This window comes from Gillisella terrae, assembly GCF_004801395.1.
Taxonomy (GTDB): domain Bacteria; phylum Pseudomonadota; class Alphaproteobacteria; order Rhizobiales; family Rhizobiaceae; genus Allorhizobium; species Allorhizobium terrae.
In genome coordinates, this window is record NZ_SSOA01000010.1 from 57,672 (window position 1) to 115,342 (window position 57,671).

51 protein-coding genes and 1 pseudogene (2 of these 52 cut by a window edge) are annotated in these 57,671 nt (G+C 53.8%); 17 read left to right on the forward strand and 35 right to left on the reverse strand.

Going from position 1 to position 57,671, the window contains the following annotated elements:
- The 3 genes from repA to E6C51_RS16240 form a co-directional block, all read right to left on the reverse strand.
- On the reverse strand, positions 1 to 918 hold the 5' portion of the coding sequence (gene repA / locus E6C51_RS16230; RefSeq protein ID WP_146936247.1) for a plasmid partitioning protein RepA. 339 nt of this gene lie to the left of the window's left edge; the window shows 918 of its 1,257 coding nt (coding positions 1-918); it begins with the start codon at positions 916 to 918; the stop codon falls past the left edge of the window.
- A gap of 428 nt (positions 919 to 1,346) precedes the next feature.
- Positions 1,347 to 2,084 (reverse strand): ethanolamine ammonia-lyase subunit EutC, encoded by a 738-nt coding sequence (gene eutC / locus E6C51_RS16235; protein WP_190236744.1) that lies wholly within the window; start codon positions 2,082 to 2,084, stop codon positions 1,347 to 1,349.
- 2 nt (positions 2,085 to 2,086) lie between these two features.
- Positions 2,087 to 3,478, reverse strand: coding sequence for an ethanolamine ammonia-lyase subunit EutB (locus tag E6C51_RS16240; RefSeq protein WP_190236745.1), 1,392 nt, complete (start codon positions 3,476 to 3,478; stop codon positions 2,087 to 2,089).
- 269 nt (positions 3,479 to 3,747) lie between these two features.
- Here E6C51_RS16240 and E6C51_RS16245 point away from each other — a divergent pair, with 269 nt between their 5' ends.
- Positions 3,748 to 4,605 carry a 5'-nucleotidase, lipoprotein e(P4) family gene (locus tag E6C51_RS16245; RefSeq protein ID WP_230987379.1) on the forward strand — a complete coding sequence of 286 codons (858 nt, stop codon included), beginning with the start codon at positions 3,748 to 3,750 and terminating at the stop codon, positions 4,603 to 4,605.
- 50 nt (positions 4,606 to 4,655) lie between these two features.
- On the opposite strand, the gene E6C51_RS16250 is transcribed toward E6C51_RS16245, so the two are convergent.
- The 5 genes from E6C51_RS16250 to E6C51_RS16270 form a co-directional block, all read right to left on the reverse strand.
- Positions 4,656 to 5,741, reverse strand: a complete 1,086-nt coding sequence (locus E6C51_RS16250) for a lipocalin-like domain-containing protein (RefSeq protein ID WP_190236746.1) — start codon at positions 5,739 to 5,741, stop codon at positions 4,656 to 4,658.
- Entirely contained in the window at positions 5,731 to 8,139 is a 2,409-nt protein-coding gene (locus tag E6C51_RS16255) for an ABC transporter permease (RefSeq protein WP_190236825.1), read from the reverse strand. The genes E6C51_RS16250 and E6C51_RS16255 overlap by 11 nt, the downstream gene beginning before the upstream one ends.
- Entirely contained in the window at positions 8,139 to 8,795 is a 657-nt protein-coding gene (locus E6C51_RS16260; RefSeq protein WP_190236747.1) for an ABC transporter ATP-binding protein, read from the reverse strand. Before E6C51_RS16260 ends, E6C51_RS16255 begins: the two co-directional genes overlap by 1 nt.
- Before the next feature lie 96 nt (positions 8,796 to 8,891).
- Positions 8,892 to 9,134, reverse strand: coding sequence for a PilZ domain-containing protein (locus tag E6C51_RS16265; RefSeq protein ID WP_146936259.1), 243 nt, complete (start codon positions 9,132 to 9,134; stop codon positions 8,892 to 8,894).
- Positions 9,135 to 9,416: 282 nt separating this feature from the next.
- Positions 9,417 to 10,127: a GntR family transcriptional regulator gene (locus E6C51_RS16270; RefSeq protein WP_190236748.1), complete on the reverse strand. Its 711-nt coding sequence runs from the start codon at positions 10,125 to 10,127 to the stop codon at positions 9,417 to 9,419.
- 262 nt (positions 10,128 to 10,389) lie between these two features.
- Between E6C51_RS16270 and E6C51_RS16275 the strand changes: the two genes are divergently transcribed.
- Genes E6C51_RS16275 through E6C51_RS16295 form a run of 5 tightly spaced genes read left to right on the forward strand, consistent with a single transcriptional unit; the run spans position 10,390 to position 15,330 of the window.
- Positions 10,390 to 11,466, forward strand: coding sequence for an ABC transporter ATP-binding protein (locus E6C51_RS16275; protein WP_190236749.1), 1,077 nt, complete (start codon positions 10,390 to 10,392; stop codon positions 11,464 to 11,466).
- Positions 11,467 to 11,506: 40 nt separating this feature from the next.
- Positions 11,507 to 12,796 (forward strand): ABC transporter substrate-binding protein, encoded by a 1,290-nt coding sequence (locus E6C51_RS16280; RefSeq protein WP_190236750.1) that lies wholly within the window; start codon positions 11,507 to 11,509, stop codon positions 12,794 to 12,796.
- Between the two features lie 60 nt (positions 12,797 to 12,856).
- Positions 12,857 to 13,762: an ABC transporter permease gene (locus tag E6C51_RS16285; RefSeq protein WP_190236751.1), complete on the forward strand. Its 906-nt coding sequence runs from the start codon at positions 12,857 to 12,859 to the stop codon at positions 13,760 to 13,762.
- Between the two features lie 3 nt (positions 13,763 to 13,765).
- Positions 13,766 to 14,584: an ABC transporter permease gene (locus E6C51_RS16290; RefSeq protein WP_190236752.1), complete on the forward strand. Its 819-nt coding sequence runs from the start codon at positions 13,766 to 13,768 to the stop codon at positions 14,582 to 14,584.
- Between the two features lie 11 nt (positions 14,585 to 14,595).
- Positions 14,596 to 15,330, forward strand: a complete 735-nt coding sequence (locus E6C51_RS16295) for an aspartate/glutamate racemase family protein (protein ID WP_190236753.1) — start codon at positions 14,596 to 14,598, stop codon at positions 15,328 to 15,330.
- Between the two features lie 57 nt (positions 15,331 to 15,387).
- On the opposite strand, the gene E6C51_RS16300 is transcribed toward E6C51_RS16295, so the two are convergent.
- From E6C51_RS16300 to E6C51_RS16340, 9 genes are all read right to left on the reverse strand, one after another.
- Positions 15,388 to 17,202 (reverse strand): bifunctional diguanylate cyclase/phosphodiesterase, encoded by a 1,815-nt coding sequence (locus E6C51_RS16300; protein WP_190236754.1) that lies wholly within the window; start codon positions 17,200 to 17,202, stop codon positions 15,388 to 15,390.
- Positions 17,203 to 17,484: 282 nt separating this feature from the next.
- Positions 17,485 to 18,336 (reverse strand): fumarylacetoacetate hydrolase family protein, encoded by an 852-nt coding sequence (locus tag E6C51_RS16305; protein WP_190236755.1) that lies wholly within the window; start codon positions 18,334 to 18,336, stop codon positions 17,485 to 17,487.
- Between the two features lie 99 nt (positions 18,337 to 18,435).
- The gene (locus tag E6C51_RS16310) at positions 18,436 to 19,848 is read right to left on the reverse strand and encodes an FGGY-family carbohydrate kinase (protein ID WP_190236756.1); all 1,413 of its coding nucleotides are present in this window, start codon (positions 19,846 to 19,848) and stop codon (positions 18,436 to 18,438) included.
- Positions 19,845 to 20,168 (reverse strand): L-rhamnose mutarotase, encoded by a 324-nt coding sequence (gene rhaM, locus E6C51_RS16315; RefSeq protein ID WP_190236757.1) that lies wholly within the window; start codon positions 20,166 to 20,168, stop codon positions 19,845 to 19,847. The genes E6C51_RS16310 and rhaM overlap by 4 nt, the downstream gene beginning before the upstream one ends.
- A 1-nt stretch (position 20,169) precedes the next feature.
- Positions 20,170 to 21,201: an ABC transporter permease gene (locus tag E6C51_RS16320; RefSeq protein ID WP_230987381.1), complete on the reverse strand. Its 1,032-nt coding sequence runs from the start codon at positions 21,199 to 21,201 to the stop codon at positions 20,170 to 20,172.
- Positions 21,198 to 22,199: an ABC transporter permease gene (locus E6C51_RS16325; RefSeq protein ID WP_190236758.1), complete on the reverse strand. Its 1,002-nt coding sequence runs from the start codon at positions 22,197 to 22,199 to the stop codon at positions 21,198 to 21,200. The genes E6C51_RS16320 and E6C51_RS16325 overlap by 4 nt, the downstream gene beginning before the upstream one ends.
- 9 nt (positions 22,200 to 22,208) lie before the next feature.
- Positions 22,209 to 23,744: a sugar ABC transporter ATP-binding protein gene (locus tag E6C51_RS16330; RefSeq protein WP_190236759.1), complete on the reverse strand. Its 1,536-nt coding sequence runs from the start codon at positions 23,742 to 23,744 to the stop codon at positions 22,209 to 22,211.
- A 75-nt stretch (positions 23,745 to 23,819) separates the two neighbouring features.
- Positions 23,820 to 24,797, reverse strand: a complete 978-nt coding sequence (gene rhaS, locus E6C51_RS16335) for a rhamnose ABC transporter substrate-binding protein (RefSeq protein ID WP_230987385.1) — start codon at positions 24,795 to 24,797, stop codon at positions 23,820 to 23,822.
- A 73-nt stretch (positions 24,798 to 24,870) separates the two neighbouring features.
- Positions 24,871 to 25,683 carry a DeoR/GlpR family DNA-binding transcription regulator gene (locus tag E6C51_RS16340; RefSeq protein ID WP_190236761.1) on the reverse strand — a complete coding sequence of 271 codons (813 nt, stop codon included), beginning with the start codon at positions 25,681 to 25,683 and terminating at the stop codon, positions 24,871 to 24,873.
- Positions 25,684 to 25,883: 200 nt separating this feature from the next.
- Between E6C51_RS16340 and E6C51_RS16345 the strand changes: the two genes are divergently transcribed.
- The 4 genes from E6C51_RS16345 to E6C51_RS16360 all read left to right on the forward strand — a co-directional run bounded on the left by E6C51_RS16345 (position 25,884) and on the right by E6C51_RS16360 (position 31,020).
- On the forward strand, positions 25,884 to 27,980 hold the full coding sequence (locus tag E6C51_RS16345; RefSeq protein ID WP_190236762.1) for a bifunctional rhamnulose-1-phosphate aldolase/short-chain dehydrogenase: 2,097 nt from the start codon (positions 25,884 to 25,886) through the stop codon (positions 27,978 to 27,980).
- Positions 27,981 to 28,019: 39 nt separating this feature from the next.
- Complete coding sequence (gene rhaI, locus E6C51_RS16350; protein ID WP_190236763.1) at positions 28,020 to 29,312, forward strand: L-rhamnose catabolism isomerase; 1,293 nt, start codon at positions 28,020 to 28,022, stop codon at positions 29,310 to 29,312.
- 197 nt (positions 29,313 to 29,509) lie between these two features.
- Positions 29,510 to 30,226, forward strand: a complete 717-nt coding sequence (locus tag E6C51_RS16355) for a DUF1003 domain-containing protein (RefSeq protein WP_190236764.1) — start codon at positions 29,510 to 29,512, stop codon at positions 30,224 to 30,226.
- Between the two features lie 401 nt (positions 30,227 to 30,627).
- Complete coding sequence (locus tag E6C51_RS16360; protein WP_146936296.1) at positions 30,628 to 31,020, forward strand: acyl-CoA thioesterase; 393 nt, start codon at positions 30,628 to 30,630, stop codon at positions 31,018 to 31,020.
- Between the two features lie 93 nt (positions 31,021 to 31,113).
- Here the strand turns inward: E6C51_RS16360 and E6C51_RS16365 are convergent, their stop codons facing one another.
- The 11 genes and pseudogenes from E6C51_RS16365 to E6C51_RS16410 form a co-directional block, all read right to left on the reverse strand.
- Positions 31,114 to 32,304, reverse strand: a complete 1,191-nt coding sequence (locus tag E6C51_RS16365) for a cupin domain-containing protein (protein ID WP_190236765.1) — start codon at positions 32,302 to 32,304, stop codon at positions 31,114 to 31,116.
- A 155-nt stretch (positions 32,305 to 32,459) separates the two neighbouring features.
- Complete coding sequence (locus E6C51_RS16370; protein ID WP_230987387.1) at positions 32,460 to 33,137, reverse strand: LysR substrate-binding domain-containing protein; 678 nt, start codon at positions 33,135 to 33,137, stop codon at positions 32,460 to 32,462.
- Positions 33,138 to 33,152: 15 nt separating this feature from the next.
- A pseudogene (locus E6C51_RS20185) lies at positions 33,153 to 33,329 on the reverse strand (LysR family transcriptional regulator); the annotation flags it as partial.
- A 424-nt stretch (positions 33,330 to 33,753) separates the two neighbouring features.
- Positions 33,754 to 34,227 carry a chemotaxis protein CheW gene (locus E6C51_RS16375; RefSeq protein WP_075641829.1) on the reverse strand — a complete coding sequence of 158 codons (474 nt, stop codon included), beginning with the start codon at positions 34,225 to 34,227 and terminating at the stop codon, positions 33,754 to 33,756.
- 417 nt (positions 34,228 to 34,644) lie between these two features.
- Entirely contained in the window at positions 34,645 to 35,412 is a 768-nt protein-coding gene (locus E6C51_RS16380) for a copper homeostasis protein CutC (RefSeq protein WP_190236766.1), read from the reverse strand.
- 1 nt (position 35,413) lies between these two features.
- The gene (locus E6C51_RS16385) at positions 35,414 to 36,625 is read right to left on the reverse strand and encodes an MFS transporter (protein ID WP_190236767.1); all 1,212 of its coding nucleotides are present in this window, start codon (positions 36,623 to 36,625) and stop codon (positions 35,414 to 35,416) included.
- Positions 36,626 to 36,696: 71 nt separating this feature from the next.
- Positions 36,697 to 38,139: a M81 family metallopeptidase gene (locus tag E6C51_RS16390; protein WP_190236768.1), complete on the reverse strand. Its 1,443-nt coding sequence runs from the start codon at positions 38,137 to 38,139 to the stop codon at positions 36,697 to 36,699.
- A gap of 12 nt (positions 38,140 to 38,151) precedes the next feature.
- Positions 38,152 to 40,071 carry a beta-N-acetylhexosaminidase gene (locus E6C51_RS16395; protein WP_190236769.1) on the reverse strand — a complete coding sequence of 640 codons (1,920 nt, stop codon included), beginning with the start codon at positions 40,069 to 40,071 and terminating at the stop codon, positions 38,152 to 38,154.
- Between the two features lie 20 nt (positions 40,072 to 40,091).
- The gene (locus E6C51_RS16400; RefSeq protein ID WP_190236770.1) at positions 40,092 to 40,868 is read right to left on the reverse strand and encodes an SDR family oxidoreductase; all 777 of its coding nucleotides are present in this window, start codon (positions 40,866 to 40,868) and stop codon (positions 40,092 to 40,094) included.
- Position 40,869: 1 nt separating this feature from the next.
- Positions 40,870 to 41,733, reverse strand: coding sequence for a MurR/RpiR family transcriptional regulator (locus tag E6C51_RS16405; RefSeq protein WP_190236771.1), 864 nt, complete (start codon positions 41,731 to 41,733; stop codon positions 40,870 to 40,872).
- 118 nt (positions 41,734 to 41,851) lie between these two features.
- On the reverse strand, positions 41,852 to 42,238 hold the full coding sequence (locus E6C51_RS16410) for a RidA family protein (RefSeq protein ID WP_190236772.1): 387 nt from the start codon (positions 42,236 to 42,238) through the stop codon (positions 41,852 to 41,854).
- Positions 42,239 to 42,352: 114 nt separating this feature from the next.
- Here E6C51_RS16410 and E6C51_RS16415 point away from each other — a divergent pair, with 114 nt between their 5' ends.
- The 3 genes from E6C51_RS16415 (at position 42,353) to E6C51_RS16425 (ending at position 45,560) form a co-directional block, all read left to right on the forward strand.
- Positions 42,353 to 42,844, forward strand: a complete 492-nt coding sequence (locus tag E6C51_RS16415) for a hypothetical protein (RefSeq protein WP_190236773.1) — start codon at positions 42,353 to 42,355, stop codon at positions 42,842 to 42,844.
- Between the two features lie 134 nt (positions 42,845 to 42,978).
- The gene (locus E6C51_RS16420) at positions 42,979 to 44,460 is read left to right on the forward strand and encodes a M81 family metallopeptidase (RefSeq protein ID WP_190236774.1); all 1,482 of its coding nucleotides are present in this window, start codon (positions 42,979 to 42,981) and stop codon (positions 44,458 to 44,460) included.
- Positions 44,461 to 44,471: 11 nt separating this feature from the next.
- The gene (locus tag E6C51_RS16425; protein ID WP_190236775.1) at positions 44,472 to 45,560 is read left to right on the forward strand and encodes a D-TA family PLP-dependent enzyme; all 1,089 of its coding nucleotides are present in this window, start codon (positions 44,472 to 44,474) and stop codon (positions 45,558 to 45,560) included.
- 224 nt (positions 45,561 to 45,784) lie between these two features.
- Here E6C51_RS16425 and E6C51_RS16430 read toward each other — a convergent pair whose 3' ends face one another.
- From E6C51_RS16430 to E6C51_RS16450, 5 genes are all read right to left on the reverse strand, one after another.
- Positions 45,785 to 46,915, reverse strand: a complete 1,131-nt coding sequence (locus tag E6C51_RS16430; protein ID WP_190236776.1) for an ABC transporter ATP-binding protein — start codon at positions 46,913 to 46,915, stop codon at positions 45,785 to 45,787.
- A gap of 100 nt (positions 46,916 to 47,015) precedes the next feature.
- Positions 47,016 to 48,239 (reverse strand): ABC transporter substrate-binding protein, encoded by a 1,224-nt coding sequence (locus tag E6C51_RS16435; RefSeq protein WP_146936322.1) that lies wholly within the window; start codon positions 48,237 to 48,239, stop codon positions 47,016 to 47,018.
- Positions 48,240 to 48,289: 50 nt separating this feature from the next.
- Positions 48,290 to 49,150 (reverse strand): carbohydrate ABC transporter permease, encoded by an 861-nt coding sequence (locus tag E6C51_RS16440; RefSeq protein WP_146936324.1) that lies wholly within the window; start codon positions 49,148 to 49,150, stop codon positions 48,290 to 48,292.
- Positions 49,147 to 50,031 (reverse strand): carbohydrate ABC transporter permease, encoded by an 885-nt coding sequence (locus E6C51_RS16445; RefSeq protein ID WP_146936326.1) that lies wholly within the window; start codon positions 50,029 to 50,031, stop codon positions 49,147 to 49,149. The genes E6C51_RS16440 and E6C51_RS16445 overlap by 4 nt, the downstream gene beginning before the upstream one ends.
- 13 nt (positions 50,032 to 50,044) lie before the next feature.
- A complete protein-coding gene (locus E6C51_RS16450; protein WP_146936328.1) occupies positions 50,045 to 51,217 on the reverse strand; it encodes a Gfo/Idh/MocA family protein in 1,173 nt (390 codons plus the stop codon).
- A 387-nt stretch (positions 51,218 to 51,604) separates the two neighbouring features.
- Between E6C51_RS16450 and E6C51_RS16455 the strand changes: the two genes are divergently transcribed.
- The 4 genes from E6C51_RS16455 (at position 51,605) to E6C51_RS16470 (ending at position 55,701) form a co-directional block, all read left to right on the forward strand.
- On the forward strand, positions 51,605 to 52,354 hold the full coding sequence (locus tag E6C51_RS16455; RefSeq protein WP_190236777.1) for a GntR family transcriptional regulator: 750 nt from the start codon (positions 51,605 to 51,607) through the stop codon (positions 52,352 to 52,354).
- Positions 52,355 to 52,425: 71 nt separating this feature from the next.
- Positions 52,426 to 53,610: an N-acetylglucosamine-6-phosphate deacetylase gene (nagA, locus tag E6C51_RS16460; protein WP_190236778.1), complete on the forward strand. Its 1,185-nt coding sequence runs from the start codon at positions 52,426 to 52,428 to the stop codon at positions 53,608 to 53,610.
- A complete protein-coding gene (locus E6C51_RS16465) occupies positions 53,607 to 54,530 on the forward strand; it encodes an ROK family protein (RefSeq protein WP_190236779.1) in 924 nt (307 codons plus the stop codon). Before nagA ends, E6C51_RS16465 begins: the two co-directional genes overlap by 4 nt.
- A gap of 514 nt (positions 54,531 to 55,044) precedes the next feature.
- Complete coding sequence (locus E6C51_RS16470; RefSeq protein ID WP_190236780.1) at positions 55,045 to 55,701, forward strand: TetR/AcrR family transcriptional regulator; 657 nt, start codon at positions 55,045 to 55,047, stop codon at positions 55,699 to 55,701.
- Between the two features lie 108 nt (positions 55,702 to 55,809).
- On the opposite strand, the gene E6C51_RS16475 is transcribed toward E6C51_RS16470, so the two are convergent.
- Together E6C51_RS16475 and E6C51_RS16480 are read right to left on the reverse strand one after the other, a co-directional pair.
- Entirely contained in the window at positions 55,810 to 57,162 is a 1,353-nt protein-coding gene (locus E6C51_RS16475) for a sigma-54-dependent transcriptional regulator (RefSeq protein ID WP_190236781.1), read from the reverse strand.
- Positions 57,159 to 57,671: the 3' end of a sensor histidine kinase gene (locus E6C51_RS16480; RefSeq protein WP_146936340.1), read on the reverse strand. Its footprint extends 1,347 nt past the window's final position; only the last 513 of its 1,860 coding nucleotides appear in the window; its start codon lies beyond the right edge, outside the window — the gene reads right to left on this strand; its stop codon occupies positions 57,159 to 57,161. The genes E6C51_RS16475 and E6C51_RS16480 overlap by 4 nt, the downstream gene beginning before the upstream one ends.

The following is a 57,671-nucleotide window of genomic DNA, read 5'->3' on the forward strand; positions in this document are numbered from 1 at the left end:
AAATTGGCTCATTGACGCAACATCCAACATTTGTGGATGCACAGTGACGATGACCGACGTCGATGCACACAAGGCAGAGAGCGTAAGATAACCGAGCTGAGGCGGGCAATCGATAACAACCACATCATAGTCATGCGCCACCGTCTGGAGCGCATTCTGTACCCTCGCAAAAAACAGACTTTTCGCATCGCCGCCCTTGCGCTCAGCAAGGGCCCGCGGGGTGACATGCTCAAACTCTTGTAGCTCGAGATTGCCCGGCAGAAGATCGAGATTGTGAAAATAGGTCTTGCGAATAATGTCTTTGAGCGGCCGCGCCTCGTCATCATAGCGAATGGCACCGTAAATCGTGTCATTGCCAACCAGATCGAGCTCAGGCTGATAGCCGAACAAGGCCGAAAGCGATGCCTGTGGGTCAAGATCGACGGCCAGAACCCGATGCCCCGTCATCGCCAGATATTGTGCCAGATGCACAGCCGAGGTTGTCTTTCCTGAACCGCCTTTGAAATTGGTCACGGATATAATTTGCAGATGTTCGCCACGCGCCTCGTCACGCCATTTGACGTAAGATCTCGCTTTGGCAACATTGCCCTTGGCCAGCGCCTGCTCACCCAGATAGTGGCGAAGCGCATCAATGTCTGCGAGCGAATAATAGCGGCGCCCACCGGTGCCAACCACCGGGGCAGGCCCTTCTCCAGCCAAAGAAAGTTGTCGCAAATATCCATCCGACACGCCGACCAAACGGGCCGCTTCGCCAGACGTAAAAGTGCGCAAAGTTTTACGGGAGGAAGGAGCAAAAAGGCGCTCCCGCATGGCTTGCAACTGAGCAGAGAGCGCCTGTGCGTCTTCCGCAATCGTTTCATCGGCGGGTCGCAAATCCATCTCCTGTTGTTCCGTTGCCTTTACAGATGCAACCGCCATCACAATTTCCTCAAATCCGCCTGCTATCATGTGCATATCAAGCGCATTGACATTTTCATGCCTCAATCAATTCCATGACCGATTCGGCACGACAATGATATACGCACATTACAAAAACTAACAGCATCCACACCTTGTTACGGACAAACGACCCATACGCGGCATTTGATCGTAAGTTGCAGCAAGCTTTGATTCGGGTCAAGTGTGTGGCTGGCTCAGACAATGAACCGCTCTTAGACACCCCTTCCAACTGGCCGGGGATCTGTCTGACCATGGCACCGAGCGGCAGCGCTTTGATGAAAGTGGCGACTGCATAATTGTTCAAATCGATTCCGAATTAAGCAATTATGCCGTAAATTTAAAAGCTTACATCGCACTTGGCTTTGAAGCGTGGCACCATGACAGCAAACATAAATGCAATGCTGCCGTCAGCCGTCCAGCAGCCCGACCTCACTCGCGTTTTCCTTCAAATCCACCCCGGAAAGCTTCAGCCTCAGTGCTTCGCGTACCAGCCAGGCGATTTTTTCCGCCGCAAGCTCATAGCTAAGACCATCATCATGGATGTTGGAAATGCAATTTCTTTCGCTGTCGCGACACCCCAATCGTGGAGCGAAGGTGATATAGGCCCCCAGACTGTCGGGCACGCTTAAGCCCGGCCGCTCACCCACAAGCACAACGGCGACCTGCGCCCCGTAGGCCGCCGCCGCCTCATCGCCAAAGGCAACCCTTGCCTGTTCACCAAGAATAACAGGCGACAGAGAGAAGCCGCCAAGCCGGCGGGCTGCCGCTTTATAAACCGGTGCCGCATGGCGTTGCACCGCTGCCGCCGACAAGCCATCCGCGATGATAAAAGCGATCTCGTAGCGGTCGCCCGCCTTGGGTAAATCCGCAGGGTCGGGTCGGCGCCCGAGATCAGGACGGGTCAAATAGGTCGATCGGTCCTTGGCCAGGGATCGAACCAGAACCGTTTGGGCGGGGGCGAGATCGGAGGCAAGGGTTGCAAAATCCACAGCGCCATGCACCGCATCGCGCGCACGCGCATGAGCAAGCTGGAAATCCAGCACCGATTTGGTCGTCATGGCATCGCCGGTTCGGCCTATGCCGATGCGCGCACGCGTGGCGTTGCGAAACCGGGCAAAGGGATCAAAATCAACCGAATTGCTCATGTTCAGCCCTTATAAGAGAGAAGATTGCGCGCAAATGCGTTGGCCTGCGTGGTTGGAGCCAATCGACCCATGCGATCCACCAATCCCATACGCTTCAACCAGGCATCAAATTCCGGGGCGGGTGGGCGGTTGAACTGATGCCGCAGGCCAACAATGTCATGATAGGACAAGCTCTGGTAATTCAGCATCACATCATCCGCTCCGGGTACGGCAATGAGGAAATTGACTCCGGCGACGGTGAGCAACACCATCAGATTGTCCATATCATCCTGATCAGCCTCAGCATGATTGGTGTAACACACATCCACACCCATAGGCACGCCCAGCAGTTTGCCGCAGAAGTGGTCTTCGAGTCCTGCACGAATAATCTGCTTTGCATCATAGAGATATTCGGGACCGATGAACCCGACGACAGTGTTGACCAACAGCGGTTTTACGGCACGGGCGACAGCATAGGCGCGCACTTCAAGTGTTTGCTGATCAACACCGTGGTGGGCATCTGCAGACAGAGCACTTCCCTGCCCGGTTTCCAGATACATGACATTGTCACCCACCGTACCGCGTTTGAGAGACAAGGCCGCCTCGCGCCCTTCTCTCAAAACCGCAAGATCAACACCAAAGCCCTGATTGGCGCGCTCGGTGCCAGCCACCGACTGAAACACCAGGTCCAGCGGCGCCCCGTCCTCAATCGCCTGAATGGATGTGGTGACATGGGTCAACACGCAGGACTGCGTAGGAATTTCAAAGCGCTCGCGCAAACGATCAAACAGATGCATCAAACGCACACAGGCATCCAAATTATCCGTAGCGGGGTTGATCCCAATCACGGCATCTCCGACACCGTAGAGCAATCCATCCAGTGTCGAGCCAGCCACGCCTTCCGGATCATCGGTCGGATGATTGGGCTGCAAGCGGCTGGACAGATGTCCGGGAAGGCCAAGCGTGGAGCGAAAAGCCGTGATGACGCTGCATTTGGCGGCCACCGTAATCAAGTCATGGTTGCGCATCAGTTTTGAGACGGCAGCAACCATTTCCGGCGTCAAACCCGGCGCAAGTTTGGCCAAAACCTCGGTGGTGGCCTCATAGGACAAAAGCCAATCGCGAAACTGTCCAACAGTCATGGAGGAGACCGGTGCAAATGCCTCCATATCATGGCTATCGACAATCAGGCGGGTGACTTCATCCTCTTCATAGGGAATGAGTGCTTCATCTAAAAATGTTTTCAGCGGCAAATCTGCCAGCACATAACGGGCTGCCACGCGGCGCTCATTGCTGGAGGCGGCAATTCCGGCCAAGTGATCGCCCGATTTTTCCGCCGAAGCACACGCCATGAGGCTTTTCAAATCGTCAAACACATGCCGTTCGCGCCCAAGGATGATCGAATAAGATGCCATAATATTCCCCTTAGGACATGGTTATCGCAAAACAACGCAACCCGGCTGCGCCTTACTTTGGTTTTCCATGCAACACTATCACGGGCCACCATCGATTGCCCACATAATCGCCTTTTATAATTGCCCGAAGCAAACGGCATGCCATGCAACCAGCAACAGGCTCACCGACAAGTGATGGGGTGGACAGTGATGGCGCTTGACGCAAGCACCACGACAAACAAGCATCGCCTATAGTCCACCTGTCATGCGTGACATCAAAGAAGAGCCAGATGATGACATTGAAACTTCTCTCGCTAAGCGCACTTGCCGCCGCCACTTGCTTGCTTTGCCAAACAGCTGCATTTGCAGCCGACGGCAGTGTTGCACAAAATGATAATTTGAATGCCACGCTTTGGCATCAGACCTCGGTTGAGTTTCAAGCCAACGCATTGGGTGCCTATGCACTAGGCAAAATGCGCCTTGAAGAGGCGCTGAAAGATAAAAACTGGACCGCCCTGCCCAGCCAGACCGGCGATTATCAAAATCTCCCTCCAGCCGTTGTGCTGGACATTGATGATACGGTCTTGAACACCTCGGCCTATGAGGCGTGGAACATCACCGCAGGCACGAGTTTTTCCGGCAAGACATGGACGGATTATGTCAAAGCCAAAAAGGATGTGCCCATTCCCGGCGCACTTGAGTTCACCCAATATGCGGCATCCAAAGGCGTAAAGGTGTTTTACGTCACCAATCGCACCAGCGAAGAAAAGCCCGCGACGATTGAAGAAATGAAGGCGATGGGCTTTCCATTCGATGAAAAGGTCGACACATTTTTAGCAAAGAAAGACCAGCCAGACTGGACCTCTGCCAAGGGCACACGCTTCGCCTACATCGCTAAGAATTACCGCATTGCGCTGCTGTTTGGCGACAATTTCGGCGATTTTACCGATAAATTCAATGGATCCGTGGCAGAGCGCCAAAAGGAGTTTGATGCAGACGCGGCCCATTGGGGGCATGATTGGATTGCGATTGCCAATCCCATGTACGGCTCATTTGAAAGCGCCCCCTTCAACAGCAATTACAAGCTCTCTCCAGACCAACAAAGGGCTGACAAAATAAAAGCCCTTACGCCATGGAGTGGTCAGTAATCGGCTCCAGACCTCCGATTCCATGCGTATCGGAGGTCATCTCTGGATGATCAATATCCGGTCATTTCCAGATATCCGACTCCGTTCTGACTGCCGGAAAAGCGAATTGGTCCCTCCCAATAGGCGAAGGCAACTGGCATCCAGCTTTGCGGGTTGAGAGGCTTGGTGGTGATGCTGAGGCCCTTTTCCGGCAGCTCCAGCCGCCATTCCACCGGAATATCATGCCCAGAGACGTTTGCCCGCTTGAGCGGCGTCAGTTTCAACGCGCCCGGCTTTAACAATTGCGTGGTGCCATCGGCTGCAATCCAAGTGGCAACAGTGTAATCACTGCCTTTGCCGCGCAAATGAAAGCCCATCATTTTTGCGCCGCCATCAAAATGCAACGAGAACCAATCCCAGCCGGTTTGTTCGCTGCTGAGCGGTTGTGATGACCACTCGCGATCCGCCCAGGCTTTGCCCGTTACCGCAACATCGCCAGTCGGCAAATGCAGCGTACCCGTGACCGCGTAAAACGGTTGTGAGTAATAATAACTCGCCTGCCCCGTGGCCGATTTGACCGAATAGCCCTTGTCACCCTGCAACACCAAAGGGCGATCAGCCCGAAGAGAGAGATCATAGCCAAAATTGCTGCCATGGGCTTTCAGGTTCACATTGGCAATTGCATCTTGCGAAGCGCCATCTTGGCCTTCCGCCTTTGCCGTCATCGCCCAATCGTCAATCCACGCATGAAAAGGCGATGCATTCACCCCCGCTTGCCCAATGCCGCCGCGGGCAAATTTTTCGGCAACATAATGGTGTTCAGCCGAGGTCACCGCGGCATGTCCCATCCATACTTGCGGACTATCCCAGCCTTTTTCTTCGCCGGGCGCCAAAGCTGAGCGAAACAGCGTCCACTGCACCCCATAGTCGCGGCCCGCCGCGTCTTTGAGATTGGCAGTCACATACCACCACTCAATGCGAAAATCATTGTGGGGACCATGATCCGCTGGAAATGAAAACACATGGCCGGGTTGCGGCACAGCAAAACCATTCCCTGCCGCCGTGCCAAGGCCAGCAAAGCCTTGCGCCGTTGCCAGACTTCCGCTCAAAACCCACGACAGCCAAAGCCAGACCAGACGTTTCACATTAGCGTTCATTGGCAAAGACTTTCAACAGATCGGAAGGTTTGAGACGCGCGATTGCCAGCAACGGCACGAGAGCCGCAAAAAAAGCAGCCACGATTGCAAGACACCCCAGGGAAAGCCATTGCATGGGAAAGACATGCATCGGCAAGCGCCAGCCAAAGGCCTCAACATTGACAACCGCCAACAGCACCCACGCCAGCGCCAGCCCGGTTGGCAGTGCCGCCACCATGGTAAACAGCGCCAGCGCCAACGTGCGGCAAAGCTCAAGCGCAATCAGCTTTTTTCGGGTCAGCCCCATGGCCCATAGCGGGGCAATCTGCGCGATCCGCATGTTTGAGAGCGTCATCAAACTTGCAAACATGGCAAGCCCAGCCACCCCCAGCGTCAGCACGTTCAACACCGCCGTCACTGCAAACGTTTTTTCAAAAATCTCCAAAGAACGCTTTTTGATAGATGCCTGATCCACGACATTTTGATTGCCGAGGCCAAATTCATCTTTCAAGGCCTGCCGTAAGGCGTCCACTTTTTCCGGCGCAATCCGCACACCAAACCGCAAACGCGACAGATCAGAAAAGCGTTTGACGAGATCCTTTTGCGAGACAATCACCTCCTCGTTGGGATTGCCGTAATCGGAATAGACCCCCAGCACCTGCGTTTGCCAACCGCCGGGCATGGGCAGTGCATCACCGGGCTGCAAATGCGCTCGGCGCATCATCTGCTCGTTCAGCAAAACCCCCTCGCCTTTTGTCAGGCGATCCCAAAGCCCCGGCATTGATGCAATGATCGGCCAGTGTTTACGATAGGTCTCATCATCCACCACACCATGGATCTCGACATTTTTGCCCAAAACGCGGCCTTGGGCACTCCAGATCGGCAAAACGGCGTCGGCCGTTGTTTCCAACCACGCATAGAGGCGCGGAACGTCTGCATCGTTGCGTGCTGTCACGTAGAGCTCTGCCGCCAGACGTTGATCGAGCCACCCAACGAAGGTCAGTCGAAAGCTGGACACCATCGTGCCAACCCCGACATTGGTGGCCAACGCCAACAGCAGAGCCATAAGCGCCAGCGATAGACCGGGCAATTGCTGGCGGGTATCGGCAAAGAACCATTGCATCACAGGCTTTCTTGCCATGCTTTGCAGCAGTTTCAGCAAGGGCACCAGGAGGGCGGGCAACGCCAGTGCTGAGGCTAGCAAAAGCGTACCCAATGTTGCAAAGCCCGCCACCAGCCCTTGGCCAATCTGCATCAAAATCGCGGTTGCGAGAAACAGCACAATTGAGCCTGCAACCTGAAAACGCCACGCCGCTTCGGACGCCATGGCCCAGGCCCGCGGATTGGACGCAGCCAAAAGCGGCATGCGCCAAACCTGCCACAGGCTTTGCCCGGCAGACGCCAAGGTGCCAAACACGGCAATGCCAATGCCAGTTGCCCACCATTGCGGGCGAAATGCGAGAGAGCCGGGAATGTCGGCACCATAAAGCCCACGCAGGGTCACAGCCACATCCGGCAACAGTACGGATGCCACAACATAGCCGAGTGCAACGCCGGCAATGCCGGCGAGCAGCGCAAACGCCAAAAGCTCACCAAAAAGCAAAAGCAACAAGGCCCTTGCCGAGAGGCCGAGCGAGCGAAGAGTGCGAAACGTGGCGCGTCGTTGTTCAAACGCCAGGCGCACGGCAGCGTAAACAATAAACAGCCCCACCACAAAGGACAGCAAGCCAAAGGCCGTCAGGTTGAGATGAAAGCTATCGGTCAGACGCGCCAGATCACCTTCGCCATCGGGCGCTTTGAGCTGCAATGCGTTGGATATCGCGGTGAGGTCAGCCTGTTGCAGGTGCTGTTGCGGCGAAACCACCAGACGGCTGATATGCTCCCCTTGCCCCAAAAGTGCTGTGGCTCTGCCAATATCGGTGAAAACAGTGGCATAAGGCAGATCGTTCACCACGGTGAGAGGCGGGGTGTCTTGCCCCTGCAAGGCATCGGCCGTTGCTTTCGACACGACCCATTGCCCAGGTGCCAGCAAGAAACGCGCGATATCACCCCCGCCGCGCAAATCCACCGGTTGGGCCACCGGCGGCAAAGTGAGCGGATCAATGCCAATCACATGCAAGCGAAGGCTGCCTGCACGAATATCACCCTCCAGCACCGGCGACACCAGCCATCCATTCCGGCGCATGTTCACATAGGTCTGCACCGCAATGGCGCTGCCATCACGGTTGGCAATTTCAAACAGGCGGTTTTGCCCCAGCATGGCCGCGGCACGGGCATAGGATGCGCGCGCCTCAGCATTGATGGCCTGAACTCCGGACCAGAGCGCCGTGGCAAGTGACAGGCCAAGCAGCAGCATCGCCAGTTGCAGGGGCTTTCGGTGCCAATGGGACAGCAGAGCGGAAAATGCGGCGCGATACATCACGCAACCAATCCGGCACGTAAATGCACCTGCCGATCGAGCAAAGCGGCCAGCCTTGGCGAATGCGTCACCATCAACAGAGCGGCACCCGTTGCGGCAACCAGAGACAGCATTAATTCCATCACAGCATCGCCGGTGGCCTCATCGAGATTACCGGTTGGCTCATCGGCCAAAACCAGCTTTGGCCGAACCGCAAGGGTGCGGCCAATGGCCACCCGCTGCTGCTGCCCTCCCGACAATTGCTCCGGGTAGCGCTTCAAAAGCGTCGAAAGACCGAGGCGCTCGACAAGCTCCGCCTGCCAAGTGGGGTCAAATCGTCCTGCCAAACGAGCATGGAAGCCAAGATTATGCGCCACATCAAGCGATGGAATTAAATTGAATTGCTGAAAAATCAAACCAACGCTGCGGCGCCGCAGCTTTGCCCGCCCGGCCTCGTCAAGCGCAGAAATATCCTGGCTGTCCACAACGACCTTGCCAGAATCTGCACCATCCAATCCTCCGGCCAGATGCAGCAGAGTGCTTTTGCCACTGCCCGATTCCCCCGTCAGCGCCATGGTTTCGCCTTGCCCCAACGTCAGACTGACCCCGTTGAGAACCGCAAGCGGCCCTTCAGATGTCGGGTAGGTCTTTTTCACGGTATCCAGCAGCAGTACCATCAATGTTATCCGCTTCGATTGTATGGAGACGAGAGATAACGCTCAATGGCGCCAACGAAAAGTCCTATTCCTTTCGAAACAGTGGGACGTCGCGATTTAAACAAACTCGATGCCAAGCTCTTTCAGGTTGCGCCATCGCACCACGCAATGGCGTTTTTCAAAGCCATCCATCAACACATCAAAATCATCTGGAACAGCCAGAAAGTTATCGCCAACAAGTTTGGCACCGATGTCGGAAAGGTTCTTGACCGTACAATCCATGGTGGAACTGCCGCCTTTCAACACGATGCGTGCTGCCTTTAGCGCCCTCTGCCTCGAAACCTTGCGCTTTTCTGTCATAAATCGCCTCTAGAGTCTGTCAGGTTCAAATTGAAGCTGGCAGACTCTAGAGTCCTTCGTTTTCGTTTGTCTATTCACGAAAGCCGGATCCCACTTTTCCCTGACAAATTCTGAGCCATTTACCCGGTGCTGAAGGTATGAGTGGAAGGATAAACTTGTGCTACTGCATAATTCCTTAAATCGGAATCGATTTAAGGAGAAAATTATGCAGCTGATTTAAAACGTTACAGCACCGTGCGCCATGTATGGCGCACGGTGCTGTAACAACAAAACGGTGATGGCTCACAGATCCAGCGCATCTTTCAATGCCAGACCGTCGCGCACACGCAAATCCAGATCGGCTTCGATATGGTCGATATGATGCAGCATCAGCGCACTTGCGCGCGCTGCATCGCGCTGTGCCATTGCCTTTAAGATTGCTTGATGTTCGCTGTGGCCGCAACTGGACGCACCAGAGCCGCCATAGAGAGCAATCACCAGCGAAGAACGCGCCACCAATTCATCCATAAATTTTTGCAGAATCACGTTGCCTGCGACCTTGGCCAGCAACAGATGAAAATCGCCCGATGCCTTGATTTCCGCGCGCCGTGCCGATGGCCCTCTCTGATGCAGATGGAGCGATTCCTCTTCCAATTGCTTGCGAAACGCCTCCATATCCTCGTCGGTCAAGCGGGCAACCGCTGCGGCCATAATGCCCGGCTCAATCAGGCGGCGCGACGCAAACACCTGTCGCGCCTCATCCGGCGATGGATTGGATACAAAAGCACCCCTATTTCGTTCTGTATTTATCAGCCCCTCGAACGCAAGCATCTGCAATGCGCTACGCACCACCGTTCGGCTCACCCCAAACAGCTCGCCAACCTCAGCCTCAGATAATTTGGTGCCGGGGGTCAAACGACGGTCAATGATCGCATTTCGCAAGGATTCGCGAATGACCAGAGCCCGATCTTCGGCATTTGTCTCAGTCAAAGGGATTTTTTCTTCCAGAGGCATAACATGATCCGTACTGCGAATTCTCATCTTACATCAGCGTGTAAAATGCACAACGGCTCAATTGCCGACACCGTAAAATGATATTGCATACAATTTTGCCATTTTCACAAAACAATCGCCAATAATTTGCGCAAAGCTGCTCATATTCGCGCGCGGCAATATCGAAACCAAAAAAATCTCCAAACATATCAGCGCGCTACGAGCCTGCCAGCAAACTGGCACGCCATATGCATCGATAGAAGCGGACATAGGGGATGACCGCATGAAAAAAGCCGCCGCCATCGACATTGCTGCCGTTTCAAAAATCTACGGTAGCACCACTGCCGTAGACAATATCAGCCTCAAAGTGGCCGCTGGCACCTATTGCTGCCTGCTGGGTCCATCCGGTTGCGGCAAGACGTCAACGTTGCGCATGATCGCTGGTCATGAAAGCGTCAGCAGCGGCGATATTTTGCTGGGCAACACCAATATCACCGATCTGCCACCAGCCGCGCGCGGCACGGCCATGATGTTTCAATCCTACGCCTTGTTTCCGCATCTCGATTTGATTGAAAACGTCGCTTTCAGTCTGAAAATGAAAGGCGTGGACAAGGCGGCGCGACAGGCAAAGGCCCTGGAAATGTTAAGCTTGATGCAGCTGGAGGCCTATGCCAGCCGCAAGCCAGCGCAATTGTCGGGCGGGCAACAGCAGCGCGTGGCATTGGCACGCGCTTTGATTACCGATCCAGAAGCCCTGCTACTGGACGAGCCACTCTCTGCGCTTGATCCGTTCCTGAAAATCCGCATGCGGGCTGAATTGAAAAAGCTGCAAACCTCGCTCGGCATTACTTTTGTACACGTCACCCACAGTCAGGAAGAAGCCATGGCGTTGGCAGACCTGATCGTGGTGATGAACAATGGCCGGATTGAGCAAGCCGCCCCACCACGCACGCTGTTTGAGGCACCCGCCACCGCATTCGTCGCCCGCTTCATGGGGGATCACAACGTCATTTCCGGCCGCGCAACACAGGTTTCAGAAAAGAGCGCAACAATTTCCGTGGCGGCTGGCGGCAATTTTGTGGCCACAGGTACAGCCGAGCTTAACACCCCGGTTGACATTGCCATTCGCACCGATCGTGTCCGCATCGGCCAAAGCGATGTCCCAGGCCTCGGCTTCACCGGCTCGGTGACCAACGTTGAATATCGCGGTGCCACGGTCAAGCTCATGCTCAGCGGCGCAGGCGTTGAAGATTTTACCGCCATTCTGTCCGATGCCGCCTATTTCGCCAATCCGGTGAAGGTCGGCGAGGCAGTTTCGCTTTGCTGGAACAGCGCTGACGCGATTGTTCTGGGCAATTGAACGCAGTCAAACCCAAAGAAAAAACCAGAGGAGAACTTTCGTGACTGATATCAAAAACACCAAATCAGGCGTAAGCCGCCGCGCCTTGCTGAAAACCGGCGCCGCCGCTGCCGGTCTTGCCGCTGGTTCGGGCATTATTACCGGCTTTCCAACCATTTGGGCGCAGACAAAAATCACCCTTCGCCAATTTGGCACCGGCGTTTCCAACATCAACGCCATCGCTGAAAAGTGCAAAGCCGATCTCGGCATTACACTGGAAATGACGGCCACAGATTCCGACGCCGCAGCCCAACGCGCCGTGACCCAGCCGAATTCTTACGATATCGCCGATATCGAATACTGGATTGCCAAGAAGGTGTTTCCCGCTGGCGTCTTGCAGCCGATGGACGTGAAAAAGCTGAAATATTACGACAAGATCGTACCACTCTTCATCGACGGCAAATTGAAGCCCGACAGCGTCATTGCCCAAGGAACAGCCCCGCACACCGTTGGCTTTGTTGAAAAGCCCGGTGCCAAAACATTTGCCAAGGCACCCACCCAATGGATGACGATGGTGCCCACCATCTATAATGCCGACACGCTCGGCATTCGCCCTGATCTGGTTGGCCGTGAAATCACCAGCTGGGCCGATATGATGGACCCAGCGTTCAAGGGCAAGGCTGCCATTCTCAACATTCCATCCATTGGCATTATGGATGCCGCGATGATTATGGAAGCCATGGGCAAGATCAAATATGCTGACAAGGGCAATATGACCAAGGCCGAGATCGACAAAACCATTGACTTCATGATCAAAGCCAAGAGCGACGGCCAGTTCCGCGCGTTCTGGAAGAGCTTTGACGAAAGCGTCAACCTGATGGCGTCGGGCGAAGTGGTGATCCAATCCATGTGGTCGCCCGCTGTCGCCGCCGTTCGCAGCAAAGGCATTGCCTGCAAATATCAGCCATTGAAGGAAGGTTATCGCGCCTGGGGTGGCGGTCTTGGCCTTGCCTCGCATCTCAAGGGCGCGCAGCTCGATGCTGCCTATGAATATATCAATTGGTACACATCCGGTTGGGTCGGTGGCTACCTCAACCGTCAGGGCTATTATTCTGCCTGCATGGAAACCGCCAAGAACTTCATGACTGCGGACGAATGGGGGTATTGGATCGAAGGCAAGCCTGCACAGGGCGACATCCTGTCTCCAGAAGGCAAGATCATGGAAAAAGCCGGTGCCGTGCGCGATGGCGGCTCGTTTGAAGACCGCATGGGCAAAGTTGCCTGCTGGAACTCTGTGATGGACGAGGACCGCTACATGGTTCGCCGCTGGAACGAATTCATGGCGGCCTGATCTGATTTTGCCCCCGCTTAATCGGCGGGGGCATTGACCGTGCTCCAAGGGACAAAAGCGATGACGACAGTAAGATTTCTCGGGGTTGGCGAGCCGAAGCCAAGGCAAACATGGCGTTTGCCCGGCTGGTTGCCTGCCTATCTGCAAGCGGCACCTTTGGCGCTGATCCTTGGCTGTTTCCTGCTTTTGCCAATTTTGATGATCGCGGTTGTCAGTTTTTGGGATTATGACTTCGCTCAAATGTATCCAGGCTTTGTCACCTTCAATTATAGCGAAACACTGGGATCATGGGTGACGTGGAAGACCTATCTGAACACACTGCGTTTCGCCTTTATCGTATGGGCCATCACCCTGTTCATTGGTTTCTGGATTGCCTATTTTCTGGCGTTTCACATTCGCACCGCCGCCATGCAAAGCGTGCTGTTTTTGGTCTGCACGGTGCCGTTTTTAACCTCCAATGTCATTCGCATGATTTCGTGGATACCCGTGCTGGGACGAAATGGCCTTGTCAATCAAGCCCTCTTGGGCAGCGGCATCATTCCTCAGCCGGTTGAATGGCTGCTCTACTCTGACTTCGCTGTCGTTCTTGCCATGGTGCATCTCTACACGCTTTTCATGGTCACGCCGATTTTCAACACGCTGATGCGTATTGATAAATCGCTGATTGAGGCTGCGCGCGATGCCGGTGCCTCAAGCTGGCAAATCCTTACCAATGTCATCCTGCCACTGGCCAAGCCGGGCATGGCGATCGGCACAATTTTTGTGGTGACACTGGTGATGGCCGATTTTTCCACGGTGCAAGTGATGTCCGGCGGGCAAAGCGCATCAGTGGCGCTGATCATGAAAAACCAGATGTCTCTGCTGCAATATCCGGCAGCGGCCGCCAATGCCGTGATCCTGCTCATCCTTGTTTTGCTGATGGTTGCCGGAATTTTGCGCATTGTTGATATTCGAAAGGAGCTTTGAGCGATGGGACGCGAAAAACGCAGCCGCGAATTCTATTGCCTTGCAGGCTTCTTCACCCTGTTTGTGCTGTTTCTTTATGGCCCGCTCTCTGCCATCGTCATCCTGTCCTTTCAGGGCGAAAACGGCGGCCTGACCTTTCCGCTCAATGGCGTCTCGCTGCACTGGTTTGCAAATCTGTTTGAAACACAGGCCGTGGGCGATTTTGGCGGCGCGTTCAAACGCTCACTCACCCTTGGCTTGATGGTCATGGTGGTCACCGTTGTGGTGTCATTGCTGGCGGGATTGGCTTTCCGCCGCAAGTTTTTCGGCGCAACAGCGCTGTTCTATCTCGCCATTGCCAGTCTCGTCGTTCCCTCCATCATTATATCGCTTGGCATCGGCGTGGTGTTTCAGCAGCTCGGGTTGCAGCCAAGCTGGTACACATCGGCATTCGGTGCTCATCTTACCTGGACCCTGCCCTTTGGCGTGCTGATCATGTTTGCAGTGTTCAACCGTTTTTCTCCTGCCTATGAAGAGGCCGCCCGCGATCTCGGCGCCTCATCCTGGCAGACCTTCCGCTACGTTCTGCTACCCATGATTGCGCCAAGTTTGATCGGCGTCGGCCTGTTTGGCTTCTCGCTCTCCTATGACGAATTTGCCAGAACATTGATGGCAGCCGGTACATTCAACACCTTGCCGCTGGAGATTTACGGCATGACAACCAATGTCACCACGCCCGTGCTGTACGCACTGGGCACAGTGACAACCGTGTTTTCCTTCCTCGTCATCCTGTTCACTCTTTTCCTGATCCGGCGTCTCAATAAAAACCGCGGCGCGGCCTGATTGGACATTTCATGCGCATTCTTTTGGTCAATCCAAACACAACCGCCAGCATGACAGCAACGGCTGCCGATGCAGCCCGCAGAGTTGCCTCCAAAGGCACCGAAATCCTGCCCCGCACCTCAAAAATGGGACCGGCCTCGATTGAGGGCTATTATGATGAGGCGCTGGCGGTTCCCGGCCTGTTGCAAGAACTCGCTTTAGGCGCAAAGGAAGGCGCGCAAGCGGCCATTATCGCCTGCTTTGACGATACTGGACTTGATGCAGCGCGGGCTATGGCAAACATGCCTGTGATCGGCATTTGTGAAGCGGCCGTTGCAACTGCGGGCTTTATTGCCCAGCGGTTTTCGATCGTCACCACCATGGAGCGCTCGCGTCTGCCCATAGAACATCTTGTTCAACGCTATGGAGCCGCTCACCGCTGCACCGTGCGCGCCGCTGATATTCCCGTCTTGTCGTTGGAAGATCCAACCTCCAATGCGCGCGCGCGTTTAAAAGCGGAGATTGCCACAGCCCTTCGCGAAGATCGCTCAGATGCCATCATTCTCGGCTGCGCTGGCATGGCCGATTTGGTCGATGCTTTCACGACGGAATTTCAGGTACCGGTAATTGACGGTGTCGCAGCCGCAGTAAAACAGGCTGAAGCCTTGATCGCCCTTGGCCTCACCACAGGTAAAACCAATGCCTATGCCAGCCCGGTGCATAAGCCCTATAGCGGGTTGTTAGCCGGTTTTCAGCCGACGCATTAGAGTGCGGCAGGAACAAATGGAATCCGGCTTTCCGGAAAAGGCAAACGAAAACAGTCTTTAATGGGCAACTCGCAGCATAGGCACGATCGCGTTTTTGTCGGCCTGGTGGCGCAACAGCAAGGTTGCCTGCTCACGATCAACTGCTTTGGAGAACAAAAAGCCCTGGCCACAGAGACAGCCTAAACTGGAGAGAAAATCACGCTGTTCTCGCGTCTCAATGCCTTCTGCTATGACTTTGAAGTTCAATTTTTCCGAAATTGACAGCAAAGCTTCAACAATCACCGATGCTGATCTGTCGAGGATCATGCGCTCAACAAACAATCGGTCAATTTTGATAATGTCCAAGGGTATTGTAACAAGGTGGGTGAGTGAGGCAAATCCGGTGCCGAAATCGTCAAGCGCGACTTCCATTCCGGCTTTACGCAATTTTGCGATTTGGCTTACAACCGATTGCTCCTGACGCCCAATGTAAATGGATTCGGTGAGTTCAATCACGATCTTATTGGTCGGCACACCCGCATTTTCAAGAACTCCGACGATATTTTCCGAGAGTCGGCCATCCAGAAAGTCGCCTGCTGAAACATTCAGCCCGACCCGGCCAAAATCCAACCCAAGATCCATCCAGCGGCGCGCATCTGTTGCGACAATTTTCAAAATTCGACGCGTAAGTTCGGCTGCAAGGTTCGCATCCCGCGTGGCTTCGTGAAAGTGGGAGGCAGAAATCACCTCGCCCTTTCGATTGGTCACGCGACATAGTGCCTCCAATCCAAGAATACGCCCGGTCCGTAAATCGACAATCGGCTGATAGTGCGCATCAACCCGCCCTTCGCGCAGAGCATCCGCCAACAGCTGAAAAGCCCCAAAACGGCGCGCAAAGCGCGAACCGGAATTGCGCGAATATTCGACGAATTGCCCCCGCGCCCTGTCTTTTGCCTCATAGAGGGCAAAATCCGCATTTTGACGGATTTCAGCAATGCTTTCGCCCACCACGGCAACCGCCCCGCCAATCGTGCCAGACGGATAAATGGTCTGCCCTGCGCATAAGCACGGTGCCTTTAGACAATCCAATATATGACTGGCGAAAAACCCGAGATCGACACATTCATCACCACGAACAATCACGGCGAACTCGTCTCCACCTAAGCGAAATGCGCTATCAGCGCCGCAGAGGCTGTGAAGTCTGCGGCCAACCGAGGCGATCAAATCGTCACCGGCCAAATGCCCAAAGGTATCATTGACGAGCTTGAGATCATCCAGATCCATCAGCAGCAAGCCCCAATGCCTTTTGGCGGCATCCTCAAGTGCAATCATTTCATTGAAGCGCGATCGATTGGGCAATCCGGTCAGGGCATCCGTCTGTGAAATGCGGCGGCGTTCAATGGATCGGAGTTCCCGGTCCATTCCGATTGCACAGAGGTGGACGCAGGCCGCCACAATCTGTTTCTCAAAATCACTCGGCCCACGCTCTCGAAAAAAGTAGAAGGCGAAAGTACCCAGAACCTTACCATTGGAAATAATCGGGGTGGACCAACAGGCCTTGAAACCAAACGGTAGGGCAAGATCCTTAAACGCCGCCCAAAAAGGATGCGTCGCGATGCTCTCCACCAGAACAGCGCTTCCACGGGAGGCGGCAGTGCCGCACGATCCCATCCCCTCGGCAATCCTTAAACCATCAATGGCGGTGGCATAGGACGCCGCTATCGATGGACCTGCAAGGTGATGTAGACAGCAATTATCATCCAGCGAAAGGACAGAGGTGACGATATCCGGCACCATATCCTCCACAGCTCTGCAAAGACAATCCAGGGTATCGTCAAGCCCATCACCCTTGGCGATTTTCTCCAAAATCATGTTCTGAAATGCCGTTAACATGCGCTGTCCCGCCTAATCTTCTAAGAGATTACGTTAGACATATCGTATTAAAGAGGCATTACAAATACCACGATCAAAGACCCATCTGAATTTAGGGTAAAAAACTCCTTGCGCAGAGAAAGAGGTCAGGGTCGGGAAACAACAACGAAGGCTACGGCATAATTCCTTAAATCGGAGTGGATTTAAGGAGAAAATTATGCCGCAGATTAAAAATGCGACAGCGCCGCCTCTCTGCGATGCTGACGGGCCCAAGGCATGATCCTTGACCCCTGCACTCCGGGCCTAGATCTCCGCAATAACAGGATTGCGCAACAGGCCAACACCCGGAATATCCACCTCAAACACGTCGCCTGCTTTCATGAACAAAGGGGGCTCGCGCCGTTCGCCAACACCGCCGGGTGTGCCGGTGACAATCACGTCGCCTGCGGAAAGCGCGGTGAAGGCTGAAAGATAAGCAATCAACTGCGGAATCGAGAAAATCAGATCATCAAGCGTTGCTTGCTGCACAACCTCACCGTTCAAACGACCAGTGATCGAGAGTTTGCGATAGTCACCCACTTCATCCGGCGTGACAAGCGCCGGGCCAAAGCCAGCAGTTGCAGGATAGTTCTTGCCGGGGACAAATTGCGATGTATGGCGCTGCCAATCGCGAACAGAACCATCATGATAGCAGGAATAACCAGCAATGTGGTCGAGAGCGTCTTCTTCAGCAATGTTGCGACCACCGCGCCCAATGACGACAGCCAGTTCAGCCTCGAAATCAAGACTGTTTGAACGCGCTGGCTTCACCATGGGTTGGCCGTGACCAATCTGGGTATCGGCAAAACGGGTAAATACAGTTGGATAGCCAACCTCAGGACGTTTGGTTTCTTCACGATGGGCAACGTAATTCACGCCAATGCACAAAATCTTTGCAGGGTCGGGAATGACCGGCAAGAGAGCCACATCGGAGAGTGCGAGTTCCGGCTTGCGATCTTGCACATAATCGCCAGCGATTTCCAAAAGATCGTCGAGAATTGCTTGCTTCAATGTCAGGCAATCATAGCTCAACCGCCCGGTCAGATCGACAATACCGCCCTCAACCAGAGCGCCGAAGCCTGCGCGCCCGAGGCGGGTGAAACTGACAAATTTCATAGAAAATTCTCCCAAATGGATATTGAAGGCAAATCGGCTCAGGATTTCTATCAACCGCCACTCAACAAACCAAGCCCTATCCTTTCAGGCGCAATCACGTCAGCGTGCGAAATGAGCGCTCTTTCCAACGCGCTCAAGAAAGTCCTGCTGGTAGCGCAGGGTGTCAATCAAACCGGCTGGAATGATCGTATCATGCACATCAGGCACCGATATGCCTGTCAACAAGGCGGCCCCCTCGGCCGTTCCTGTGGGCGTGCCACCCTGCCCCACATGCACATTGCGCCCCGTGATAGAGGCGAGAGCGCGCAAGTAGATCCGGTTCTTTGCAAATGGGCCTTCAACAACAATAGGTCCATCAGCATCGACAATGGCAAGCGAGCTTGCCGTCATCAGCGCCACATAAAGCAAGATGGCGACATATCGCTGGGCCTCATCCGCTGGCTCATTGACCCAGCGTGTCGTCTGTCCCGGAAATGGACCGGAACCGGCAACAACATTCGGCAAGAGCATCACGTCATTGGCAATCACCGCTTTTACCGCCTCATCCATGCAATCGTCGTCGGGCTCCGAGAGCCCCTTTGTCAAAACCTCAAATTCGCGCCCGCCCATGTAGCGCGCCGAGGGAACGGACTTGCCAAAAACATCAACATTGGCCAGCGTATCGCGGCGCGGATCAAGTGCCTCGGTTTTACAGCCAACCGCAAAACTGATGATCCAGGTGCCCGTTGACACGACTGAAAATGGCGCTTTACGACGCATCAACTGCGGGAGAAGAGAGGCATTGCTGTCATGAATGCCGCAATAGACTGAAACCGGTTCTTTTAGGCGCAATTGGTCAGCGATCTCGCGCTTGAGCGGCCCCAGCACCTCAAAGGCAGAGCGAACCGGAGCCATTACCTCCAAAAGTCCAAGTTTCTCCACCAGTTGAGAATATTGCCCGACAACGGGATTCCAAAGGTCTGTGTGGCACCCAAGCGAGGTCACTTCATTGGCGGCCACTCCGGTGAGCCGAAATGCCCAATATTGCGGATAGGTCAGAATTGTTTTGACCTTCGCAAACTCGCTGGCAAATACTGTTTTTTGATAATGCAGCTGCGCACCGAGATTAAGCCCGCAGGGCAATAAAGGTGAGCAGGTTTCATTAAAATCGGGCCTGAGAGCCTGATAGGCCTTTTGAACCTCGTCAGAATAGGGATGTTCATAATCCAGCACCGGCAGCGCGAGTGTGCCATCCGCCTTCAGCAAGGCCGCACATGCGCCGTGGGTGGTGATTGAGATCGCATCAAAGCCCGGTGCCTGTGTAAGAGATTGGAGCGCATCGATCATGAAATGCCAAAGCCGCTCCGTGTCAAAATGAGGGTATGGTCCATCCATGATCACAGTATTGGCTGTGCGCTGGCCCGCCAATTCGCTGCCGCTCACAGCATCAATGACCACAACCTTGACATTGGTTTTACCAATATCAATCACGGCAATGCGTTGGTATTGGGGGCGTTTGTATTGTTCGGTCATGGCATATAGAAAACCGGCTTGAGTTCGACAGAAACGGGAGAGTTGTCCGGATTGCTGACCATGATATCCGCCATATGCGCCCACCAACGCTTCATCACCGGGTGATCTGGCAAATCTGCCATGCCATGATCGGCGCTGCGGGTTAAGATGCCAAAGAGCGTATGGGTCTCAGCATCGAGGTGAATGGAGTAATCGCTCACCCCCGCATCCCGTAGCAAAGTGACCAATTCCGGCCAGATCTCATCATGGCGCTTGCGATATTCCGCTTCCATGCCGGGATGAAGATGCATTTTGAAGGCATATTTTTCACTTAAAGACATATCAATTCCTCATATCGCGCATGCGACGGCCAATAATGGGCAAGGCTATGGTGATGATGAGCAATAGGCCGATAAAGATCGACATCACGATGCCGGGCACATTCAAAAGCCCAAGGCCAAAGGTGACCAATCCCATCACAAAAGCCGCAATGACCACGCCGCCGATGGTGCCCGACCCGCCCAAAATGGAAACCCCGCCCAACACCACCATGGTCACGGCTTCAAGCTCCCAGCCTTGCGCAATGGATGGCCGCGTCGAGCCAAGCCGCGAGGTGAGGCAGACCGCAGCAATGCCACTCATTAACCCCGTCAGCACGAACAGAATGAATTTGACCCGCTCGACCGGAATGCCGGAAAACCGCGCTGCCAAGGGATTGTTGCCGATCACAAAGACCTGACGTCCAAAGTTGGTGGCGTGCAGCAAAATGGCAAACGCTGCCGCCAGCACAAAGAACAGCACCAATTCGAACGATAACGGACCGAAAACATACCCCTGTCCGAAATACGCAAAACTCTCCGGGTAATTGCCATAGGCTTTATCGCCCAGCACCAGATAGGAAATGCCGCGAAACAGGCTCATCGTACCAATGGTGACGACAATTGAAGGCAGTTTCAGCCCCGCCACCAAGGCACCGTTGAACATGCCGCACGCAAGCCCAACACCAATGCCAATCGCCACCAACCCCGGTGTGTCCACACCCATTTGTGCGGCAGCGCCCATGGCTGTTGAGGCAATGGCAATGATGGCTGCGACAGAAAGATCGATTTCACCAGCAATCACCAACAAGGCCATGGCAAAAGCAATCATGGCTTTTTCAGTGAAATTGAACGTGGCGTCAGAGAGATTCCATATATTGAGAAAATAGGGCGACGCCAGCGAATTGGCGATAAAAATCAAGATCGCGACACCAAACAGCAGAACTTCCCAACGCCCCATAAGGCGGCGCAAGGGGGTGCCTAAGCGGTCTGGAATGCTGCGCTTTGAGATTGCCTGATCTGAGCCTGTCTTGGTCATTGAGCCTGCCTTGGTCATGCTGCAACCTCCCCGGCTTTGCCACCTGCTGCGCGATCTCTCAAGATGATGCGGCCTTTTTTGCGCTCGGAGCGGGCGTTAAACACCACGGCCAACACGATGACGATGCCCGAAATCGACATTTGCGCAAAAGGTGAAATGCCAATCACCGGCAAGGCGTTTTTAATCACGCCCAAAAACAGAGCGCCAAGAACGGTGCCAGCAACCGTGCCAATGCCACCTGCAATCGAGATGCCGCCAATCACGCAGGCCGCTACGCTATCGAGTTCAAACCCATTGGCCACATCCACATAGGCCACCGCATAGCGCGACACCCAGAGATAGCCACACAACCCCGCCATACCGCCCGATAGCATGAAGGCAAAAAATTGCGTGCGACCAATATTGATGCCAGCATAAACCGATGCCACGGCATTGCCGCCTGCCGCATAGGTCGCGCGACCAAAGCTGGTGCGGGTCAGCACAAACCACATCGCAAGCACCACGCCAATCGCAATCCATGACAGAATGGGCAGACCCAACACAGAATATCTTGGAAAGTTCAGAAAGTCCGGCGTCATCTGATAGGCATTCACCCACGCCCCGCCCGACAGCACAAAGGCCATGCCGCGATAAATCGTCAAGGTGCCCAGCGTCACCACAATCGGCGGGATCTGCAACAGCCACACCAGATAACCATTAATGGCACCAAGAGCTGCCCCACACACCACCGCCAGCACAATCAACAACACAAGCGGAGTACCGGGAAAAGCCGCGTTGACCATGGCAATCGCCATGCCGGTCAGCGCCAGATTGGCCGCCACCGACAGATCAATGGACTTGGTGAGGATCACCACCATCTGGGCCAGAGCCAAAATGATCAAAATGGCGGTATCGTTGAAGATTTTGGCGAGGTTAGCTGGCTCGGCAAATCCTGACGCTCTGGTGGCAAACCCGCCAATCAGCAGCACAACAATCAGGCCAAGCGCGATCTCTCGATGTTTCAAAAGGCTTTTCATTTCAACCCCTCATGCATTACCGGTGGCGGCGCGCACCAATATCTCTGGCGTCAGCCCGTCACGGTCGAAAATTCCCGCCTGCAAGCCCTCCCGCATCACCATCACCCGGTCTGACATGCCCAAAATTTCGGGCAGCTCTGACGAGATCATGATGATGGAAAGGCCCTGGGCGGCAAGCTCGGAAATAAAGCCATGCACCGCCGCTTTGGAGCCGATATCGATGCCCTTTGTGGGTTCATCGAGAATGATAACTTTCGGCTGCGTGGCCAGCCATTTGCCAATCACCACTTTTTGCTGATTACCGCCGGAGAGCGTGCCAACCGGCACAGACAGGGCGGCGGCGCGCAAATCCAGCCGTTCGGCATATTGCCGCGCCAAGGCAAACTCATTGATCGCGTTGAGAAAACCGCGCGCCGATGTGCGGGCCAGAGATGGCAGCGACATATTCTGATAGATCGGCATTTGCAGCGCCAGGCCATGGCGACCGCGCTCTTCCGGCACATAAACAATGCCCGCCGCAATGGCATCGGACGTGGAGCGAATGGTGAGCGCCCTGCCCTCAAGGCTCAATCTGCCAGACGCTGGGCGGGTGATGCCAAACAGGGATTGGCATAGTTCAGAGCGGCCCGCTCCAATGAGGCCATAGACGCCCAGGATCTCGCCTTTGCGCAGATCAAAAGAAATATCGCGAAACTCGGTTTCGTGGCAATAGCGCTCAACGCTGAGCACCGGCGCGCCAATATCAACGTGCACCTTGGGAAAGGCATCATGCACATCGCGACCGACCATCAGCCGCACGATTTCGTTTTGCGGTGTGTCTTCCAGCTTGCCAGCACCCACCATTTTACCATCGCGAAACACGGCGAAATTCTCGGCAATTTCATAGACTTCATCAAATTTGTGGCTGATGAACAAAATGGCTTTGCCTTCGCGCTTCAGGCCTTCAACAATGCGAAAGAGATCATCGATTTCCTTGCGTGAAAGCGCCGCCGTTGGCTCGTCCATAATCACAATGCGGGCGTCGACAGAAAGCGCGCGGGCAATGGCCACCAGATGGCGCTGGGCAATGGACAGATCTTTGAGCTTTATTGTCGGATCGATATCACTTTCCAGCCGCGCCATGAGTTGGCCTGCGCGCGCATTGATGCTGACCCAATCAATAAAGCCAAACCGGGTTTTGGGCGCATGGCCGATAAAGATATTTTCGGCGACACTCAATTCATCAAACAGCACGGTTTCCTGATGGATCGCCGTAACACCCACGTCAATGGCAGCTTGAGCATTGGCAAAGTGCACCGGCGCACCATCAATGATGATCTCACCCTCATTCGGGCGATAGATTCCGGTCAAAATCTTCACGAGGGTGGACTTGCCAGCACCATTTTCGCCAATCAAAGCGGTCACTTGGCCGGGGTAGAGCGCAATATCGACACTGTCGAGCGCCTTCACACCGGGGAAGATCTGAGAAATGCCCCGCATTTCCAAAACGGGCAGCGCGACCGGCAAAGCCGACGCATCAAGCGCTTGGGTTTGAACACTCATCATTGGTTTCACCAGATACAAATCAAGGTTTCCCGGCAACATCTGCTGCCGGGATTGATGACGTAAGACTTGGGAGGATCAGAAAATTTTGGAGAACTGATCGATGTTCTTGGCGTCATAGATGAAGGGATCGGCCATGGCGGCTTCGCCCTTGTCATCAATCTTGATCTTGCCCATGCGACCCACAGGAATTTCAGTTCCCGGCTTGCCGCTGGCATCACCCTTGACCAGATGATAGGCGATTTCTGTGGCGGTGTAGCCCAGGTCAATCGGGTTCCAGATGGCAAACTCCTTGGTGGCACCAGACTTTATGGCACCGGCCATCTCAGAGGGCAGACCAAGACCCGTGACATAGACCTTGCCGATTTTGCCAGCATCTTTCACGGCCTGCGAGGCAGCCAGCACGCCAACCGTGGTCGGAGCCACAATGACCTTCACATCGGGGTGAGAGGTCATGATACCTTGCGCTTCGCGATAGCTTTTATCCGCCAAGTCATCACCATAGACGGTGGTGGTCAATTTCAGGCCAGGAAAATCCTTAAGCTGCTTTTTCATCTCGCCAATCCAGATGTTCTGGTTGGTGGATGTGGTGGTGGCCGACAAAATGGCGAAATCACCCTTGCCGTCTGGCAGATGATCGGCAGCGAGTTTGAGGCACATCTTGCCAATCAACTCATTGGAAGACGGATTGAGGTGCATGATGCGGCCAGCAGGGGCGACGCCCGAATCCCAGGAAATAACCTTGATGCCACGCTGGGCTGCCTTTTTCAAAGCGGGCACGACCGCATCGGGATCATTGGCGGAAATGGCAATGGCATCAACGCCTTGAGCGATGAGGGAGTTAATCACCTCAATCTGGCCTTCTGCCGTTGTCGTCGTCGGGCCGGTGTAAATAATCTTGACGCCGCCCAGTTCCTTTGCGGCCTCTTCCGCGCCCTTGTTGGCCGCTTCAAAAAAGCCGTTGCCCAAGGACTTCACCACAATGGCAATCTTCATGTCGGCAGCATACGATGCACCCGCTGTTGCAACAAAAGCAATCGCGGCTGCGCCAAACAGTCTTCTGGATAATTTCACAGTTCTTCCTCCCAGTGTTAATTTGATCGTTCCCCCCAAACGATCGCATCGCTCCTCAGGCGACCGAAGGGGTATTCTCCTTTTCCGTTGAGGCCGAAACCTTCACCGTCAAAAGCTTAATGCCAGCGGCCTCCACCATCGCAGCCGCTTCATCCGACACACCATCATCGGTGATAATGGTCGAGACATTGTCGAGCGGGCAGAGGATCATGCTGGAGCGGCGCGAAAACTTGGTGGAATCGACCATGACAATCAATTCTTCCGCCTGCCGCATCAAACGCTGCTCGCTTTGAATAACCAAGGCATCCGGCTCCATCACCCCAAGCGCATTGATGCCTTGCGCACCGATAAACATGCGCTGCGCATAAAAATTGCGGATCGCATCATTCTCAAAGGGTGACAGAATGAGGCTCTGATCGCGATAAATCGAACCACCCGGCACATTCACATTGCATTTGGAATGTTTCACCAGATGTTCGGCAATCGCAAACGAATTGGTCATCACCTGAAGGCGACGCGCGGACATGAAATGCACCATTTGAAACGTCGTCGTGCCGCCGTTGATGATGATCGACGAGCCTTCCTCACACAAATCAACAGCGGCCCGCGCTATTGCGCGTTTCTTATCATTGTTGATCGTTTCTGACACTTTGAACGGCCGCGCCGCCAAATTGCCCTGCTGAGGTGGATGCAGCGCTTCTGCGCCACCACGCACCCGCCTGACTTTACCCTGAACATGCAAAGACGCAATATCACGGCGAATTGTCGCCTCGGACGCCTCTGTCAATTCGGCAATATCCTGCACTGTTACAACAGGCTTTTCCTGAACAGCGCTGATAATAATGCGATGGCGTTCACGTTCGTGCATGGCGTCCTCCTGATGGCGATTTATTCATAAACTCTTTACGTCGTCAATCACAAACGATCAAAATAAATTATATTGCGCCGCACAATGCAAATTTATGATCGTTTTTGATTGACAACCTCTCAAACTTTGCGCGATACCTTCACCCAAGATGGAGGGCCAACTGCATTCAGTGGGCCAATAAACGCCTTTGGGAGGATTGCATGACAGGCCAACCACGCCTTCTTGATAACCGTTGGGATGATTCTTACGCAGCCACGCTCGATGAACCTGGCAAGTTGCTCTATCGCTCCAATCTTTTGGGCGCTGATAAGCGCATCACCAATTACGGTGGCGGCAACACCTCGGCGAAGGTGATGGAAATTGATCCGCTGACAGGCCAGACCGTTAAAGTATTATGGGTCAAAGGGTCTGGCGGCGATGTGGGCACCATCAAGCTTGATGGCTTCGCCACGCTCTATCAAGACAAGCTGGATGCTTTGAAGGGTATTTATAAAGGCGTGCATGACGAAGACCGCATGGTTGGCTTTCTGCCCCATTGCACGTTCAATCTCAATCCGCGTGCAGCGTCGATTGATACGCCCTTGCACGGTTTTGTGCCCTTCACGCATGTCGATCACATGCATCCCGATGCCATCATCGCCATTGCAGCGGCTAAAAATTCCAGGGCGTTGACGCAGGAAATCTTCGGCGATGACATCGGCTGGCTGCCTTGGCGGCGCCCCGGTTTTCAGCTCGGTCTTGATCTGGAAGCCTTTGTCAAAGCCAACCCGAATGCCAAAGGTGTCGTGCTGGAAAGCCACGGCCTGTTCACCTGGGACAATGATGCCAAGCTGTGTTACGAACTCACACTTGAGATCATCAACAAAGCCATCATCTGGTTTGCAAAAGAAACCGAAGGCAAGGTGATTTTTGGTGGTGCTGCGACAACATCGCTGCCCGCCGATCAGCGCCGCGCCATTGCCGCAAAACTCATGCCCGAAATTCGCGGTCGCATTGGCAAGCTTGAGCGCAAGCTGGGTGATTTTGACGATCAGGACGCTGTGCTTGAATTCGTCAATTCCAAGCAATTGAAGCCACTCGGCGCGCTTGGCACCTCCTGCCCCGATCATTTCCTGCGCACCAAAATCCGCCCGTTGATTGTGGAGTTTGATCCGGCCAAGCCGGACGTTGATGCGGTTATTGCAGGCTTGGACAAAGCACTGGAGGATTACCGCGCAGATTACACGCGCTATTATGAAGCGTGCAAGCACGAAAACTCGCCTAAAATCCGCGATCCCAACCCGGTGATCTTTCTCATCCCAGGCGTTGGCATGCTGTCTTTTGCCAAGGACAAGGCAACAGCGCGGATTGCAGGCGAATTTTACGTCAACGCCATCAACGTCATGCGCGGAGCCTCAACCGTGTCGGAATATCAGGGCCTGCCAGAGCAGGAAGCCTTTGATATCGAATATTGGTTGCTCGAAGAAGCAAAGCTGCAACGCATGCCCAAGCCCAAGAGCCTGGCTGGCAAAGTGGCCTTTGTCACCGGCGGTGCCGGCGGCATTGGCCGGGCAACAGCAGAACGGCTGGTGTCTGAGGGCGCTTGCGTAGTTCTGGCCGATATTGACGCGGAGGCGCTCAACACAACCGTGACGGACTTTGCCAAGCGTCACGGCGCAGATGCGGTTCGTTCTGTTGTGCTGGATGTGACCAAAGAAGATGCGGTGATTGCCGCCTTTGCGCAAAGCGCCGTTGAATTCGGCGGTGTCGATATTCTGGTGTCCAACGCTGGCATTGCCTCTTCCGCACCTGTGGAAGACACGACGCTTGCGATGTGGAACAAGAATATCGATATTCTTGCCACGGGCTATTTCCTGGTGTCGCGTGAAGCCTTCCGGCTGTTCCGGCGTCAAAATCTCGGTGGCAACGTGGTGTTTGTGGCCTCCAAAAACGGCCTTGCGTCATCGCCCAATGCCTCGGCCTATTGCACGGCCAAGGCCGCTGAAATTCATCTGGCCCGTTGCCTGGCTCTCGAGGGGGCAGATGCCGGTATTCGGGTCAACACCGTCAATCCCGATGCTGTGTTGCGTGGCTCGAAAATCTGGAATGGCGAGTGGCGTGAGCAGCGGGCGGCGTCCTCCAAGATCGAAGTGGACGATCTTGAGGAACATTACCGCAAACGCTCGATGCTGAAGCTCAATGTATTCCCCGAAGACATTGCTGAAGCGATCTATTTCCTTGCATCGGATGCCTCGGCCAAGTCCACCGGCAATATTATCAATGTGGACGCTGGCAATGCGCAAAGCTTCACACGATAGGGGCTTCACACGATAATCGGAATTGATCGGGAGGATCAGATGACGGAATTGATGATTGCAGCGGATAGTGTCGCTGCTGACAATGAAAAGCACTCAAAAGCGCATACATCCGATTATGCCGCTCTTGGCGAGAAGCTGGCGCGCAGCAATATTGATATCGACGCCATCACCGCCAAAGTGGCTCAGTTCTTTGTCGCCATCCCATCCTGGGGTGTCGGCACAGGTGGCACGCGCTTTGCGCGTTTTCCAGGTGCGGGCGAACCACGCCATATCTTTGATAAACTTGACGATTGCGGCGTTATTCAACAACTGACCCGCGCAACGCCGACGGTCTCTTTACATATTCCGTGGGACAAAACCGACCCGAAGGAGCTGAAGGCGAAAGCCGAGGCGCTTGGGCTTGGCTTTGATGCCATGAACTCGAATACATTCTCAGACTCTGCCGATCAGGCCCATTCCTATAAATATGGCTCTCTCAGCCATGTGGATGCCGCCACCCGAACACAGGCCATCGAGCATAATATCGAGTGCATCGAACTGGGTGTTGCCCTTGGCTCCAAGGCGCTGACGGTATGGGTTGGCGACGGCTCGAATTTTCCGGGCCAAAGCAATTTCACCAAATCATTTGAGCGCTATCTTGCCTCCATGGCGGAGATTTACAAGGCGCTTCCGGATGATTGGCGGCTTTTCTCTGAGCATAAAATGTATGAGCCCGCCTTCTATTCCAGCGTTGTGCAGGACTGGGGCACCAATTACCTGATTGCGCAAACGCTGGGACCGAAAGCCCAATGCCTCGTCGATCTGGGCCATCACGCGCCCAACACCAATATTGAAATGATCGTTGCCCGTCTTATTCAATTTGGCAAATTGGGCGGGTTTCACTTCAACGATTCCAAATATGGTGACGATGATCTGGACGCAGGCTCGGTCGAGCCTTATCGACTGTTTCTGGTGTTCAACGAGCTGGTGGATGCCGAATATCGCGGTGTCACAGGCTTTCATCCGGCCCATATGATCGATCAATCGCACAATGTCACCGATCCCATCGAGAGTCTGATCTCCAGCGCCAATGAAATTCGCCGCGCTTACACCCAGGCTCTTTTGGTGGATCGCGCATCCTTGGAGGGCTACCAGAACGACAATGATGCCCTTATGGCCTCAGAAACACTGAAACGCGCCTATCGCACCGATGTTGAAGCCATTCTGGCTGCGGCAAGGCTGCGCGCGGGCGGTGCCATTGATCCCGTTGCCGCCTATCGCGCCAGCGGATACCGCGGAAAGGTTGCCAGTTTGCGACCAGCGGTGAAAGGTGGCTCGGGCGGTATTGTTTGATCTCGGCTCCATTTTTGCCACAATTACAGCGCCGTGCATGCTATCAGACGCACAAAGGTAGCCCTACTGCATAATTCCTTGAATCGGAGTGGATTTAAGGAGAAAATTATGCAGCAGATTAAAAGCGTTACATCACCATGCGCCATGTATGACGCATGGTGATGTAGGCTGCCTTTTCTTTTGTTTGGAGCCAACCCGTGACATCGCCGCATCGCGCCAACCCGAAAACCACTCAGACCTGTTGCATTTGCAACAAACCATTTACACTGCGTCACCTGCGCAGTGTCGATCATTTGAGACCTTCCATTTTGGCGATGCTGGAGGAGCAGGAAGGTGCGTTGCCTGAACACGCGATGATTTGCGAAGGAGATCTTTCAAAAATTCGGCGTAAACATGTCGAGCAATTGCTTCAGGATGAGCGCGGTGAGCTTTCCGCCCTTGATCGCAGGGTCTTGAATGATTTGAGCATGGATGTCTCCACGGCCGCAACCGTTGACCCGGAGGTCGATCAACCGACTACAATTGGCGTGCGCGCCGCCGACGCCGTTGCGGCCTTTGGCGGATCATGGACCTTCATTATTCTTTTTGCCAGCGTGCTGGCGATTTGGATGGCCATCAATGTGGTCGGGGTTTTCAAGCAGCCATTCGATCCCTATCCGTTTATCTTGCTCAATCTGGTTTTGTCTTGCGTGGCGGCCATGCAAGCACCAATCATCATGATGAGCCAAAAGCGGCAGGAGGAAAAAGACCGGCTGCGCAGCGAAAACGACTATATGATCAATTTGCGGGCAGAACTGGAAATTCGCCAACTGCATGAGAAAATTGATCACCAGATGGCACAGCAATGGCAGCGCTTGGCCGAGTTGCAACAAATTCAAATTGACCTGCTGGAGAGCGAGGCAAGCAAAAAATAAAACACAGATTGCTTTATTAGATGTTATTAATTCATAAGTAAGAAATCGCTGTTATCAATGATCATACAGGGAATGCAGAATGTCACGAACCCCTCCGTTGACACTTCCATCATTCACAGCACCTGTCTTCTCCGACGTGCCCCCTCGCGCTCGGATTGATGATTTGGCGCCGCGCTCCAACGCGGCGCTTTTTTATTGAGCAGCATCGACCGGCTGCAAAAACGGCGCATATAATCCGCTCCAGAGGACATGAGTGCGCCATATATGACGCACGGCGCTGTAAACATGTCTCACATTGCCGATTTGCGCATAGCTGACCTTCACAGAAATTGCTTCGTAGCGCCTCATTCTGTTGCTATTCCCCGCCCATGAAATGACACTATGCAGATAGGATATGCCCGATGACTGAAGCTGAAGAGCCCCAAGGTGAACTGACACTGCGCACGCTGGCAATGCCTGCTGATACCAATCCAGCCGGTGATATTTTCGGCGGCTGGGTTTTGGCACAAATGGACGCCGCCGCTGGCATCAAATCGGCAGAGCGCGCCAGAGGCCGCACCGTGACGGCTGCCGTCAAGGAAGTCAGCTTTAAGCAGCCCGTCAAAGTGGGTGACACTGTCTGTATCTACTGCTCTGTCAGTCATGTCGGGCGTACATCTATGACACTTTACGTTGAGTGCTGGGTCCGCCGTCAATTCTCACAGGAGCGTCAAAAAGTAACAGACGCGCATTTTATCATGGTTGCTTTGGATGAACACGGCAAACCAAGACAAGTCGATGTAAATCAGCGCTAAATGCATAGAAAGAGAGCATTTCATTGTTTTCAAGACAAAATGAAATGCTCTCTTTATGTTTTAAATATTTTTTGCTTCAGCAAATGACGTATTTTAAGCTTTCTTCAACTTAGAAAGGGTCGATGCCGGAACTTCCGTAAAGTTATTGCCAAGCAGATAGCTGGGGCTTGAGGAAATCCAGCGATCGAGATCAATCTCCTCGAATGTGCCGCTATCCCAAGTCTGCACAATTTCAAGATCCGTATCACCCACATTGCGGATGGCATGGCCAAAACCAACAGGGATATAAGCCACATCACCGGGATTAAACTCTGCCACTTTGCCGCGCCCACCGGAACCAAACATGGCCACTTGCCCCTTACCGCGAAGATAGTAATGCCATTCGTTGGCGTTGACGTTCCAATGCAATTTGCGCATCTCACCGGGTTTCAACACCATCAAGCCACCCGACATTGTTTTTGACGCCGGGAATTCATCTATGGTCGCCAGACGGAAACTTCCACCTTCCAGTTCACGCACAGCGCGGTTGTTTGTCAGCAAGCTGAATTTATGTGTCGATTCTTTAGGCCAAGGAGCTTCCAAAGCTTCGGATGGCTTCAGAACGGGGCCTGACTGAATATAAACCTCGCCTTTGGGGAAAATATCAAACACATCTTTGGGAATCCCGAACTCTTTTGCCAGCAAATCTTTGGGTGTCAAATCCACCCAATCTGTAATGGAAAATGTTCCGTGTTCAGAAAATGCACCATTATCAAAGGACAAAATGAAATGGCAGGGTTTATCGCCAATGCACTGAATAGCATGGCCATGACCCTTGGCAAAATACCATAGGTCGCCCGGCTTGAAATTATTGATTTCACTGGCCCCGGAAGGGTCAAGAACAACGGTTTGACATTCACCATCAATGACAAAAGCCCATTCTGCGGCAATGGCATGCCAGTGCAACTCACGAGATGCACCGGGATTGAGATACATATGGACCCCGGCAATGCCCTTGCTGATCGGAAATTGATGAACCGTTGCCTCTTTTGCCCAGCCACCACTGGTGACCTTCGGACTATTTCCATCCAATGAAAACTTGAAATCGGGCATGCCTCCCACATCCTTCGGATCGTGGTAAGCAACAGGTACGCCATCAGGCAACGCCGCGACGTTGCGCCCAAAACCTCCCGCACCCGGCTGCCCATGATCATGAACCATGGCCGCCTCCGCCAATCGCTCAAACGAAACCATACCAGCACCCAAAGCGGCTGCACTTAAAAAATTTCTGCGGTTGGTCTGCATCCATATCCTCCTGTCATGACACAAAGCGCTGACTCAGTAGCGCCTGAAAAATGTCCCACAGGATGAAACAAACTGGTACTGCACAACCTCTGATAACAGCTATAACGAATACCTATAAAGAGACAGTTTCCCCCAAAAGACCCACGGCAGACTTTTCAGGCAGGAATACCATCGCCTGACAATGCCTTGGCCTGAATGGCCTCAGCAAGCATTTTCAAGAGTTTAAAACTGCTATTACGTTTTTCGAGCAAGACAAATTCCACATCACCCAATGTCGGCAAAATGCTCGGTTCATTGCATTCCATCAAACCAAACGGGATCAATCGCCGGGCATGGGCCATCATACCCAAACCAATACGGGTTGCAGCGGTAAGCCCATTCAAGTTGCTGCTGGAAAACGCAATGCGCCAACGCAGACCAACCTCCTCCAATCGCTCCAGTGCGACATGACGGGTTATGCTTGGCGGCGGATAGAGCACAAGCTGCACTTCATTTTCATCTCCGTTCAAAACCGGTGCACCATTGGCTGACACCCAGACCAAAGGTTCACGCCAGACAAACTCTCCCCGATGTTCATGGGCAGAACGCTTGCATAACACCAGATCAAGTTGATTATCCTCAAATTTCTGTTGCAAGTCGTGGCTGAGCGCAATTGTGAATTCGATATTCACATCTGGATGATGTGCGGTAAAATCCCGAATAACATCTGGAAGCCAGCTTGAAACCAGATCTTCCGAAGCACCAAACCGCAGCACCTGCCGCTGTTGCCTTTTATTAAAGTGACTTTCTGCGCGGTCAATCACCTCTATAATCGCACGCGCAAATGTTTCCATGACCTGTCCATCTGGCGTGAGCGCAATTGAATGCGTATCGCGCCAAAACAGCTTTTGACCACATTCATGCTCAAGGCGCTTTATATGGTCACTCACGCTGGGCTGAGAAAGGCCGAGAACCCGTGCGGCAGCAGAAAAACTTCCCCGTTCAATCACGGTAACAAATGTACGGAGATGAGACGGATCCATCATGGAAACTCCATTCCTCCCTCATGTAAGGGCGTGTTTAGAGATAGAATATCGTCTAAAATCAACACTTAAAGTATCAGGCGGCTCTTCAAACATGGATGAGATGCTGTATCGCCGCTCACCAGCCGACGTCAAATTACCAGAAAATATGGCAGTTTCATTGCCGTGGTAAGATAGACCGAACATGCTCTCGAACCAGAACAATAAAGCATCATGCAAAAAGCCCTGAGCGAAGCGCTCAGGGCTGTAAATTTACCAAACACCGTCGTCGCCACGCGACTATTGCACGCACCGACAATCTATATCCACTGCATAATTCCTTAAATAGTAATCAATTTAAGGTGAAAATTATACAGCAGATTAAACCTGTTACAGCGCCCTTTGTGCTCCATAGATGGTGAGAGGCGCTGTAGGCGATAAGAGAGACTTAAGCCACCATACCCCAATCGGCAGCATCGTCATCGCCGAACATGCGCTCAAGGTTGAGGAAGCAAATCATCGTTTGCCCTTGTGCAATAATGCCATCAGAGAACGCGGAGCTTGGACCTGTGGCCTGAGGCAGCGGCTGCAAGCGATCCAGCGGCACTGTCAGAATGTCGGATACGCCATCCACCAGCAAGCCAATGGTCATGCCGTTCACGTCTGTCACCACAATGGCGCTGCGCACGTTTGCTTCTGTTCCAGCCATTCCAAGCTTAACCGCCAGATCGACGATTGGGATAACGGTACCGCGCAGGTTCATAACGCCAATCACTTCATAAGGCGCATGGGGAATTGGGGTCACTGGTGCCCAACCACGAATCTCGCGAATAGACGTGGTCTTGACGCAAAACTCCTGTTCATGCAGGCGGAATGCAATAATCTCCAGGGTTTCGCCCTGCCCTACATAACCCGTCGACATCCAATTTCCTCTCAGCTTTCGCCTTTAGGGGCTGCGTTTAACTTAACATCGTTCATTACCAGACAAACCCTGCCTTGGGCTGGAGAAGCTTTCGGACCAACACGCCCTTGTAGCTAACCCCAATATCTCAAGTCCCAATATCTTGGGCCGCAAAAATCTTGGGCCCCAAAAATCTTGGCCCAAAGACATAATCGCAGTGCTTACCGACATTACACGTCAACGTAGAATACGTAAGAATCGTTAATTTAACATTTGCGACCGTTCTTACTTAAGATTTTTTTCTGAACAAAACTCACAATTTCAACTGTTGGCAATCGGTCTCAAGAGGTGAAACCAGCCCTTCCAAAAAACAATATCCGAAGATCGAAATCAACCTTGGAATGCATAGAGATATAAGAATGTAAAATCACTAAAACCTTAACGCTCAAATGAATTCAGCCATCGCGACCCGAGCGTGCGCATACGCTGCTTCATTTCGCGCACGGTCTGCTCATCAGTGCGCCGGCTCGCGACCAGTTCGAAGCCAAAGTCGACGAGGTTGCGCGCAGTAGACTGCGGCTGGCTGCATGAGGCGTGAAACTCGGTCATACCAACATCAGCAAAGAGATTGAGGTTCTCAGCATTTACACCGCCACCCGGCATGATGGAAATTCGTCCTTTTGCGGCTGCAAAAAGTTGCTTGAGAGCCTCAATGCCGACAGGCGCGCTTTTTTGCCCGCCCGAGGTCAGAATACGACGAAAGCCAAGGTCAACAGCCTCAGCAAGGGCCTCTAATTGATCCGGAACAAGGTCGAAGGCTCGATGGAGTGTCACATCCAGCCCCTCAGATGCAGCAAGCAATTGCCGAAGCGCGGCACAATCCAATCGGCCATCCGGCAGTAATGCTCCGAGAACTACACCGGCAAGCCCCATGTGTCGCACCGCCGCAATATCCCGGATCATCACCTGCACTTCCGCTTGGCTAAACACAAAAGACCCGGAGCGCGGCCTGATCATAGCGTGCACAGGAATTTGTGCGGCCGCTGCCTGCGCCATAAGCCCTATCGATGGTGTTAATCCTCCGCAGGCCAAGGCGGCGCACAACTCGAGCCGATCAGCACCACCCACGATTGCCGCCTCCATGCCAGCCACGTCATCCACGCAAATCTCAAGGATCGCGCCGGTCGTGTGAAGTCGATCCGCCATTTTAAACACTCCGGCTTGGCCGCAACCGCGGCTTTTCCATAACCATCATCATCACCACGCCCAAAAGCCCAACCACTGCGCCCAGTTTGGCGGTAAAGGCATAGTCACTCACCCTTGTTCCCAGTGCAAACACCAGCGAGTTCAGGCCACCACTCAAAAACATATTGACAGCGATGAGTGAGCTGCCAAGCCCCGCCCGATCGGCAATCAGGTTTTGGAGATAGCTGATCGGCACACTGATGATGGCAGCAGCGCCAAGCCCTGCAAGTGGCGTCAAGAGATAGACCTGCCACGGCGTTGTGGCAAAACCCAACAGGAACAGGTAGCCGCAATAGAGCACAGCCCCAATCGCCAGAATCAGCACTGAAGAGCTTCGGCGCTCGACCCATCCCCAAAACAGGATGAAGACGATTTCCAAGAAAGCGACGATCCCCACCAGCACCCCAACGTCGGCATTGGTGCCATGGGCTGGACCAACCACCAACAGTGGCAGGATCACTCCGTTCATCTGCATCATTGATGAAATGAGGGCAACCGCCAAAAGCCGCAGCAACAGACCAGGGGAGGCCACCGAAAAAATGGAGGCGAGAAATTTGGAGTGGGTGGCCGCTGGTGCCCCCCGCTCCGCTTTGGGCAAGAACAACACATAAAGCAGAAAGCAGGCAAAAGCTCCAAGGCAAGCGTAAAGAAAGGCGGGCAACATGCTGGAGCTTCCGGCCAGCATAAAACCGACAACGCCCGGAACAAGCACCCAGGAGGCCGAAATAATCGCCCGTACACCCGAATTAACAGCAATCAAATCGCGCACAGGCATATGGCTGGATGCGCTCCGCACATTGGCAAAAATCAGCGAATTCAAAGCGCCAAACACTGGCAGGCAACACAATGTGCAGACCACAAACACCATTTGATGCGGCACCAGATAGACAGCCCCATAGCCAATGATGCCAAACAGGCTGACAGCCATCATTGGCAGGCGAAAATGCCCCATTCTGTCGGCAAATGCGCCCACCAGCACGCTGGCCACCACATTGATGCAGGAGGCAGCAAAAATCAGCAGGGAATAATGAGCATTGCTCAGGCCCAGTTCGTGGATGCCGATCAAAGACATGAAGGGGGCTGTGGTCGCCCCCGTCAAGCCAAAGAAAAAAATGGAAATTGCGCTAACCCGAACGCCCGGATTGTGCAGAATAACCGATAGGGTGGGCCACATGTTGCAATTTTCATCAAGAGAAGAGAAGCGGGTGGTAATCGCCACCCGAAGAGGTACGGTGACAAAACAGGTTAATCTGTCCACCGTGCTGAAAATTTGGTGACAGGCTGATACTCAAAGTCTTTTTTGAACGGAAAGATCGGCTGCACGCGGCGCTTGCTCGGCAGGGCTTCAATATCCTGATTGATCACGCCATCCGTGAGCGCCATCAAATTTGGATTGGAGATCGGCTGAAGCTCAGGCGAGAGATAGCCCGATTTCACCACCAGCAAGCGGACCTTTTTTGGATCAATGCCGTGACGGGTAAAATCTGCGATATTGTGATAGGGCCTCCGCTTAGAGGCCAGAATGACAGTAATGCCGCCAATTTTGACCACAGCCTGCCGATCGCTTTCAACATGACCAGCATCCAATCGCACCACCTGGGCCTGCACGGTCACACAAGGACTTGCCGGATCCAGAGATCCGCCAATTTTCAACTCCACCATCTTGCCTTCACCGGCTGAAAAGCAGCAATCAACTGCTGGCTTGTCGGTAATGCCGCCAACGACCACATCGTCGAACTTGCGGGCAATCAATGCGCTCAATACATCGACTCTGTCGCCCACACCGCCGCCGGTGGGGTTATCGCCAGAATCGGCCAAGATCACTGGTCGAGTCTCGGCTTTTTCGGCAATATCCAGCATGTCGTTCAGGTTCCCGGTCACGGGGCCGAATTCAAAATCCGAGCGAGCCTGCCAATAGGATTGAGCAATCTCTTGCGCCACCTTTGCCGCTTCGTCTTTGTTGGTGCCTGTCACCACAGCACAGGCCGTTGCGCGCGGCTCATCGGCCCACACATAGCCCACCATCAAATTGCAATCCCATATGCCATCGCGCAGATCGTGCCTCGGCAAATGGGCATAGAGGCTCTTTGCCGGTTCATCTTCGGTGGAGGTTCGCTCTCCCGGCAGCAAAACCGGCACAGGTGCCCAGACCACACCGGGAATTTCGCCACTGGTCAAGGCGCGCAACAGCATGGACCACGCCCGCACCATGGTTTCACGCACATCTATATGAGGCGCAGTGCGATAGCCTGCAAAAATATCCAGTTGATCGATGATTTTCTGCGTGACATTGCCATGCAGATCATAGCTGGCAGCTATCGGGCAATCGGCACCAACGACATGTCGAGCAGCAGAAATCCAGTCGCCTTCAGCGTCATCCATGCCTTCGACATTCATGGCACCGTGCATGGCGAGGTAGAGACCATCCAGCGGCAGCGCGGCTGCCAGACGCTTCAGAAACTCCGCCTTGAAAGCCTCGTAAGTCTCGCGCGACACCGGACCTCCTGGAACCGCCCGCGCATGCAACAAGGGCAAGGCTTGGATCTCGCTTTCATTGATGAAGCTGAAATAGTCTGCCGCCAGCAGGTCACTGCCCCGCAAAACGCGAAAGTCATGCTCGCGCATCAAAACGGGTGAAGACGTGCTGCATTCTGTGTGAATACCGCCAATAGCGATGCGAAATGTCATCGGAGCAAATCCTTAAAGCTTGGGAACAAGAGGCGCGATGGCCAGAAACCGCAACCAGTCTTTCTGGTCTTTCGGCGTCCATGCAGCCTCAGCAACCGCGGCGAGACGCGGAAAGACAAGATGGTTGAAATAATCCCGATTGAGGAAGTTTTCGGTCCAGATACAGGCCTGTACCCCCCGCATTTTTGCCTTCAAAGCATCAGGAAACTCGCCCACAGCCTCATAGTGATAGGTATGCTTGGGCGGCACGGTGCCCGCCCAGCTTGCGCCCGGCTCCTGCCATGCTTCATCCTGCACCATGTCGAGATAATAGGCCTGTCCGGGTGTCATCACAACATCATAGCCTTGCTCGGCCAAAGCCACACCCACCTCAGGCTTTTGCCAGGCCATCAGCAAGGTGCCGTCGGCCTCAACACCACCGCCATGGGACACTTCATCCCACCCCGCCAATTGTCGATTGCGGTCTGCCAGCATTTTTTGAATGCGCTTCATAAAATAGCTTTGCAGGCCAAAGGTGCCATCCAGACCTTCTTTTTCCATCAGGGCCTTCGCAAGCGGCGACGCCATCCATGTGTTGTTGGCCACTTCGTCACCGCCAACATGGATGAGTTTGGATGGAAACAGCGCCACCATTTCATCAAACACCTGACCTAGAAATTCATAGGTCTGATCAATGGCGGGGTTGAGGGCGTTGTTGGGGAACCCCTGCACCGAATGATAGCTCTCGGGTGCCTCCTGCCCGTCCACCAGTTCCGGCAAAGCGGTGAGGATTGCCGTGCTATGGCCGGGAATGTCAATTTCCGGCAGAACCTCAATGTGCAGCGCGGCTGCGTGCGCCACAATGGCCTTCACATCGTCCTGACCGTAAAATCCACCAACCGGCTCCGCGCAATTGCCAAGCTGCGGCAACATCGGCTCATCCGGCCCGCGCAACACGCCAACCGAGGTCAGTTGCGGATAGGCTTTGATTTCCAGCCGCCACGCCTCGTCGTCGGACAAATGCCAATGAAACACATTGAGCCGCAGCCATGCCATAATATCCAGCAGGCGGGTCACATCTTGCGTTGGAAAAAACTGGCGCGAAACATCCAGATGGCAGCCGCGCCAATTATAACGCGGCGCATCTTTGATTACGCCCGATGCCGGGAAGCGAAATTGCGCCGGATCCTGCCGCGCCCCATGCAGCAATTGCGCCAAAGCCGTCAGGCCATAATGCCGACCAGCGGCACCACCAAAGTGCAAAGCGATATGGTCGTCAAAATGCAGCGAATAGGCTTCAGCTGTCAGGCTCTCATCCGCAATCAAGGCAAGCGCCATGCCTTGCTGCACGGCGACATGCGAAAACGGAACATGCGCCACCGAAAACAAACGGCGGTACAGCAGATTGACACTCTGCATGGCCTTGAGATCAGCAAGATCGCTGCCATCAGCGGGGAAAATTGCGACAGGAACAGTATCGCCCGCCTTTAACGTCGCGGTTTCAGGCCAGGGCAGCAGGGAAAACGGCTGTTTTGCCTCGCCCTTTGGCAAAGAAGCGGGCGCTGCCTCGCTGTGCCTGCCTTCCAGCATCAGATCATCGACAGCGACAGCCACATGCTGGCCGTCAGCCAGAGTGATGTAGGCCGATTTTGCGCCATCGGTGCGGTGCTTGGCAGACCGCCAAAGGCCTTGAACGGTAAAACGCCACACACCACCCGGCTGCAAGACAAAGCCCGAAGGCGGGGCGAATTGGTGGAAATTGGCATTGCGCTTGATGAAAACGGCGTTATCCACCAAGGGGTTATTCTTCACCCGTGTCAATGTCGTGTAGGCAAGCTTAAAATCGCGCAGTGGCTGATCGGTCAAATTGATCAGTGAGAAGATAAACCCTCCCGCCGGATCGCCATCAACCGGGTGCCAGACATTTTCAAGACGAAAAACAGCTTCAGTCATGGGATAAATCCTGCCTTCAATCAGTAATGATCAGATTGGGAGAAAGTGCGGGCCAGCTCAGTCTGTCCGGCTGTCAGCCCGCAATCAACGGTCAGGCATGTGCCGGTGATGGCGCGGGCCTGATCACTTGCAAGAAAGAACACGGCGTTTGCAACGTCTTCAGCAGTGGCGATGCGCTGCAACGCATACCAGCGCTTCACCTCTTCAAAGACCTGCGGGTTTGCCTTTGCACGCGCTTCCCATGCCTGTGTGCGCACGGTGCCGGGGGCGACCGCATTGGCCCGGATGCCAAATTTGCCATATTCCACTGCAATCAGCTTGGTCAGATGAATAAGGCCCGCCTTTGCCGCGCTATAGGCCGGATGGCCAAACACGGCCATGCCATTAACCGACGCAATATTGACCACAGACCCCTTGGAGGTCTTCAACGCCTCTTCCAAGGCGCGAAAGATCATAAACGGTGCTTCGAGGTTCAAGGCACTGTCTGCCTGCCAGATTGCCTGATCAGTATCATGCAGGCAAACGGCGCGCGCGGCTCCCGCATTGTTGACAAGTGTCTGGACCAACCCCATCGCATCCACCGTGCGGGCCATTTCAGCCACGCTGCCTGCATCCGTCACATCGCACACAACGGGAATGAAGCGATCAGAGGAGCCAAGCGACGTCACGGCCTTTTGCAGGGCGGCGTCATCCACATCAATCAGTGCCACGCACTCATGGCTGTCTTTCAGCCGTCGGGCAATTGCCAAGCCGATATCACCCGCTGCTCCGGTGACAACCGCGATAGACTTTACCACATCAATCTCCCATCACCTGACGGTCGTCGCCATCGCGGTGTTCTACAAGCTGTTGTTTTATATGGCGCAAAGTTACGGTGGAGAGCTTGCGGTTGCGATAAGCAACCAGGCTTGCCAGCACATCGATCACCGCCAGATAGGCAAACCGTGTCGAGGTTGGCCGAAAAATATTATCACCCTCAGGCAGGTCTATGCCGACCACCACCTCGGCTGCCTTAGCCACCGGGCTGTCGCTCTGGGTGAGCGCAATTGTGGAAATGCCGTTTTCACGGGCCAGCTCAAAACAGCGCACCAGTTCCAGATTTTTGCCCGAAAAGGACGAGCCGATCAGCACATCATTGCTGCGCGCCGCCGATGTCATCATCAATTGCAGATTATGGTCATTGCAGGCGGTGACGCGCGAGCCGAGGCGAAACAGTCGGTTTTGCAACTCCATGGCAATCATCGAGGAATTGCCCCCAGAGCCGAAAGCATAGATCATCTCTGCCCGCGACAGCCGGTCCGCCGCCTTTTCCAGCACATCGGCATCAAGTGCACGGTGCATCAAGTATAGTGCGTTTTGCGCCTTGGTAATCACATCCTCGGCGACATCGCTTGCTTCAGTGCTTTTCGCTTCCGGATTCAGATAGCGAACACCCACATAGGCTGTCTTGGCCAGATGCATTTTGAAATCCGCAAAATTCTGGCAGCCCAAACGACGGCAAAACCGCGTCACGGTGGGTGCCGAAACCCGCGCTTTGTCCGCCAATTCCACGATCGAAGCGCGCACTGCAAACTCAAGATCACTCACGAGAATATCCGCAATGCGCTGCTCCGACGGCGACAGTTGCGCGCGCTCCTCCTGAATGGTTGCAAAAATATCCATAAATTCCTCGCGGCAGCCTAAAGTCTGTCAGATTCAAATTGAACCTGACAGACTTTAGACTCCTTTGTTTTCGTTTGTCTTTTCGGGAAAACCGGGCTCCACTTTTCCCTGACAAACTCTACGTCTTGGGCTTATAGGCCACACAATCAATCTCGACCTTGCAATCCACCATCATCGATGCCTGCACGCAGGCGCGCGCCGGAGGATGCTCACCAAAATAGCCCTGATAGATCTTGTTGAAGGTCCAGAAATCACGCGGGTCATCCAGCCACACGCCGCAGCGCACCACATGTTCCACGCCGTAACCTGCCTCGTGCAAAATCTCCAGCACGTTGGCGATGGTCTTATGAGTTTGCTCGACAATGCCGCCGTTGATGATCTCGCCATTCTCCATGGCAACCTGCCCGGAGACATAGAGCCAGCCATCAGCTTCGACCGCCCGCGCAAACGGCAGTGTCTGCCCACCAGCGCCCGCTTTTTCTGCGCCGTAACGTTTAATGGTCATGCAAACCCTCTTGTAAATTATTTTCGTCAACGATTGACAATCCATCATATTAATCGGATTTTTGCCAGAGAATTTCACTGTCTATGAAATTATTTTAGAAAAAAGGCGGCACTGATGCGCGATCCGTTCAAAAATCCCTTTCCAGCCTCAGACGCAGCGCGCTCTTCCATCTGGGATATGCTCGTTTTGCGCGATATCGATGCCTTTCTCGCCGCAGACTGGTCAATGGTCGAGGATGATTTCATTGCAGAAGGCTTCATCGGCGTGAACGGCCAAAAGGATTCGAATCCGGACAATTGGCGCCTGAGCTTTCCCGACCTGCCATCCTATCGTGACGAATGGTTGCGCCAAGCCAGGGATTTTGCCCAGCAGACATTCGCAGAAGATGCACGCACGGCGATTTTCACCACGACCACGCTAGAGTCCATCGAAATTGAAGGCAACACGGCCTTGGTGCGCAAGAAATTTGACGGTGGCATCAAGAAGCCAGACGGCACGCTCGATGTAATGCAATGGCAAACGCTCTATTATTGCAGGCTTCAGGACGGGCGATGGAAAATTTCCGGCTTTACCGGCTATCTGCCAAACCCGATGGGCAAGCTTTAAGCTTAAGCATCGGCCGAAAAGTGAGAACAGATTTTCGGGTCAGTCCGGTGCAAAACCAAATATAAGAGCATCATCCTCTCTGACATGATCAGCGCGATGCTCTTTCAACGTCTTTGCGACAAAGGTTAGATCACGTGCGCATTTTCACCGCCGCCCTTGCCACAGAAACCAACACATTTTCTCCCATTTGTGTTGACCGTCGCGCCTTTGAGGAATCGCTCTACGCCCCTCCCGGCATGCATCCAGCGACGCCAACCCTTTGCACCGCGCCCATCACGGTGGGGCGCGAGGTCTGTGCCAGACAGGGCTGGACCTTGATTGAGGGCACCGCCGCCTGGGCCGACCCCGCCGGGCTGGTCAATAAGCGGGCTTATGAAGGCTTACGGGATGAAATTCTTGATCAATTGCGCGCCGCAATGCCGGTCGATGCTGTGGTGATTGGCCTGCACGGTGCCATGGTTGCGGACGGCTACATCGATCCGGAAGGCGACTTCTTAAGCCGCATTCGGGAGATCATTGGTCCTGATATCCTGCTTTGCGCCGAGTTGGACCCCCATAGCCATCTCACCGAGAAGCGCTGCCATGCGGCAGATTTCTTTGTGGCTTTCAAAGAATTTCCCCATACGGATTTTGTTGATCGGGCTAAAGATCTGTGGACCATCGCCGTTGATACGCTGGAGGGTCGCGTTACCCCGGTTATGTCGGTGTTTGACTGTCGGATGATCGACGTTTTCCCAACCTCAAAGGAGCCGATGCGCTCCTTTGTCGATCAATTGATGGCCATTGAAGCATCTGATGCCGATGTGCTGTCCTTGTCGGTGATCCACGGTTTCATGGCTGGCGACGTGCCAGAAATGGGCACAAAAATCATCGCTATCACCAATGGTAATGCCAGCAAAGGAGCAAACCTTGCCCGCACGCTTGGCCTTGAGCTATTTTCTAAGCGCGGCACGTTCATGGTGCCACAAATTGACGAAAAGCAGGCGGTTAACCAAGCGCTTGCGAAGACCAATGCCGGAACCAAAGGCCCCGTCGTCATCGCCGACATTTGGGATAATCCGGGCGGTGGCACGGCAGGCGACGCCACGGTCGTTCTGGCCGAACTCATGGCCAGAGGTGCGAAGAATGTCGCCGTTGGGATGATTTGGGATCCTATTGCCGTGCAAATCTGTATGGCGGCGGGCGAAGGAGCAGAAATCCATTTGCGTTTTGGTGCAAAATCGGCCCCCGGAACAGGAAATCCCATTGACGGTCTGGTCAAAATTGTAAAACTGGTTGCCAATGCCGAAATGAAGTTTGGTGCAAGCGTGGCACCCTTTGGCGATGCCGCTCATATTCATCTGGACGGTATTGATATTATCCTCAGCTCTGTGCGGGTGCAAAGCTACGATCCGTCTCTCTTTACCGCCCTTGGGGTCGATCCTTTGGCCAAAGATATTCTGGTGGTGAAATCCACCAACCATTTCTATGCCGCCTTTTCAAAAATCGCCGCCGACATTCTTTACTGTTCAGCCGGAACACCCTACCCCAATAATCCAGCAACAAACCCCTACCGCAACGTGCGGCGCGATATATGGCCAATGATGGCCAATCCGCACGGCTCCGCACCGCATTGAGACAATTTGATATGACATTTCCCCGCCCAGAGCCCGGCCAATCCATTTTCACGCTCTCAACGCCATTGCCGGTGATTGATGAAGACAGGTTGCAGGCCAATATCGCCCGCGTGCAATCCTATATGGATGCACACAATCTTGCCTTTCGCCCCCATATCAAAACCCACAAAATCCCGGCCATTGCACAACAGCAGGTTCAGGCGGGCGCAAAAGGCATCAATTGTCAGAAAATCACCGAGGCCGAAGTTTTTGCAGACGCCGGATTTCAGGATATCCTGATTACCTTCAATATTCTCGGCAAGGAAAAGCTCGAACGGCTCTCTGCTTTGAACGAAAAAATTGCGGATCTCAAGGTGGTGGCAGACAGCGTGGCCACGGCTGATGGATTAGCGGAGTATTTTGCCGGGAAAAAGCCCCTGACCGTGCTGGTAGAATGCGATACGGGCGGCGGACGCTGTGGTGTTCAAACGCCGCAAGACGCTATTTTCTTGGCGCAGTTGATCCATGACAGCCCGAGCTTGAATTTTGGCGGATTGCTGACCTATCCCAAGGCGCATTCCGAGCCTGTGGTTGAGGCTTTTTTCTCGAAAACCATAGAAGAGCTTAACGCGCGCGGCATCGCCTGCCCTATCGTGTCAAATGGCGGTACGCCAAGCCTGTTCTCGGCCCATCTTGTGCCATCAGCCACAGAACACCGGGCTGGAACCTATGTTTACAGCGATCGTGCCATGGCGCGTGCGGGTCATGGAACATTAGATAATTGCGCCATGCACATTCTGGCAACCGTGGTGTCCAGACCAACGCCTGACCGCGCCATCATTGATGCAGGCTCAAAAGCGCTGACCTCTGACCTTTTGGGCATGAGCGATTACGGCCACCTCATCGATTATCCAGAGGCCAGCATCACCAGCCTGTCGGAAGAACATGGCACGGTTGATCTGAGCAAGGTCAATGGCAAGAGGCCTGAGATCGGTGACAAAATCCGCATTATTCCCAATCACACCTGCGTGGTTTCCAACCTGTTTGATTTTATCACCTTCCACCGCAATGGCGTGGTAATGCGGGTGGAAACGGTGGCTGCACGTGGGCTGGTCTGGTAATGATCAGTCTTACGACATTATGAAGGCCGCTTAAACAGCGGCCTTTAGGTTGATGACAAACCCCTCACTCGACGTTTCGTCATCCTCGGGCTCGTCCCAAGGATCTGCTGTCGCCGGATAAATTATTGACATTATTGATTAAAACTGACGTGGTTAGATGCTCGGCACATGGCCGAGCATGACGTCGAGAGATTGGAAAGCTTCGTCAACAGTCTGAAGGCCCCTTAAACAGCGGCTTTCAATGCTTCCGGCATGGTTTCGGCCTGCCAATCAATATGCCGCTCCAGTGCATTGCCGTTGCCATCAAACAAATGGCAATCGGCCGCACGAATGCCGGTGGCAACCGCTTGCTCAACATGCACAGGTGCCGACCCCGGCAAGACCGCGCAATAGGCTTCGCCGCTTGGCAATGTGCAATAGGCAATGGTGCTGATGCCCAGCCGTTCAATGGCGTTAGGCGCAACGGTCACCGTCAGATCACCCTTGCCAAGGCTTAGATGTTCGGGGCGAATACCGAGCGTGAGAGACTGACCAACAAGCTCGGAACGGCCGGTGACCGGCAGGGTGGCGGTTTGGTCCTGATAGGCAACCGTTACGCCCTCAGCGCTGATGCCTTTGCAGACAACCGGCACAAAATTCATGGTCGGATTGCCGATAAAGCCCGCAACAAAGAGATTTTGCGGCTTGTGATAGAGCTCCAGCGGCGCACCCACTTGGGCAATATCACCACCATGCAACACCACAATCCGATCTGCCATCGTCATGGCTTCAATCTGGTCGTGGGTGACATAGATCATCGTGGTTTTCAACTGGCGATGAAGGCGGGTGAGCTCAATGCGCATATCGGCGCGCAGGGCGGCATCAAGATTGGAAAGCGGCTCATCAAACAGGAAAATCTTCGGCTCACGCACAATGGCGCGGCCAATAGCCACGCGCTGGCGCTGACCACCGGAAAGCTGCCCCGGACGCTGCTGCAGGCGCTGGTCAAGCTGCAAAACCTTGGCAACGGCATCGACCTTTTCACGGATTTGCGCCTCTGGCATTTTTTCCACCCGCAGCGGAAAGGCAATATTCTCAAACACCGACATATGCGGATAAAGAGCATAGGACTGAAACACCATGGCAATGCCGCGCTCAACAGGCGGCAGCGCATTCACTCTTTTACCATCAATCACAATGTCGCCGTCCGTTGTATCGTCCAGACCGGCAATCATGCGCAAAAGTGTGGATTTTCCGCACCCCGATGGGCCGACAAACACCATGAACTCGCCGTCTTTGATGTCCAGCGACACGCCTTTGATGACGTCAAAATGACCATAGGATTTAACGATTTTGTTGAGGTAAAGCTGACCCACGGCTTGGCGTCTCCAGTCAAACGGTCACAGCACGTGACCAACTTCATTACAAGAAAGGACCGGCTGCAACTGTTGTAAGTCGCAGCCGGTTCTCTGCTGGTTATTTGTACTGCTCAATGGCAGCCGTTGCCTTTTTCAAAGCCGCTGCCGGTTCAGCTTTGCCGGTGACCACCGATTGCACCATTTCGATCATGGCGTTCTGGAAGCCTTTGTAATCGGTAAACAGCGGCTCTGGACCACCATAAGCGATGCCGTCAATGAATGGCTTCCAGTAAGGCTTGTCCTTCACGAGCTGGTCAACACGTGGCGATGGGCGCAGCGGTGTCAGGCCAGAATCAGTCGTCAACTCATACTCTTCCTGAGGGCCAGGCGAGGTGATGAATTTGGCAAATTCCTTGGCCTTGTCTTCGACACCAGAGCCTTTGAACACCACGAGGCTGTCGGTGATCAGCAACGTGCCCGGACCCTTGGCTTCCGGGCCAAGCGGCAGCGTGGTGACGCCCCAGTGAATATCGGTCTTGAGCAAGCGATAGGCAGCACCGGTGCTGTTTTGGATCATGCCAGCCTTGCCATCGAGGAAGATGGCGCGAATTTCATTCTGCTCATAAGCGGTAGCCCCTTCGACAGAATAAGGCGTGATATCCTTGTAGGCCTGAAGGGCTGCAAGCACCTGCGGGCTGTCCATGGTGATCTTGCCGTCCTTGTCGATCACCTGACCATTGTTGGTGTAAACCCAGTGCATGAACTGATGCATGGTGTTGTCAAAGGTCTTGGCAGGAAGACCGTAGCCAGCAATACCTGTCTTTTCCTTGATCTGCTTGGCAAAGGCAATTTCTTCAGCCCATGTCTTTGGTGGTGTTTCGGGGTCGAGACCAGCCTTTTTGAACAGATCCTTGTTCCAATACAAAGCCTTGGTGGAGAAGGCGATAGGAACGCCCCATTGTGTGCCATCGAATGTCACGGTGTCGACGATATGGGGGTAATAGCTCTTCTGTTCCTCTTCTGTCATCGGCACAGGCACGATCAGATCGTTCTGCGCAAATTCCTTCAGCGTGCGCGAACCAACATAGGCCATGGCAACGGGGGTGCCGGCGGCAGCCAAAGTTGTTGCCTTATCCTGGCACTGCGCCCAGCCAACCACTTCCGGCGCAATCTTCCAGCCTGCGTTTTTCTCTTCCCATTGCTTGATGTATTTTTCATGCACTGGGTCGATTTTGTCGCCGCAATAGATCCAGCTGATTTGCTTATCCGCCGCAAAGCTGGAAAGCGCTGAACCCGCCAGCAGCGCAAGCGTGCCGACAATCAATGTGAGAGATTTTTTCATTCTATGGTTCCCCTTTGTTGACAGTTAAAGTTGTCAGGCCATCCTTGCCGTTATTTCACAGCCCCTGCGGTCAAACCGCTGACGAGGTAGCGTTGCAGGAAGAAAATCACGATCATTGCAGGCGTAATGCCGACAAAGCTCGCAGCCATAAGTTCATTCCAGATCACCTCCTGGCGGCCGAAATAGGCGAACAGTCCAATCGGTAGCGGCATGAATTCTGTTTTTGAATTGAAGGTCAGTGCAAAGATGAACTGCTGCGCATAGGCACCGATAAAGGTGGTGATGCCAACCACCGCAATACCCGGCATGGCCAGCGGCAAAACCACCCGGCGGAAGGTGTAGAAGTAGCCAGCGCCATCTACATAGGCGGCTTCTTCCAACTCGCGCGGAATCCGCATCATATAGGTGCGCAAAAGCCAGATGGCCGAGGGGATCAGAAAAGCAACACCCGGAACAATCATGGCGAAATAGGTATTCAACAACCCCATGGACCGCATCAGCCGAAACAGCGGGATCAGCAGCACCGCACCAGAGAACATGTTGACCGCAAGAAAAGCACCCAGCAACACACCTCTGCCTTTAAACTCAAAACGGGCAAAGGCGTAGGCTGCGGGCACCACGAGGCACAAAACCACGGCGGTCGCGATCGTTGAGATGAAAAACGAGTTGAAAATGTAGCGGGCAAAGCCCGGAACATGGTCCCACATGGTGTAATAGGCTTCAAACGAGCCATTTTCGGGCCAAAACCGATAGGGAGAGGAAAAGAGCTGGCTGATCGGCTTGAGCGATACCAGAAACCCTTCCACAAAAGGTGCCAGCACAAAGGTCAGAAACACGGCAATACCGCAGTAAATCCCGATGATTTCGTACCATTTATAGCGATTGATCATCGCATGTCTGTCAACGCTCATCGGGCAGGCTCCTGAGAAAGGCGGCTGGTGACGCGGAAATAGCAATAGCTGAAGATGGACAGGAAAATGCAGATCAGCACAGCACGCGCCGCCCCTTCGCCATATTTGTAAGAGCCAATCGCCGTCTTATAGGTGTCGATAATCATGGTTGTGGTTGAGCCGCTCGGGCCGCCCTGGGTCAAAATCCAGATGATATCGAAGGAATTGAAGGTCGAGATCAGCGACAACATCGACATGGTGATCATCGATGGCACCAGAAGCGGCAGCGTGATGCGTCGGAAACGATAGAAGCGCCCTGCTCCGTCGGTCCATGCGGCTTCATGCAGATCAGAGGGAATGGCCTGCATGGCGGCCAGCATGTAAAGCGTCACCATGGGCACACCAATCCACACATCCGTGAAAATCGTCGCCCAAAACGCTGTCGAGCCGTAAGCCAAAAAGGCCACAGGACCATCCACCAGCCCGAAACGTTGCAACATGCCCGAGATCATGCCGAACTGGCCATTATACATCCACCCCCACATGAAGATGCCAATCGCCATTGGCACAATCCATGGCGGCATGGTGAGGATGCGAAACAATGTGCGCCCGGGCACCGCGGTGTTCAGCAAGGTCGCGCCAAATGTTCCGATGATCATCTTGATCAGAACGGAAAAGAACGTCCACACAAAGGTGCGGATGATAACGTCCGCAAAGGTATGATTGAAGATCTTATCATAATTGACCCAACCCACCCAATTGGTCACCCGTTTCAAGGACGCATCGGTGAAGGACAAAATAAACGTGTCGATCAGCGGATAGGCAACAATCACTGCGATATAGATTGCGGCTGGCAGCAACAGGCACCAGGCAAAAATAACAGCACTTCGGCGGGCTTCCATCAGATTGGCCCTTTCACGCTGATTGCTTCAATGTCGTGCCGTGAAGGCAGGCATCAAACTGCTCCCAGATCGGTGCCAGATCGACCACTTTGCGTCCAATCCGTGCCTCATCAATGGAAAGCGCCAGAATTCCGGCTTCGATTGCATCCAGCGCGGAAACCGGTTGCTTGGCACCCGTTTTCACAAAGGCCAGAACGTCCATCGCCATCTGTTCATCAGCGCCATAATGCTGTGATTTTTCTGAAGGGGCAGAATAGGTGTTTTCAACCACTTTTTCGCTGCTGTGGGCATTATGCACATCCAGAAAACCACGGACAAAATCGCCCTCTGCCATGCCTTTGGAGCCCACCACGCAGAACCTGCGGAAATGGTCTGGCACGTTGAGGTTGGTGTGGAAAGTCATCGACACGCCGTTATCATATTCAATGATCGCAGTCTGGTAATCGATAATATCGGCATCGCTATCAAACACCTTTTCTGCCCCCAGCCAACCGCTTGGCTTGCGATGATAGACCTCCATATCGTTGATACCGGCATTTTGCGGCGCATTGTCCGGCACGAAGCTTTTGCGTCCGCCAAAGCTTGCCACATAGCGCGGACGACGCCCGACCACGCCATTGTAGAGATCGAGATCGTGGCAGCATTTTTCCAGCATGAAGCCACCGGTGTAGCGGCCATAACGGCGCCAATCGCGCATGAAGAAGGCACCATGGTAAGGTTCGATATGCTCGGATGCTTCAATGGAAACAACATCGCCCAGCAAGCCTTGCTGCTGTGCCGCACGAAGATCACGATAAAGCGGGGAATAGCGCAGCACCAGACCAACCAAAAGCCGCTCAGAACCATATTGGTGCAGCAGTGATGCCAGTTGCAGGCTTTCCTCAACCGAAATCACGATTGGCTTTTCGGTAAAGACGGTCAAACCCGCTTCAAGCCCGATGCGAATATGCTCCAGATGAAGGTGATTGGGCGAACCCACCATCAACAGATCGAATGTCTCGGCTGCAATCATCTCCTGCGGCGTCTCATAGGCGTTCAACACCGAAACACCCGCTTCGAGCAAGCCTGCAAGACCCGCCGGCTCTGGATCGACATAACCGACAATCTCAAAATCGGGATCAATGTCCTTGAACACCTGCCCAAGATACCCAAGCCTGAACCCAAGCCCAATGACCGCAACTTTCATGCCCGTGACCTTTCAGTCGTAAACTATTTTCATAATGCTGCGAATTAAGACCGAAACAGTCAAGAGGAAATCTGAAAGCGTCCGATTTTGTGAAATTTATTTTCACATACTCGACGAGCGCAGTTCGAAACCCTCTACAGAAAGGCCAGTAATCCCCATTTCTTTCTTGTTGTTAAGAAACCATACCAAAAAAATGCCAATCGTCCAGATCGAATTGTTGAATCCTTGGATTTTTAAGGGTATCTGACTTTATGGAGGGCTTCAGAGCACCTTTTGAGCTAAAAATACATACCAATTTCCCAAAATTGCAACATTGGTATTATCTTGGTATTGACATTGGAGCCAGTTCGCCCGCAGGATAGTCGAAAAGAAAGGCGGAGAGTGGGAATGACCAACATCGACATCTTCACGCAGCTGCCTTCGTTGAACGGCGGACCGCTCTATTTAAAACTTAAAAAACGCATTGAAGATGCAATCAGCACTGGCACGCTCAAGCATGGTGATGCCCTGCCCTCGGAACGCGACATTGCCGATGCCGCGATGATTAGCCGTGTTACGGTAAGAAAAGCGATTGATCATCTGGTTGACGATGGGCTGCTGGTGCGTCGTCACGGCTCAGGAACATTTGTGTTCAAGCCCATGCCGCGCATGCAGCAGCCGCTAACCCGCCTGACCTCTTTTTCTGAGGACATGGAAAGGCGCGGCATGGTCGGCGGTTCACGCTGGCTTGAGCGCGCTCTGTGCTTTCCAACACCAGAGGAAACCATGGCGCTCGGCCTGTCTGGCAATGCGCGCGTCGCCCGCATCCGTCGCTTGCGAACCGCCAATGACATGCCAATTGCGCTGGAGCGCACCAGTCTGGCTGACGATCTTTTGCCCAATCCAGAAGCGATAGACAATTCACTCTATGCCTATCTCGGACAGTTTGGCATAAGGCCCGTACGGGCCAATCAGCGAATCTCGGCAGTGGTGCTGAGCGACGACGAGACAGAATTGCTCGGCGTGCCGCAGGGCTCGGCAGCCCTTTCGGTGCAGCGCATTGCCTATCTGGAAACGGGGCGGGTCATGGAAATTTCCCGCGCACTTTACCGCAGTGATGCCTATGATCTTGTTGCGGAATTGACGATTGCGCGATGACAATGCATGCGAATTCAATCCATCAAATTGCGGGTGGCGAGCTATTGCCACTAAGAAAGTGACGAACCGGAATGACTGCAACGTTTGCCGTAACAGGCGGGAAAATTTTCGATGGCAATCGCTTTTTAGACCGGGCAGCAATGGTGGTCTCGAAGGGCAAAATTGTCAGTATCGATGCTGAAAACGCGTTGCCCGCCGATATCAACAGGATCGACGCTGAGGGTGCCTTGATTGTGCCCGGTTTCATTGATCTTCAGGTCAATGGCGGCGGCGGCGTTTTGCTCAACAATCAACCGAATCTTGACGGCATCAGAACCATTTGCGCAACCCATGCCCGCTATGGCACGACAGCGCTTTTGCCCACCTTGATCACGGACCATGCATCTGTGCGCGACCAAACCCTTGTTGCTGCGCAAGCCGCCTTTGATGCCAAGGTTCCCGGCTTTCTGGGCCTGCACCTTGAAGGCCCGCACCTGTCATTGAGCCGCAAAGGCACCCATGATCCAGCCCTGATCCGGCCCATGAATGAGGACGATCTGAAAGTGCTCTGCCATGCTGCGGGGCGCTTCGGTGTTTCCTTGATCACCATTGCCCCCGAAAATGTCACACCTGAGCAGGTAAAAAGGCTTCATGCAGCAGGCTATGTGATCAGCCTTGGCCATACAGATGTGCAATGTGCGGATGTTGCTGTCTATGTCGCAGCGGGTGCCAGCATGGTAACCCATCTGTTCAACGCCATGAGCCAATTGGGCAACCGTGAACCGGGACTGGTTGGAGCAGCCCTTGAAACACCTGCCCTCTCATGCGGATTGATCGCCGATGGCTTTCACGTCGATCCGGCATCGATGGCGATTGCGCTTCGCGCCAAAACCGGCCCCGGCCGAATTTTTCTGGTCACGGATGCCATGTCCACCATTGGCACCGATGAAGCCGGGTTTGTGCTCAATGGCCGCCAGATTTATCGCAAAAATGGACGCTTGACGCTGGCCGACGGCACCTTGGCCGGGGCCGATATTGATATGCTATCCTGCGTTCGTTTCATCCATCACCATTTGCGCCTGCCCTTGCCAGAGGCCCTCAACATGGCCTCGCTTTATCCGGCGCAAGCAATCAACTGCAACCACAAGGGCCAGCTTGCCGTGGGATTGGACGCCGATTTTCTGCTGCTATCACCCGAAATCGAGCTGCGGTCCACATGGATCGGTGGCAATTGTGTTCACAGCAACGCCGCTGCGAAGGAGCCCGCGCAATCATGATTGTATGCTTTGACATTGGCGGCACAGCCATCAAAGGGGCTATTGCTTATGCACCGGATGATATCCGGCCCTTTCCGCGCAAACCGACCCCGGCAACGGATTTTGATGCGTTTGTAGGCATCATGAACGATATCATTTTGGAAGCTGGCGAGCGCCCCGATTGCGTTGCTCTTTCCATCTGCGGCATTATTGATCCCGACACCAACCGTGCCGTTGTTGCCAATATTCCCTGCATTCACAACCGTCCGCTCAAAGCTGATCTGGAAACGGCCCTCGGTTTGCCGGTGCTGATTGCCAATGATGCGGATTGTTTTGTGCTGGCCGAAGCTGCCCTTGGGGCAGGACGCGGACATCGAGTGGTGTTTGGTGCCATCCTTGGCACAGGCGTCGGCGGCGGCCTCGTGATCGATGGTCATTTGATCAATCGCGATGGTGGTTTTGCAGGCGAATGGGGTCATGGTCCGATTGCCGCAACAGAAGCAGGCACACCACCGGTAAAACTACCCCGGTTTCAATGCGGTTGCGGCCAAATGGGCTGCATTGACGCAACATGCAGCGCGCGCGGCATCGAAAAACTTCACCTGCATTTGAATCAGCTGACAGCATCCAGCGAGGATATCGTCAGCGCCTGGGAAAATGGCGATGCAGCCGCCAGTCACACAATCTCGGTCTTTCTCGATGTCATTTCCGCCCCCTTGGCCTTGGTGGTGAATATCACCGGCACGACCATTATTCCCGTGGGCGGCGGGCTTTCCAACGCGCCAAAGCTGATTTCAGCCATAGACACCGCTGTTCGCAGCAAGATCCTGCGCCGCTTCAACCGGCCTCTCGTGGTTCCGGCCCAGTGCACAATCGAACCCGGCCTGATTGGAGCTGCCATTCTTGGCCTGTCTTTGATTCGGGATGAAACCAATTTATGATTTTAATTCTACCAAAGGTGGTGTATGATCATAATCACTTCTCATATGCTGTAACGTGAAACCAGTCAGACAAAGAGGTGATAGATCTGCCTTGCACACATGATGTGCATATTGGCGCTTCTCAATTTTATAACAAAATTCTGTCAACGAAACGTCATAGCCAATCTATATGGCGACGTAGGCCTAAAGCCTGTCGCAGAGAATAGGATTCACGGCAACAGGCTTTCGTTCTTAATTTTCTCGCGTGTACGTTATAACTTTATTGAGGACAATAAAACGCGACATGCTTTTAAAAAAACGTTGCGCGACCAATTTATTCAATCGGAGCGCGACGAACGTTAAAGTCTATTTCACGCCCAAAGGCAGGGTTACATTCGGAAATTATGCAACCAATACAAGCTTGGCTTTCGCGCTATCGCTCTGTTACTTCGACGCATATGGGTGATTCTAGCTATTCCTATGGAGCGGAAATGTCGAAAAGTGATACAATAGCACAGTCAAGGTTGATCGCGCTGTGAAACCGTCCAATGAGGTTTTTCAACTGACAGTGAATGGCCGCACCATCCGCAGCGCCGAAGCAACGCAAGCCGCAATTCTGGATGCCGCAACCGAAGAGTTTTCCGCCAATGGCTTTTCTGGTGCGCGCGTCGATAGCATTGCTGAGCGCGCCAAGACCAACAAGCGGATGCTTTATCACTACTTTACCGACAAGGCGGGACTTTACCTCGCGGTTCTGGAGAGAATGTTCGCCGAAGTGCTTGTTGCCGAGAAGAGCTTGAATATCAAATCAAAAGAACCTGAAGACGGCATACGTCAGCTCACATTGTTCATCTGGACCTACGTGCTGGAGCATCCACATTTTGTGCGCCTCGTCAGTACAGAAAACAAACTGAAGGCCGAACACTTAAAAAAGTCTGAAAAGATACCGCTCATCCATACGCATTTCGTCGAGGAGCTCACCGATGTATTGCGCCGGGGCTCTGAAAAAGGTGTATTTCGCCAGGATATCAATCCGAGCATGATCCACCTGACAATATTGGCGATGAGCTTCTACTACATCAGCAACAAGCATACTGTTGCCGTGAGCTTTGGCCATGACACATCCAGCGTCGAAGCAACAACAGCATGGGGAAAGCACATTGTCGCAACCATTCTGGCATCCCTCAAATAGATTTTACAGCGCAGTGCGCCATATTTGGCGCATAAAGGCTCAAAGTAACGCTTTTAATCTGCTGCATAATTTTCACCTTAAATCGATTCCGGTTTTCGGCCAGATGCTCTAAGCCTCGTCGCTTGCCGCAAAATCCTTGCGCACAATCCCATGGCGCTGAAGCTTGTCATAAAAAGTCTTGCGCGGAATTTTCAGTGCTTCAATGGTTTGTCGCACGTCGCCATCAAAGCGGCTCAGCGTATCGCGGATAATATCGGCTTCCAAACGTTCCAGACGTTCTGGCAATGAAAAAGCAGATTGCTCAGCTTCAGATTTGGCGTCCTCCAACTCCTCCAGACCCAAGACAAAACGCTCGGCAAAATGCGCCAGCTCGCGCACATTGCCCGGCCAGTCATGCTGTTGCAGGTAACGCACCACGTCTGGTGTCATTACCCGAGGTTCAATGTGAAATTTTGTTGCTGCCCGCTCGACAAAATGTGCAAAAAGCAACGGCACATCCGCACGGCGCTCTCGCAGCGGCGGAATGGTCAAGGTCACAACATTCAGCCGGTAAAAGAGATCCTCACGAAACTCACCGCGCTGGGCGGGATCGCCAAGATTGATCTTGGATGCCGCAACAACACGCAGATCAACCGGCCGCACTTCATTGGTCCCCAGCGGCGTCACCTCGCGCATCTCCAGCACGCGCAACATCCGCACCTGCGTGGACGCTGGCATGCTCTCGATTTCATCCAGAAAAAGCGTACCGCCACTGGAGTGTTCGATCCTGCCGACACGTTTTTTCTGAGCACCGGTAAATGCACCGCTCTCGTGGCCAAACAATTCGCTCTCAATCACGCTTTCCGGCAATGTGCCACAATTCAAGGCAACAAAATTGCCTTTGGCACGACGGCTTAATGTGTGCAGCAGACTGGCCACCACTTCCTTGCCACTCCCGGTTTCCCCTGTGACCAACACGTCCACATCCGTATCCGCAATCTGGCGCAGAGTGCGACGCAAGCGCTCAATGGCAGGGGTTTGGCCTATCAGTGGCAAACCGGCCTGCGCGTCATCGGCCGCCAGCCGCAATTTTCGATTTTCCATCACCAGCCGGCGCTTTTCCACGGCGCGATGCACACTTTGGCTCAACCGATCGGTGGCAAAAGGCTTCGTGATAAAGTCGTAGGCTCCATCCTTGATGGCTGCAACGGCCATGGCAATGTCACCATGGCCCGTCACCAAAATCACCGGCAAATCCGCATCCATTGCGTTGACGCGGCGAAACACCTCAAGCCCATCAATGTCCGGCATGCGAATATCCGACACCACAACTCCACCGAAATCGCTGGTGACGGCACGCAAAGCCTCAACGGGGGAAAGAAATGCCGCCACATCGAATCCTGCCAATTCAAGTGTTTGTCGCGTGGCACGCAGGAGATCCTGATCATTATCAATCAGAATGACGCTTGCAGGTGTGTTCATATCTCAGCTCGCAAAAGATGAATGGTAAATGTCGTGCCCTGCCCGCTGCTCTCCACCAGCAGACGCCCGCCATAGTCCGTGATAATATCGCGCGAGATAACCAGCCCTAGCCCCAATCCCTTTTCTTTGGAGGTCGAAAACGGGGTAAACAACAGCGGGCGAATATTTTCCGGAATGCCCGGCCCATTATCTGCCACGGTGACGATGATCTCGTCATCCTTCGCAATGGCTTTCACCTCAACACGGGCATCCGGCGTATCTTGCAGGGCTTCCAGCGCGTTCTGCAACAGATTGATCAGCACCTGTTCCAATCTGATCCGATTGCCTTTGACAATGAAGTCATTCGGCAGCGCGGGCATATTCAAGGCATCCAACCTGCCCGCAAAACGACTTCGCAGCAGCATCACTGCGCCGTCAAGCACATCTCTCAACACCACCGGCTGAGGTGCCGTTCGGCCTTTACGGGCGAATGCTTTGAGCTCATCCGTAATCGTGCCGATCCGCTCAGT

What these genes read in the sequence shown, in the direction of transcription:
- eutC (WP_190236744.1), bottom strand. Translation starts at nt 2,084, where the DNA reads ATGAGCAATTCGGTTGATTTTGATCCCTTTGCCCGGTTTCGCAACGCC.
- E6C51_RS16240 (WP_190236745.1), bottom strand. Translation starts at nt 3,478, where the DNA reads ATGGCATCTTATTCGATCATCCTTGGGCGCGAACGGCATGTGTTTGAC.
- E6C51_RS16245 (WP_230987379.1), top strand. Translation starts at nt 3,748, where the DNA reads ATGATGACATTGAAACTTCTCTCGCTAAGCGCACTTGCCGCCGCCACT.
- E6C51_RS16250 (WP_190236746.1), bottom strand. Translation starts at nt 5,741, where the DNA reads ATGAACGCTAATGTGAAACGTCTGGTCTGGCTTTGGCTGTCGTGGGTT.
- E6C51_RS16255 (WP_190236825.1), bottom strand. Translation starts at nt 8,139, where the DNA reads ATGTATCGCGCCGCATTTTCCGCTCTGCTGTCCCATTGGCACCGAAAG.
- E6C51_RS16260 (WP_190236747.1), bottom strand. Translation starts at nt 8,795, where the DNA reads ATGGTACTGCTGCTGGATACCGTGAAAAAGACCTACCCGACATCTGAA.
- E6C51_RS16265 (WP_146936259.1), bottom strand. Translation starts at nt 9,134, where the DNA reads ATGACAGAAAAGCGCAAGGTTTCGAGGCAGAGGGCGCTAAAGGCAGCA.
- E6C51_RS16270 (WP_190236748.1), bottom strand. Translation starts at nt 10,127, where the DNA reads ATGCCTCTGGAAGAAAAAATCCCTTTGACTGAGACAAATGCCGAAGAT.
- E6C51_RS16275 (WP_190236749.1), top strand. Translation starts at nt 10,390, where the DNA reads ATGAAAAAAGCCGCCGCCATCGACATTGCTGCCGTTTCAAAAATCTAC.
- E6C51_RS16285 (WP_190236751.1), top strand. Translation starts at nt 12,857, where the DNA reads ATGACGACAGTAAGATTTCTCGGGGTTGGCGAGCCGAAGCCAAGGCAA.
- E6C51_RS16290 (WP_190236752.1), top strand. Translation starts at nt 13,766, where the DNA reads ATGGGACGCGAAAAACGCAGCCGCGAATTCTATTGCCTTGCAGGCTTC.
- E6C51_RS16295 (WP_190236753.1), top strand. Translation starts at nt 14,596, where the DNA reads ATGCGCATTCTTTTGGTCAATCCAAACACAACCGCCAGCATGACAGCA.
- E6C51_RS16300 (WP_190236754.1), bottom strand. Translation starts at nt 17,202, where the DNA reads ATGTTAACGGCATTTCAGAACATGATTTTGGAGAAAATCGCCAAGGGT.
- E6C51_RS16305 (WP_190236755.1), bottom strand. Translation starts at nt 18,336, where the DNA reads ATGAAATTTGTCAGTTTCACCCGCCTCGGGCGCGCAGGCTTCGGCGCT.
- E6C51_RS16310 (WP_190236756.1), bottom strand. Translation starts at nt 19,848, where the DNA reads ATGACCGAACAATACAAACGCCCCCAATACCAACGCATTGCCGTGATT.
- rhaM (WP_190236757.1), bottom strand. Translation starts at nt 20,168, where the DNA reads ATGTCTTTAAGTGAAAAATATGCCTTCAAAATGCATCTTCATCCCGGC.
- E6C51_RS16320 (WP_230987381.1), bottom strand. Translation starts at nt 21,201, where the DNA reads ATGACCAAGGCAGGCTCAATGACCAAGACAGGCTCAGATCAGGCAATC.
- E6C51_RS16325 (WP_190236758.1), bottom strand. Translation starts at nt 22,199, where the DNA reads ATGAAAAGCCTTTTGAAACATCGAGAGATCGCGCTTGGCCTGATTGTT.
- E6C51_RS16330 (WP_190236759.1), bottom strand. Translation starts at nt 23,744, where the DNA reads ATGATGAGTGTTCAAACCCAAGCGCTTGATGCGTCGGCTTTGCCGGTC.
- E6C51_RS16340 (WP_190236761.1), bottom strand. Translation starts at nt 25,683, where the DNA reads ATGCACGAACGTGAACGCCATCGCATTATTATCAGCGCTGTTCAGGAA.
- E6C51_RS16345 (WP_190236762.1), top strand. Translation starts at nt 25,884, where the DNA reads ATGACAGGCCAACCACGCCTTCTTGATAACCGTTGGGATGATTCTTAC.
- rhaI (WP_190236763.1), top strand. Translation starts at nt 28,020, where the DNA reads ATGACGGAATTGATGATTGCAGCGGATAGTGTCGCTGCTGACAATGAA.
- E6C51_RS16360 (WP_146936296.1), top strand. Translation starts at nt 30,628, where the DNA reads ATGACTGAAGCTGAAGAGCCCCAAGGTGAACTGACACTGCGCACGCTG.
- E6C51_RS16365 (WP_190236765.1), bottom strand. Translation starts at nt 32,304, where the DNA reads ATGCAGACCAACCGCAGAAATTTTTTAAGTGCAGCCGCTTTGGGTGCT.
- E6C51_RS16370 (WP_230987387.1), bottom strand. Translation starts at nt 33,137, where the DNA reads ATGGAAACATTTGCGCGTGCGATTATAGAGGTGATTGACCGCGCAGAA.
- E6C51_RS16375 (WP_075641829.1), bottom strand. Translation starts at nt 34,227, where the DNA reads ATGTCGACGGGTTATGTAGGGCAGGGCGAAACCCTGGAGATTATTGCA.
- E6C51_RS16380 (WP_190236766.1), bottom strand. Translation starts at nt 35,412, where the DNA reads ATGGCGGATCGACTTCACACGACCGGCGCGATCCTTGAGATTTGCGTG.
- E6C51_RS16385 (WP_190236767.1), bottom strand. Translation starts at nt 36,625, where the DNA reads ATGTGGCCCACCCTATCGGTTATTCTGCACAATCCGGGCGTTCGGGTT.
- E6C51_RS16390 (WP_190236768.1), bottom strand. Translation starts at nt 38,139, where the DNA reads ATGACATTTCGCATCGCTATTGGCGGTATTCACACAGAATGCAGCACG.
- E6C51_RS16395 (WP_190236769.1), bottom strand. Translation starts at nt 40,071, where the DNA reads ATGACTGAAGCTGTTTTTCGTCTTGAAAATGTCTGGCACCCGGTTGAT.
- E6C51_RS16405 (WP_190236771.1), bottom strand. Translation starts at nt 41,733, where the DNA reads ATGGATATTTTTGCAACCATTCAGGAGGAGCGCGCGCAACTGTCGCCG.
- E6C51_RS16410 (WP_190236772.1), bottom strand. Translation starts at nt 42,238, where the DNA reads ATGACCATTAAACGTTACGGCGCAGAAAAAGCGGGCGCTGGTGGGCAG.
- E6C51_RS16415 (WP_190236773.1), top strand. Translation starts at nt 42,353, where the DNA reads ATGCGCGATCCGTTCAAAAATCCCTTTCCAGCCTCAGACGCAGCGCGC.
- E6C51_RS16425 (WP_190236775.1), top strand. Translation starts at nt 44,472, where the DNA reads ATGACATTTCCCCGCCCAGAGCCCGGCCAATCCATTTTCACGCTCTCA.
- E6C51_RS16435 (WP_146936322.1), bottom strand. Translation starts at nt 48,239, where the DNA reads ATGAAAAAATCTCTCACATTGATTGTCGGCACGCTTGCGCTGCTGGCG.
- E6C51_RS16440 (WP_146936324.1), bottom strand. Translation starts at nt 49,150, where the DNA reads ATGAGCGTTGACAGACATGCGATGATCAATCGCTATAAATGGTACGAA.
- E6C51_RS16445 (WP_146936326.1), bottom strand. Translation starts at nt 50,031, where the DNA reads ATGGAAGCCCGCCGAAGTGCTGTTATTTTTGCCTGGTGCCTGTTGCTG.
- E6C51_RS16450 (WP_146936328.1), bottom strand. Translation starts at nt 51,217, where the DNA reads ATGAAAGTTGCGGTCATTGGGCTTGGGTTCAGGCTTGGGTATCTTGGG.
- E6C51_RS16455 (WP_190236777.1), top strand. Translation starts at nt 51,605, where the DNA reads ATGACCAACATCGACATCTTCACGCAGCTGCCTTCGTTGAACGGCGGA.
- nagA (WP_190236778.1), top strand. Translation starts at nt 52,426, where the DNA reads ATGACTGCAACGTTTGCCGTAACAGGCGGGAAAATTTTCGATGGCAAT.
- E6C51_RS16465 (WP_190236779.1), top strand. Translation starts at nt 53,607, where the DNA reads ATGATTGTATGCTTTGACATTGGCGGCACAGCCATCAAAGGGGCTATT.
- E6C51_RS16475 (WP_190236781.1), bottom strand. Translation starts at nt 57,162, where the DNA reads ATGAACACACCTGCAAGCGTCATTCTGATTGATAATGATCAGGATCTC.